Below are 43,511 nucleotides of genomic sequence, written 5' to 3'. Positions count from 1 at the left end.
TCCTTTGGAACCCCCCAGGGAGGTCTTTTACCGTCCAAATCTAAAAATTGAGGGAACAAGGGTTTGTCGATTCTTATTGCCTGGCCCTTTTTTTGGTTAGTCAGTTTTGGAGTCTCTGCTCCTATCTCTGAAGTATTTCATTCTTATCCCCATTTTATACTTAATTATCATGCCGGAGTTGTAACCGCTTTCACCGCATTCTTGTTAACGGGCGCTATTATTTTTATTATGCGCAGCTTGTTCAATGTCTGTGCAAGTGAACATACATTTTGGCTAATGTTACCAAGTTTAGGTTTTATTATTTTAGCGATACTCTTTAGTCAGTCAATATTAATAACCATGCTCTACGCCGCATTCCCAGCATTAATTGTTATCTTAACCAGTGCAATAAAGAGACGGATACCTAAATATAAAACGTTAGCGTAAAGTCCTCAGTTAAGTCTTAGTAGCTGATGTTTATTAATGATTGCTCATGTGATGATTTATTTTATTGGTTAACTAATCCTTTAAAAATTATCGAGCTTGCTCTGCAGAGGCAGTAAACTAGGCTTTACTGTCTCTATTGTTAATGCGCTTACAAAGCGCATTGACCAAAATATTACTGCGCCGCTGCGTTGACATCTTGATATTAAAAAAATACGGGCAAGTCGACAAACAAAACTATTAATGATGCCAGTAGTAAATTCATTACACTAATCTCTGATAATTACTTGCATGAACTGTTACCTATTCAAAATTTGTATTTGTTATTCGTATTAAAATAATTAATGTTAAATCAGTATTTATGCGTTATCACCGACTGCATAAAGAGCCGCTGCTACCTCTGGTGTATCTTTTTATATTCATTGTGAAGCTATTGAAAATTTAAAAAACTATATCAATAAGGCGGATATTATTTCTTGTGCTACGCTAAATACACAAGCATTATCTTTTGGTTAATGATTACAAAAAGATCAACATTTAGATATGGTTGGAGCCTATAGACCCAAGATGAGAGAAATGGATAATCTGTGCTTAGTGTGCGCATATTTTTTGTCGACAACATGGAAAGTACCTTACATTAAACTGGCTATTTAGCTATGCTGTTAAAAGCGAAGGCTATACTTGCTGGCCGTATTAATACTGATTTATTTTCGATGTCTGATAAACCTTATTTTGTAGAACATAAGGCAGTAGATATTACTATTTAAAAGGTGCTAGTACAGGCACTAGAATATATAACCGCAGCAATATTTGTCGCTAGATATGTTAATACATCTAAGTCAAACCTTGCTCGTTAGAGGCGTTTTTTTTATGCTGATTGACAGGTTTATGTCGTTATTTTTATTGACATTAAACAAGATCAATATTTAAATGATGTTATAAAAACTTTTTTAAGTAATACAGATAGTCGTATCTATTTTACTGCTTTTATTGATGGTGTGATAAATGGAAAAATCTGGATCCTTTAATAGTAAGTTAAGCCGTAGAGTACTTATTTACATATTGCTATGTAGTTCGGTATTGTCTATCAGCTCAACTTTTCTGCAATTGTATGTTAACTACAATGAAAGTCTAACGACGTTAGATCAAAGATTTAGCAATGTTGAAACAAGTTATCTTCAATCTATATCCACTAGCTTGTGGGATTTTAACGAGCCGTTAGTACAACAGCAAATTCAAGGTATTGTAAAATTACCTGATATTAGTCATGTGAAAATTATCACAGGTTTTGGCAAAACTTATCAGTTTGGTGACGAAAATATCTCAGCCGATAAAGTCGTTGAGTACCCAATATTTTATAGCGAAAATGATATTGGTGTGCTTATTGTTACCGCGAGCTATAAAGATATTTATCAACGATTGTGGCAGCAAGCAGGATTTATTTTAACTGCCGAAGTGATCAAGATTTTTATTGTGGCGTTTTTTATTATATTCATCGTTCATTGGCTTATCACTCGTCATATATATCATATTACTTATTACTCGCAACAAGTTGCGGCTGATAAAATAGATACGCCCTTGGTATTAAGCTCTCGTCCAAAAGCCAAAGACGAACTTGATGAGCTTGCCGAAACGATTAATAACATGCGTACCACTTTAAAAAACGATATCTTAAAGTTAGAAGATGCAGAAAATGCGTTAATTAACCTTAACGGTGAACTTGAAGTAAAAGTGTATGACCGAACGGCTAAATTGGCCTCGAGCAACAACCAATTACAACAATCTTTAGATGACTTAACGTTAGCAAAAGATCAACTAGTACAATCAGAGAAAATGGCCTCTTTAGGGCAATTGGTTGCAGGGGTTGCACACGAAGTTAATACGCCATTGGGTATCTGTGTTACATCAATAACGGCATTAAAAGAGAAAGTCTTGGAGTTAAGCCATTCGGTAGAGACTGAAAATCTGACCAAATCACATTTAACTAAAACCTTGAGTCTGTTGATTGAATATCAGAATATTATTGAAAGGAGTTTAAACAAAGCGGTTGAATTAATCAGAGGTTTTAAATCAGTTGCTGTTGAGCAACATACCGACCCAGAGTTGAAAATTAATTTATCCAGACACGTTAATGATGTTGTTAACACGGTAAAAACTCTCTTTAAACGTAAAAAATATGTCATTAATATCGACGTTGATGAAAAACTTAATTTGCTCACTTATCCAAGTGCATGGAATCAAATTCTGACAAATTTTTTAACCAATTCGCACATTCATGGTTTTGACGAAAGAGAAAGTGGTGAAATCTCAATAAAGTTTGTTGAGGATAATGGCTTTTTAACACTGACCTATAGTGATAATGGCAAAGGATTAGATAGCAGTGTTGTTAATCGTATCTTCGACCCTTTTGTTACAACCAAACGTGGTCAAGGTGGTTCAGGTCTAGGAATGAATATTGTTTATAATTTAGTGGACGCAAAATTAAAAGGCACTATAAAATGCCTAGATACAAAAGTAGGCTGTAGTTTTGAGGTCAGGGTACCGATAAAAGATAAACAAGGTGAACTTGAAGCATAAACCTTATTTTTCTGTTAAAAAAAAGCCCTTGAGGCTTTTTTTTTATTAATAGCCTGAAATGATTTTTAGGCTATTATGATTAAAGTCGTTGTTTGAGTTTAGTCTATTTTAGATAACTGCTTTAAGGGGATGTCACGAGCGTTACCGATATCATCAACAAATAAAGCGGAAATTAACTGCTGCAATTTATCATTAAAAATAATGGCCAATTCAAAATATCCATTTTTAGTGGTTGTTGTAGCTGCGTTAAGTTCTTTTAAGTTATTGTCTGGCTTTAACAAGGGTTTTTCTTTAGCGCCACCTTCATCTACCACTTTAGGAAAAGCAAACATATAAGTAATCGTCTTTAGCTCTTTGTTCATTTGTGCGTTATTTGATTCTGCTGAAGCAGTCGAAAGGGTACAGCACAATCCAATGATGCTGAATATGGCACTTAACGCTACCGTTCTAATTTGTGATTTCATGTTGCGATCCTCGTCTTATAAATTCACATAGCATTGACTACAAAATTTCTGTATTGAAAACAATGTTACTTGTACTATTCTATCTAATTGAAATTGTAACTATATTGTTTACACCCTAACTATAAATTGTTAAGAAATATATAGCCAACAATATAAGTTCAATGGTTAAAAATTTGAGTTTAATGGCTTTTTAGTCTTACTTAACCCAGGTAAATCATCATTAAAAGTGTATTAGTTAGTTAGATAGACAGGCAATTGTGGAGGAAAGTTTCATTGAGCTTAAATAAAAAAAGAAATATTAAGATTAATATTTCTTTTTTAGAGGGCGTATTAGACGAGACTAACTGAGTTGCTTCACTTTTAGTCGGTAACTATGTAATAAAGGTTCGGTATAACCATTAACTTGTGTTGTGCCTAAAAATACTAAATCACAAGCCGCTTTAAAAGCGATACTCTTTTCAAAGTTACTTGCCATTGGTTGATAGTTAACATCATTTTTATTTTGGCTATCAACAGTTTTAGCCATCTTTTTCAAACTGGCTAACACTTGTTGTTCACTACAAACCTCATGCTTCATCCAATTGGCCATATGTTGACTGGAGATACGTAAAGTTGCTCTGTCTTCCATTAAACCGACATTATTAATATCAGGCACTTTTGAACAACCGACACCTTGATCAATCCATCGTACAACGTAGCCTAAAATACCCTGAGCGTTATTATCGAGTTCATCAGAGATCTCCTGCTCACTCCAGTTGGTGTCTTTTGCGAGTGGTATCGTTAAGATATCATCTAAGTTAGCCGGAGTACGTAGCATTAACTTTTTCTGAAGCGCGAAAACATTCTCTCTATGATAATGCAAGGCGTGCAGGGTTGCTGCTGTAGGAGAAGGTACCCAAGCTGTATTTGCCCCTGCTTGTACGTGATTAATTTTAGTAGCTAACATATTCAACATTTGATCAGGAATGGGCCACATGCCCTTACCAATTTGTGCTCTGCCACTAAAGCCACAGGCTAAGCCTACATCAACGTTATTATCTTCATAAGCGCTTATCCAAGGTGTTAACTTGATATCTGCTTTTTTAGCCATAATACCAGCCGCCATTGATGTATGAATTTCATCACCGGTGCGGTCTAAGAAGCCAGTGTTAATAAAGACCACACGAGACTTAGCTTGAGCGATACAAGCCTTTAAATTAACACTTGTACGACGCTCTTCATCCATTATACCCATTTTTATGGTGTTTCTTGTTAACGCTAAAGCATCTTCGACTTGTTCAAATAATGTATTAGCAAAAGCGACCTCTTCTGGACCATGCATTTTTGGCTTAACAATATAAATTGATTTTTCTGCACTATTACAAAATGACTTGGCATCGGCAGTTTGTTGTAAATTAAGGCTAGCGATTAGTGAGGTTACCATGGCATCAATAATACCTTCTGGCACTTCAGAGCCATCAGCTAATAAGATGGCATTGTTCGTCATTAAATGCCCAACATTACGGACAAACATTAAACTACGGCCTTTTAGCGTTAAGTTCGCGCCATCAGTTTGATGATACTGTCTGTCAACCGCCATAGTGCGCTGAATAGTTTTACCATTTTTGACTAAGTCAGTGGTTAAGTTACCTTGCATTAATCCCAACCAGTTTTTATAAGCGACCACTTTATCATCAGCATCAACGGCTGCGACAGAGTCTTCACAATCCATAATGGTGGTTAAAGCCGACTCAAGGGTAATGTCAGAAATACCTGCTTTATCGCTTTTTGCGATAACACTACTTTTATCAAAGTTAATTTCAAAGTGTAAACCATTATGTTCAAACAATAGCGCGGTTGGTGCATCTACTGTGCCTTGATAACCTTTAAAAGCATCGCCATTTGCAAGTTTAACGGTTTCGCCACTTTCAAGTGTAACCGTTAAAAGAGCATCAGATACGTTGTAGTGTTTCGCTTGGACGTGACTACCAGCAGTTAATGGAATACTTTGATCTAAAAATTGTCGGGCAAATTCAATAACCTTTTGACCACGAATGGCATTATAGCCACCAGCGTTTTCAGCCCCATTTTCTGAAGAAATAACGTCGCTACCATAAAGGGCATCATACAAGCTTCCCCAACGAGCATTAACGGCGTTAATGGCAAACCTAGCGTTCATTATTGGTACCACGAGTTGCGGGCCCGCCATTGTTGCTAATTCAGCATCTACATTTTTGGTTGTTATGGCAAAGTCATCAACCTCAGGTACCAGGTAATTAATGTCTTTTAGAAATTTTTTGTATGATGAAAAATCAAAGTTATCGGCAAAGTTATTCTGATGCCAGCCATCTATTTTTGTTTGTAAATCATCACGTGTTGCTAACAAGGCTTTATTGATAGGTGTTAATTTTTCAATGATTGTTGAGAAGTTTTGCCAAAAATCTGTTGGTGAAATTAGGCTATGAGGAAGTACATCCTGTTCAATAAATTGATGTAAACATTGCGCTACTTGGATATTTTGGATCTTTATGTACGGGGTCATCATGTTTCCTCTTGTGCAATCATTTACGCAACTTCTATTTGAATATTTAACTATGGCGTAAATATTTTTATCATAAATGTATTTAACCCTCTTTCTAAAAGAGCATTAAACATAATTAATAACAGTATCTAAGTGCAATGTAGGAGGTATTATTTTTTCATGCAAGAGCTGAAAAAAGTTTCCTAAAGAAATTAGTTGTTATTTTTGTATTTTGATAAGTGATTTTTATTATATCTAAATGATAATTATAGACTATTTGGTTTTTGATTTTATTAAAATCGGTCCAATAACTAATTATTGTTATTAATAATAGCTACCATAAATATTGTGAATGTAAGTTGTTTGATTTGTTTTTTTTGTGAATGTAACTTTTGATAAAGCGCGTTAATCATTTTTCATCAAAAATATTATGGTGAAGCTGTTGCCGAGTATTCATAGTGAGCACTCTATATAGTAAAATCGTTGTGGGCCGTTAGCGTAAAAAAAGTACCAAAGTATTAATAATCATTGGACTAAAGATGGCAGTGATAACCGCTGAAATAATCAAAGCCAAAGAACTGTAGGCGGCATGCTCATAACTCACTTTGCTAATTGTTGCGGTTCCTAATGCATGGCTCGCCGCGCCAATAGCTAAGCCTTGTGCTTTAGGTGAGGTGACCTTAATTAAAGATAGCCAAGGAGGACCTAATAAAGCGCCAAACAATCCGGCTAAAATTATCGCAAACGCAGTGATGGAATTACTGCCATTGAGTTGTTCCGTTAATGCTATGCCAATCGGTGTTGTTACTGATTTCAAAGAAAGCGAAACGGCAATATCGTATTGATTAATGGTCAATAAAGTGATGATGAAACTTATCGATATGGCGATAAATACCCCAACCAATAGCAGTACCATTATATGTCGCCATTGTTTTTTTATCGTTTGAAGATGCTGGTATAACGGGAACCCCAAAGCCACAACAGCAGGCTCTAAGAGTTTATTTAATGAGGCGGTGGCTTGGTAATATTGTTCAAAAGGAATGTTAAATATTAGCAAAAATGGGATCAGCGTTAGAATCGACAACAGCATTGGATTTAACCAGGCTTTTTTTAATTTTTGTTGTAACTTGGCATAAGCATGATAAACCGCAAGTGTAAGCAGTATAAAAAATAAGGCAGCGCTTATCATTGATAAAAGGGGGTGGCTTATCACTTGTTTTGCTCGCTAGTTGCGGTTAATTGCTGTCGATTAAGTTGTCGCTGATAAACAAGTCCAACAAAGGTGAGTAATAAAAAGGTCGTAAAAAAGATGATGGCAATTAAGGTTAAGCCATGCGCTTTAATTAATTCGAAGTGATTAATGATGCCAACACCCGCAGGGACAAAACAAACCGCCATATTAGCCAACGCCCACTCAATACAAGGTTGAATACGCTTGGCATTAAGTATCTTAAAATGCAGTAGCATGGTGAACATCATCATGCCATATAAACTCGCAGGTAAGATAGGCAGGAAAGTCTCAATCACTTTTCCTGCTAACAAACAAATACCTACCGAGAATATACTGTAGATTATATGACTAAACATGGCGTAATATTACCCTTGTGCTGCCGCTTCAATAACCAGTTGTCTAAACCAAATATGGCTAGCATCATGATGTAATAACGGGCTCCAAATCATTTTTAATTCTATATCAGGAATGTCAAAAGGGGGATCAACAATGGTATATTTGTTATCATCTTTGTGTAATAAAGCCGCTTTTGTCGGTAAAGTGGCGATTAAGCCATCTTCATGAGCGAGTTGCATAGCAACATGATAATTACGGGTAAATACCTTTATATCTCTTTGCTTGCCTAAACGTGCTAACGCTTCATCTACCCAACCCAATTTTTGTACGTCTTTGGGATCCATACCCACTCCAACCCCAAAGCCAGTTTTTGACACCCAAACATGCTTTGATGACAGATAAGTATCTAAATTGAATTCAGCTACATAAGGGCTATTCGCACTTAACAAACATGAGAATGAATCACGCCAGATGGTTTTCTGATGAAATGACTGTGGTAATTCATCAAAGCGGTTAATCGCCATATCAATTTTGCCAGCTTCAACATCGTGAAAAGTTACGTCACTTGGCGTCATAATATCAATGGTCACATTCGGCGCAATTTCATTTATTTTTCTTAATAAACTTGGCAGTAACGTTGAAGCCGCGTAATCACTTGCCATAATGCGGAAAACACGTTGGCTGTGCTTTTCATTAAACTCTTCTTCACCCTGCAACGCTTCTTCAAGTTCTAATAAGATTTTTCTGATCACCGGTGCTAAAGCGCGCGAGCGTTCGGTTGGTACCATGCCATCAGATGTTCTTACTAATATCGGATCATTAAATAAGTTTCTTAGTCTTTTTAAACCGTTACTCATTGCCGGTTGGGTAATATTAAGCTGGCTTGCTGAACGAGTAACATTTTTTTCTCTTAATAAAACATCAAGGTAAATAAGGAGATTTAAATCGATTTTAGCAATATTCATAGTTTTTATGACCAACAGAAATAATATAACTAATGTATATGTCATGTGCAGAAAAATAAATCAAGAAGTTTTCATTGTCTAATAAAAATATTAATCAGCTTTTAAAGCGGTAATACTGAGGTTTATGCTTATTACCTATTGAAAAACAAGTACAATTATTATTTGTGAGTTTGGTATTTATCTTGTGAATGGTAGTGATTGATATTATATATTTTAAGAATACTCTCAGGATGTTCTAGACTTTGTCTTGTTCGGTGTGTTTGCTTTAATTTTTACTTTTTATTTTAAGTGTTGAAGCGAACAAGACCTTTTAAAAATATTATCAGACTCTTGGAGAGTACTATGTCTAATTATCAAAATGCAATAGAAGCGGTTAAAGCGATTAAAGCAAATGCAGGTACCTCTTGGGATACTATTAATCCTGAGTCAATAGCTCGTATGAGAGCACAGAATAAATTCAAAACTGGTTTAGATATCGCTCAGTATACTGCCGACATCATGCGTCGCGATATGGATGCTTACGATGCTGATAGCTCTAAGTATACTCAGTCTTTAGGTTGCTGGCACGGTTTTGTTGGCCAACAAAAAATGATTTCTATTAAGAAACATTTTGGTGGCAAAACAGACCGTCGTTACTTATACCTTTCAGGTTGGATGGTTGCAGCACTTCGTTCAGAATTAGGTCCTCTTCCTGACCAATCAATGCACGAGAAAACATCTGTCGCTGCTTTAGTTAAAGAACTTTATACTTTTCTTCGTCAAGCCGATGCACGTGAACTCGGTGGTCTTTTTCGCGACCTAGACGCAGCAAGTGCCGCTGATAAAGCCGCTATTCAAGATAAAATTGATAACCATGTTACTCACGTTGTACCAATTATTGCTGACATCGATGCTGGTTTTGGTAATGCAGAAGCAACTTACCTTATGGCTAAGCAAATGATTGAAGCAGGCGCTTGTGCTCTTCAAATCGAAAACCAGGTTGCCGATGAAAAGCAATGTGGCCATCAAGATGGTAAAGTAACGGTTCCTCATGCAGATTTTCATTCAAAAATTCGTGCTTTACGTCATGCATTCCTTGAACTAGGTATCGACAACGGTATCATCGTTTCACGCACTGACTCTGAAGGTGCTGGCCTGACTAAAGAAATCGCGGTTGTTAAAACGCCAGGCGATCAAGGTGATATCTATAACTCTTTCTTAGATGTTGAAGAGATTGACGTAGCTGACATGGCTGAAGGCGATGTATGCTTTAACCGTGACGGTAAACTTGTTCGTCCTAAACGTTTACCTTCTGGTTTATACCAATTCCGTCAAGGTACTGGTGAAGAGCGTTGTGTTTTTGACAGCATAGAAGCAATTAAAGCGGGTGCTGATTTGTTATGGATAGAAACAGCGACACCTAACGTTGCCGATATCACAGCCATGATGGATGAAGTTCGTAAAGAAATTCCAAATGCTAAACTTGTTTACAACAACAGCCCATCGTTCAACTGGACATTAAACTTCCGCCAGCAAGCGTTTGACGCTATGGTTGCTGCGGGTGAAGATGTATCTAACTATGTACGTGCTGATTTAATGAATGTTGATTACGATACGACTGAGTTAGCTGCATCAGCAGATGACAAAATCCGTAGCTTCCAAGCTGAGACTTCACGTAAAGCTGGTATCTTCCATCACTTAATCACGCTTCCTACTTACCATACAACAGCATTGTCTGTAGATAACCTAGCTAAAGAATACTTTGGCGACGCGGCGATGCTTGGTTATGTTGAAGGTGTACAACGTAAAGAAATTCGTCAAGGTATTGCCTGTGTTAAACATCAAAACATGTCAGGCTCTGACATGGGTGATGATCACAAAGAATACTTTGCTGGTGAGAACGCGCTTAAAGCAGGTGGCGAGAACAACACCTCTAACCAGTTCTAATCACGATTAAAAACAGTTTTCTCTAGAAGTAAAAACCGAATAGCATTAAATGTTATTCGGTTTTTTTATGTATACGACTGCATGGATGCAGGAGGTAGAGCGAAGCATGGATGCCCGAGCCGAGGATGTACGGTATGTCGTGGTGCCATGGATGGCAATGAACGACGAATGTATACGACTGCATGGATGCAGGAGGTAGAGCGGAGCATGGATGCCCGAGCCGAGGATGTACGGTATGTCGTGGTGCCATGGATGGCAATGAACGACGAATGTATACGACTGCATGGATGCAGGAGGTAGAGCGAAGCATGGATGCCCGAGCCGAGGATGTACGGTATGTCGTGGTGCCATGGATGGCAATGAACGACTAATGGTCAGCATTCGTCTTGCGCACTTATCGTCATGCTGAATTTATTTCAGTATCTGTTCTTGAAGTTGCAGTAAAAGATACTAAAGCCGTCATGCTGAATTTATTTCAGTATCTGTTCTTGAAGTTGCAGTAAAAGGTACTAAAGCCGTCATACTGAATTTATTTCAGTATCTGTTCTTGAAGTTGCAGTAAAAGATCTTAAAGCCGTCATGCTGAATTTATTTCAGTATCTGTTCTTGAAGTTGCAGTAAAAGATGCTAAAGCCGTCATGCTGAATTTATTTCAGTATCTGTTCTTGAAGTTGCAGTAAAAGATACTAAAGCCGTCATGCTGAATTTATTTCAGTATCTGTTCTTGTAGTTGCAGTAAAAGATCCCGAAACCGTCATGCTATAAATCATCGATCCTTGTTTAAAATAATGCTGCTAAATGTCATTTATAAACAATCACTTAAAAATAAATGCCGCTTTATTAAAATAAACTGTAATAAAAAGTCTAAGGCTGAGACTATATGTTCGATATTTTAAAAGGAATAAAATAATGAAAATAAAATGGCAAAGCCTTTTAGCATTAAGTTTACTGAGTTTTAGCTCACTACTTTTAGCTGAAGACAATAATACACAAAATAATAATAAAGAAGTTTTAAGCTTAGAAAACTGCCACCTAAAGGGCATTAAGTCGCAAGTTCAGTGTGGCACATTACAAGTACCAGAAAATTATAGTTTACCTGAAGGTGAAAAAATAAGCGTTAATTTTGCGGTGCTGCCGGCTATTGATAGTAGTCAAAATAAAACGCCTTTAATGTTTTTAGCGGGTGGGCCAGGTCAAGCATCCGTTGAACTAGCTGCGCATATATTTAGTACTTTTGGTGAAATTAAAAAGTCGCATGACATTATTTTAGTGGATCAACGGGGTACGGGGAAATCACATCCTTTATCGTGTGATGAAAATGAAGTAAGAAACGCTTATGAAATTATTCCTGAAGACTTTTCTCCACAAGAAATCAAAGACTGTATCGCACAATTCAAAGGCGACTTAAGTCAATATAATTCAGAAAATGCTATTCGTGATTTTGATGCAGTACGCGTTGCACTCGGCCATGAAAAAATTAATATTTATGGTGGTTCTTACGGCACACGTGCGGCTTTGGTTTATATGCGCCTTTTTCCTGATGCACTTAACAGTGTCGTACTAGACAGTGTTGGTCCCATTGAAGTGCCTATTGGTACTTTTGGTCAAAGTTCCGCGCGTTCATTTAATTTATTACTCGAAAACTGCCAGCAAGATGAAAGTTGTAATAGTGCTTACCCTTCATTAAAAGATGACTTTACAGCGGTTATTGCTCGACTAGAACAAGCGCCGGTAAATCTTAAAATAGCCCATCCCCGTTTAGGTACAAAGACTGACTTCGTGTTAAGTCGTAGCAAGTTTATTAGTAATTTACGCATGCAATTATACTCTATGCAAACCCGTACTTTAGTGCCCTTGGTTATACATCAGGCTTTTTTAGGTAACTATCAACCTATGATTGGTTTAATTGCCATGTCAGAAGGGGGAATGGGTATGTATGTGGGGTTAACGTTAAATATTGTCTGTAATGAAGACTTTCCTAAAATTACTACTGAAATGTTTGCTGGCGATGCTAACAATACTTTTGGTGGCAACGACAGCCATAGTGCTTGGCTACAAGCCTGTCCGTTATGGCCTAAATATTCGGTTAGCGATGATTTCTATCAAAGTGTTACGGCTAATATCCCAACACTTATTTTATCAGGAAATTTAGATCCAGTAACACCGCCGAGTAACGGTGATGAATCTGCCAAAACCTTACCTAATAATCACCACATTGTTTCTAAAAACAGTGCACATATTGTTGCTTCAACGCCTTGCGGCATTGAAATTGTTAATGAATTTCTAACAACACTCAATCCGAATGATTTAGATGAATCGTGTTTAACTGAGTTAAAAAGTGAAACATTTATGACGCATTTAAACGGCAACCTATAAGGATATAATTATTATGATTGAAGTTAACAATTTACATAAAAGCTTTATCGATAAAAAAAACACGGTAAAAGCCCTAGATGGTTTGTCGTTTACTGCGAAAAATGGTGAGATCACCGGTATTCTAGGTCCAAATGGTGCGGGTAAAACGACTTGTTTACGTACTCTCTATGGTTTGCTAAAAGCTGATGAAGGTTCGGTATTAGTCGATGGTATTAATGTTTTAGAAGACCCTTTAGCCGTTAGGCAACGATTAGGTATCTTTCCGGATAAATTTGGTTTGTACGAACGTTTAACGGCCTATGAACAAGTGGACTACTTCGCCAGTCTTCATGGTATGCAAGGAGCGAAGAAAAAAGCGGCAATAGCGCAAATATTTAAAGATTTAGAAATGGAAGAATTAGCGCATCGTAAAACGGTCGGCTTCTCGCAAGGGCAACGGATGAAAGTCACTTTAGCTCAGGCTTTAGTGCATCAGCCGAAAAACTTTGTTCTTGATGAACCTACTCGCGGACTCGATGTAATGAGTACACGAGTTTTGCGCAATCACTTAGCCAAATTTAAAGAGAAAGGTCATTGTATTTTATTTTCATCACATGTCATGCAAGAAGTTGCTGCCTTATGTGATCGGGTAATTATTGTTTCTAATGGCAAATTAGCCGCACAAGGCACGCCACAAGAGTTATGTGATTTAGCGGGTGAAAAATTATTAGAAGATGCCTTTGTTAAATTAATTGGCTCAGATGAAGGAGTTGCCGCATGATCCAGTTTAAAGCATTACTCATTAAAGAATTAAGAGAAGCCTTTCGTGATAAACGTGCCTTGATGGTAGCGTTAAGTATGGGCTTATTCGCGCCAATAATGATTATGGTAATATCGAAAACCATGATCAAAGAAATCGTTGATAACCCCCCTATTTATGTGCAATTTACCGGCGCTGAATTTGCACCCAAATTGATTGAGAAGTTTGCCGTCAATAATATTTTACAATTTGCCGATGTACCTGAAGAAGAAAAGTACGCATGGCAAGAACGTAATATTGAAGTAGATATACCAAAAGATTTTGCTGAAAAAATGTTAGCGGGTCAGGCTATAGACGTTGTTTTACGTGCGGATTTTGGTAAAAAAGCCTCTAGTGCACCGATCCGAAGAGTCAAAGAAGTGGTACGAGAATACTCACTTGCTATCGGTTATAAGCGTTTACTGGTCAGGGGAGTTGATATTAATTTATTACAACCTATTGTTCTGCAAGAACAAGATACAGCACTTCCAACCAGCAATGCAGTGATGGTCTCGATGTTTTTAGGTATCTATTTATTGATGGGCGCTTTTGTTTCAGGGCTATCAATTGCCATTGACTCGAGTGCGGGTGAGCGGGAACGTAATGTTTTAGAGATGCTACTATGTCAGCCGGTCAGTACCCTTAAAATAGTGTTGGCAAAAATGACTTGTGCCAGTTCTATTTCAGTATTGTCTATTGTTATCATGTTGGTATTAACCACCGTTTCTGTTGGCTTTATTGATCTCACTAAAATAGGGGCAACCTTTAGTTTAAATGCCTTTAGTATTGCGGCCTTATTACTACTACTTATTCCACTATGTTTTTTTGCAACGGCTTTACAATTATTCTTTTCGTTTCAAGCGAAAAGTTTTAAAGAAGCGCAGTCAACCGTCTCTATGCTAATTATGCTTCCTGCTATGGTACCGTTTGCCATTATGATGATTGATGATAAGCCTGAATGGGTGAATTGGTTACCTATTTCAGGACAATCAATGTTGATGGAAGATGTTTTTAAGGGCTTACCTGTCGATTGGACTGTGCTTGCAAGTACCACCGCAATTACGGTGGGGATGACAGTGGCATTAGTGCTGGCACTCGCACAAAAATTAAAATCAGAAAAAGTGGTGATGTCATTAAGTTAATCTTTATGACAATACGCTGAGTTGGTATTAAGATGAATAACTCGATAGAATTAACATTACAGCAACAAGACCGCTTTCAAACGGCGTATCAACATATATTGAGTTATTCTTTGAAACGTACTGCAAATTATCAGCAAACATTCACCCAATGGATGACAGAGTATGAAAAATTACTCCGTCATATCATTACCGGATTTGAAGCAAAACCGTCAATTCAAGATGAGCTTTTTCAAGAAATAGCCCTCAATCTTTGGCGGGCACTACCTAGCTTTAGAAATGACTGTACGGTAAAAACTTTTGTCGCTCGTATTGCTCATAATGTTTTAGCTACGCATGTTGCCAAAGCAGTAAAAAGTGTCAAGGTAGAGCAAAGTATTGATGATATTTGCCAAGAGACAGAGCAAGATAAAATTCAACCTACACCCCATCAGAGCTTAGAAAAACAACGTAGACAACAACGTTTAGCTCAATCTATTAGGCAACTTAAACTTGAACAACAGCAAGTGATCACCTTAGCGCTCGAAGGCATGAGTTATCAAGAAATTGCCGATATTTTAGTGATATCCGTTAATCTTGTTGGTGTGCGTTTACAACGCGCAAAAATCGCTTTGAGTAAGTTAATGGAGGCGGTATGAACGAAGAAGATTCCCTGTTACATAAAAAAAGTAAAGTGATTTTATCTACTCAAAGTCAAGCTGAGGCGATACTTGATGTTGCAACTTTACCCAAGAATAAAGCGACTAAACCACTCGATAGTTCGGTAATTGATGAACAATGGGCGCAGATGAGCCAAGACTGGCAAAGCCAACCTATTATTAAAACCGATATTAACCGTTTACTTAAACAAACAAAGCAAAGAACTGTGTGGGCTAAATCTTTATTAGTCATAGATATTATGGCTACGTTGGCTATGTTGTTTGTAGCTAGCTATATGTGGCTCAGTGGCTCGAAAGATCAAGCAACCATTATTTACTTAGGTGGTGGTGGCATTCTTTCCATTATTTTTGTAATATTTGCCATTAAAGCTCGTTTATCGGCATGGAAAATAAATTGTGGAAGTCCTGATAAAGCAATTGAACATGCCATTCTCGGTTGTCAGTCGTCTATTAGCTACATCAAGTTAATAAAGTTCTCTTGTCTCATTATTGGGCCCTTTGCCAATTGGTATGTTTTTGCTGTCACCGAGCAATTAGAAAAATCGCCCATTGTTGGTCTAGCTATTTTGAATATATTTCTGGTGAGTATTTGGCTTGTCAGTCAGTCTTTTTATATAAAAAGGCAAGAAGAGTTAAAACAACTAAATGATATTTTAATAAAATAAATATTGGTTATTTCTTAATAAGATAGATTATATTTTGTTTTTCTGCTTTATTTCTGTTTTAAATTTCTTGTTATTGCTTTTTTTCTTCGTTATATTCTATTTGCTGTTAACGTTGATCAAAGCTGTAAAAGTTTTTATCGATAATAACAGCAACACTCTTGGCATATTAGATTACTAAATGAGCTAAAGCTTGTACCTTTATCCGTGTACAACTGAGCTGATTTCAGGCAATATACGCCGCATAAATTTTGCTATCCATTAGACAATTGTCTGTAACAGCTAAGGCTGAATAATTGAGGAAAAACCATGTTTACACGTGATATGAATATTGCTGATTTTGACCCGGAACTTTATCAAGCGATGAGCAATGAGAAAGTTCGCCAAGAAGAGCACATCGAACTTATTGCTTCAGAAAATTACTGTAGCCCGCGTGTTCTTGAAGCACAAGGTTCTCAATTAACTAATAAATATGCTGAAGGTTACCCAGGCAAACGTTACTACGGTGGTTGTGAATTCGTAGATATCGCTGAGCAATTAGCCATAGACCGTGCAAAAGAATTATTTGGCGCAACTTACGCGAACGTGCAACCTCATGCTGGTTCTCAAGCTAATGCTGCAGTTTTTCAAGCGCTTGTTACTCCAGGTGGTAAAGTGTTAGGAATGAGTTTAGCGCACGGTGGTCATTTAACGCATGGTTCTCATGTTAGTTTTTCTGGCAAGTCTTACGAAGCATTTCAATACGGTCTTCACCCAGAAACAGGTGACATAGATTACGAAGAAATGGAACGTTTAGCACAAGAACATAAACCAGAAATGATCATTGGTGGTTTTTCTGCTTTCTCTGGTGTTGTTGATTGGGCACGTATGCGTAAAATCGCAGACGGTGTTGGCGCATACTTTTTCGTTGATATGGCTCATGTTGCTGGTTTAATTGCCGCCGGTTTATATCCAAACCCAGTGCCACATGCGCATGTTGTTACTACAACTACTCATAAAACATTAGCCGGTCCTCGTGGCGGTTTAATTATTTCGGGTTGTGATGATGAAGCTATCTATAAAAAATTAAACTCTGCTGTTTTCCCAGGTGGCCAAGGTGGCCCATTAATGCACATTATTGCAGCTAAAGCGGTTGCATTTAAAGAAGCATTAGAGCCTGAGTTTAAAGTTTATCAACAGAATGTTTTAGACAATGCTAAAGCTATGGTTGCTGTTCTTCAGGAACGCGGTTACAAAGTTGTTTCTAACGGCACTGAAAACCACTTATTGTTACTTGACTTAATTGATAAAGATATTACAGGTAAAGATGCTGATGCTGCATTAGGCCGTGCCCATATTACGGTAAATAAAAACTCAGTACCTAACGACCCACGTTCTCCGTTTGTAACTTCTGGTTTACGTTTAGGTACTCCGGCTATTACGCGTCGTGGTTTTGGCGTTGTTGAAACTCAAGCATTAACGGGTTGGATTTGTGATATTTTAGACGATATCAACAATGAACAGACGGTTACTGATGTTAAAGCCAGTGTTAAAGAACTTTGTTCACGCTTCCCTGTATACGCGTAAATTAAGCTAACGACTTTAGTGTCTTAAGCGATATAGCTGTGGCGCTTAAAGTCTAATGGGAAAAGCTATAAATAAGTTAATGTAACAATAGCTTAATTAGACTAAAATGGCCGCATTAGCGGCCATTATTGTTTCTGTCAATTAAACAGAGCTATGTGTCGAAAGTACCGAGTCCATTAAGATAAAAATATACTTATTGGGATTGGTATAACCTTTTTTGGAGCTTTCCATGTATTGTCCTTTTTGTAGAGCCTTAGATACCAAAGTCATTGACTCTCGTTTGGTCTCTGACGGTCATCAAGTTCGCCGTCGCCGCGAATGTCTAGCCTGTCATGAGCGCTACACTACCTTTGAAACTGCTGAGTTAGTTATGCCACGTATTATTAAAAATGATGGTTCACGTGAGCCTTTCAATGAAGATAAAATGCGTAATGGTTTAGTGCGAGCACTCGAAAAACGTCCGGTGAGTGTCGAGCAAGTCGAACTATCGATTAATAAAGTCAAATCAAAGCTACGTGCCACTGGTGAGCGAGAAGTATCGAGTGAGTTGCTTGGTAATATCATCATGGAACAATTAAAAGAATTAGATAAAGTCGCTTATGTGCGTTTTGCCTCGGTTTATCGCTCTTTTGAAGATATTCGCGAATTTAGTGAAGAAATTGCGCGCTTAGGTAATGAAAAATAGATGAAAGAATTTTCAGCTGAAGATTACCGTTTTATGCAACGGGCTATAATGCTTGCCAAACAAGGACATTATACCACCTCGCCTAATCCGCGCGTTGGTTGTGTTTTGGTAAAAGATGGTAAAATTGTCGGAGAAGGTTTTCATCAAAAAGCGGGTGAAGGCCATGCTGAAGTTAACGCGTTAGCAATGGCGGGTAAAAATGCGCAAGGTGCAACCGCTTATGTAACACTTGAGCCTTGTAGTCATTATGGGTTAACGCCACCCTGTGCTAAAGGACTTATTCTTGCCGGTATTAAACATGTCATAGCGGCGATGGTTGATCCAAATCCTAAAGTTGCTGGTAATGGTTTAAAAATGTTAGCACAAGCGGAAATATCTTCGCAACACGGTTTATTGAGACAAGCGGCTGAAGATTTAAATGTTGGTTTTATCAAACAAATGACCACAGGTTTGCCCTACGTCCGTTGTAAATTAGCGGCGAGTTTAGATGGAAAAACCGCGATGAAAAATGGTGAAAGTAAATGGATTACTTCGCCTCAAGCTCGACAAGATGTTCAGCGTTTACGCGCACAAAGTTGTGCGATTATCAGTGGTGCTGACAGTATATTAACCGATAATGCAAAAATGACGGTACGTTGGTCTGAGCTAGGGGAATTAAAAGATAGTTATCAAGAGGAAGACGTTAGGCAACCGATAAGAGTGATTATAGATACAAAAAATCGCTTAACGCCTAACTTAGCTTTATTTAATGAGCACAGCCCAATAATTTTAATTCGTCGTACCATTGAAAACATTCATCAATGGCCTCATTTTGTAAAGCAGGTGGTTTTACCTGTAGTCAATACATTAGCTAATGAACAACAGATTGACTTACATGCATTACTTCAATATTTAGCTAAGCTAAATTTAAATGATGTACTCATTGAGTCAGGTGCTCGATTAGCGGGTGCTTTTATTGAACAAAATTTAGTCGATGAATTGATTTTATATCAAGCCCCTAAATTGATGGGTGCAGACAGTAAAAGCTTAGTGAATATGACAAGCATTGAAAGCTTGAGCCAAGCAAAAGAACTAAATATAATTGATTTACGTATGATCGGCAAAGATATCCGTATTATTGCTAAACTTTTACCGTAAAATTTTAGTATGGTGTTGAGTTTTACTTGACCTAAAAATGACTTAAAGAGTGATTATGTTCACAGGAATAATTGAAGCAGTTGGTAGCATTCAAGCGATAAACATTACTGGACAGGGTGCAAGAATTGTTATTTCCACCGGTTTATTAGATATGAGTGATGTTAAATTAGGTGATTCAATAGCGACCAATGGCATTTGTTTAACCGTTGTCGCTTTTGACTCATCAACTTATAGTGCCGATGTTTCTAATGAAACCTTACAGCGTACTGGCTTTGTTGATTATCAAACAGGGCAGGCTGTTAATTTAGAAAAAGCCATGTTACCCACCACTCGTTTTGGCGGACATATGGTGTCTGGCCATGTCGATGCTGTGGTTGTAATAACCTCGATTGAACATAATGGTAATAGCCTAGAATACTGGCTTGAAATGCCAAGTGATTTAGCGCCATACATTGCCGAAAAAGGCTCTATCACAATTGACGGCACGAGCTTAACAGTTAACAGTGTCACCGATGATAAATTTCGTCTAACGATCGTTCCTCACACTAACGCGCAAACCATTATTGCTCAATATAAAGCGGGCACTAAAGTCAATTTAGAAGTTGACTTAATCGCCCGTTATATCGAAAGGCTATTAACAAAAAAAGCCGCTAGCACGGCCGAGCACCATAGTTCTGGTGTGACTCATGAACTATTAGCACGTAACGGTTTTATGAAGTAAACAAACAAGGTGGCGTTTGTATATCAAGCGCACTATTGTATTCCTCAAAATTATGAAAAAAAATTAAATAAAAGAGATGATCATGAATTTAAATACCCCACAAGAAATTATTGACGATATTGCTCAAGGTAAAATGGTCATTTTGATGGACGATGAAGACAGAGAAAATGAAGGTGACTTCATTATGGCTGCTGAAAAAGTAACCCCCGAAGCCATTAATTTTATGGCGACTCACGGTCGTGGTTTAATTTGTATGCCGATGACGGTTGAAAAATGCCAGCAGCTCAAGTTACCTTTGATGGTTGAAAAAAATGACGCTCAATTTAGCACTAATTTTACTGTGTCAATTGAGGCCGCTCAAGGAGTAACTACCGGGATTTCTGCTGGCGATCGTGCAACGACTGTATTAGCTGCTGTTGCCAAAGATGCTAATCATTTAAGTATTGTTCAGCCGGGGCATATTTTTCCATTAATAGCCAAAGATGGAGGTGTATTAAATCGCGCAGGCCATACGGAAGCTGGAACCGATTTAGCGCGTTTAGCGGGTTTAGAGCCTGCCGCCGTTATTGTTGAAATACTCAATGAAGACGGTACTATGGCGCGCCGCCCAGACTTAGAAATTATTGCTGAAAAGCATGATTTAAAGATGGGCACCATTGCCGACTTAATTGAATATAGAAATGCTAATGAGACCACTATTGAACGTGTCTCTCAATGTAAGTTACCAACAGCCTTTGGAGAATTCGATTTAACAGTATTTAAAGACACCATTGATGGACAGGCGCACTTTGCCCTAACTAAAGGTGAGATTAAAGCTGACGAACCAACACTAGTTCGTGTTCATCTAGAAAATACCTTTAGAGATTTATTATTTAGCCAACGTGAGAGTGTTGCTCAATGGCCAATGGCTAATGCTTTAGAAAAAATTGCCAAAGAAGGCGGTGTTTTAGTACTTTTAGGTAAGCATGAATCTACTGCGGAGTTAATTTCTCAAGTTGAAAAGTATGCAAAAATTGATGCGGGTGAAGTTGTTAATGAAATAAAGCGTCATGTTGGCTCTCGTAACGTTGGCGTAGGCTCACAAATCCTTTCTAACTTAGGTGTTAGTAAGATGCGCTTGTTAAGTTCACAAACTAAGTATCATTCGTTATCAGGATTTGGTCTTGAAGTTGTTGAATATATAGCGGAATAATTAACGTTAGTCCGAGTTTGTTCATCTATAGAAATATTTTTATAGATGAACATTTAAGCTTGTGATTACGTTAAAATTGATAGCGATAACTCACTGATATTTCTCTGCCTTTTCCTGGTACTTCACCGTTAAATACTCTTGGGTCGAAGACAACATAATCTTTATCCAGTAAATTTTGCGCAATTAATGAAAGTTGCTGTTTTTTATCAAGCTCATAAGTGACTTTACCTGAAATTAAAAAATACTGTTTTTGTATAAAACGGACATCATTAATTGGAGGTAGTGTTACTTCATCTCGCCAAATACCATTAACATTGAATTTCCATTGTCCTGACTTATAGCTTAAATTGGCGCTACCAAAGTGTTTAAAACTCTCGTTAATGGGGTCATCAAAGAGATGGGTGTAATTGATTGAAAAACGTAATTTTGGCGTTAATTCAACACTGGCACTGCTTTCCAAACCACTAATTTCCATATCAACATGGTTAACAAAAGTAAATTGTGCGTCGCCATCGTCAGGAACCTTATTTATAAAGTCTCGTAAATCATTATGAAAAAAGACCAGTTCACTGGAAAAATCATTATGTTGATATATCCAAACGAGCTCTGTTGTTTTGACAAACTCTGAGGATAAATTAGGGTTGCCGTTAGTCACACTGTCATTTGAATAAAGTTCGTTGTTTACCGGAGTACGAAATGACTCACCATATTGCAGTTTTAAGCTATGGTTTTTATTGGCTTGCCAAACGGCTGCGGCACGCGGTGACAGTTTATGATCAATATCTATCACATTGTCATACCTAGCCCCTAAAAATAAACTAATATTATTGGCGACTTGCCACTTGAGTTGACTGTAAATTCCATGCATTTCTTGGGCTTGGTTTAACGCTTTTGTTTCAGGCATCACAGCGATAGCGACAATTTTGTCGAGATAGTTTTCATCACTAACGATAATCCGCTCTTGCTGATAATCATAGTAAGTGACGGCGTTACCCGATTGAAATTGATTAGCGCGGCGATATTCAACCCCAGAATTGAGATGAATACGTGGATTAACTATCCAACTGTGATCTAGGTTTACATCGCTTGATTGAGTGCGCCAAAAGGGCCCCACCAAAAAATCATTTTCGATAAGGCCAGACTCTTTTGCTAAGGCCATCCCAGCAGACTTGATTTCAAAGAGGCTATAAGACGCCTTAATCTCTAGCTGATGCTTGTCATTGTGCCATATCTTACTTTTACCCGATATTGAAAAGCTTTCACTGGTGTGGATATTATCGACAGAATAGCCACCAAGATTAATAAATTCATCGAGTTCATTTTCGCTGTAGCGGATGTTAAGTTTATTATTTTTATAGTGTGCACCGAGTTCTAAATAGGTATTACTATAGGGGTCTTTAACTTGGCGATTCAATGGTGAGGTATATTGATGGCCATTAGACTTCTCAATCGAAATATTACTGTGTAAACGTAAGTTTTTAGAGAGCGACTTTTGCCAGCTAGAGGAAAGTTGCTGATAACCTTTTTCACCTATACTTACTTTAAGCTGCTTAACTGATTGTTGAGTAATTATATTTAACACACCTAAAAAAGCATTGCTGCCATAAAGCGCTGAGCCAGGACCTCGAATAACTTCAATACGTTCAATAATATCAATGGGAATATGGGGGGTATAAACGGAAGCTTTACCAAAGGAAACTTCATTAAGTCGTTCGCCATTGAGCATAACAAGAATATAACCATTGTCTAAATAAACGCCACGTGCATGTTCTTTCGGGACTGCTCCCACCCAATCACCACGAGTCATTTGAAAGCCAGGAACAAAATTCATCACATCATAGGCATTTTTCACCCCTAATGATTCAATATCAGTGCGTTCAAAGACCGTGATTGTTGAAGGTACTGTTAGAACAGTTTCTTCAGTTTTTGTCGCTAAACTAATACGTACTTGCATTAGTTCTTTTATGCTGAGATCAAAGATGTCTTTTTCAACGACAGCAGCAAAACTACTATTAAGGGGTACAATGAAAAGACAGCTAATAATCCAAACGAAAATTTTCATATAAATTAAAAAATTAATAGCTTTGTCATTAAATTAGTTGGTTCTCCCGTGCAATGCAAGCGAAAAGCGACATCACTTCAGCCACCAGCTAACTTTAGAAGTGAAAGTCGAGATTAAAGGCTAAATTTAGCTGTATTTTCAAAGTAAGCTAAAAGTTATATGGCTTTAGCCACTGGCTAGTTTTAGAAGCGATAGTAGAGATTAAAGCCTAAATTTAGTAACATTGCCTGTTCTATTTTAAGACTGTCAATCGCAAAGGTAACTGAAAGCCAGTCATTTTTATATTGGATTTCTGGGGCGGTATTTTCAATATCAAATGAAATCCGTGTTGATGAATTTTCGTGTGCGATATCGAATCCTAAATAATAAAAATTTTGCTCGCCCTGTCTTTTATAACGCGCTAGATAACTTATTTGCTCGCTGTGATGATAAAAACCGATAAAGCTTAATTGTTTAGGTAACTTAAACTGATGTTTGCTGGTTGTTTCTTTACCACGATAAACAGGTAAGTAGGCGACCCCGCCAACACTATTAATAAAAGTACCATCGGTATCTATGTTGCCCGCACTAAAGCCAGATTCGTCAACGGTAAAATGGTTATAGATATCTTTTAAGTCAGCGTTAATAGATAAGTATTGGTTTAGCTGCCAACGTAAATGAATATCAATCGTTATACCTGTGCCATCGGCATCCCAATCGTTACTGTTGCGGCGCTTTAAAAAATTATTGGCAGTATAAAACTCATCTAATTGTGCAATGGCAGATATATTGCCATTAAGATCACTAGCAAGGGTACCCGTTAAGTTAGACTCCCTCGTGACATTTAAGTCCCAATAACCGAGACGTATTTCACTACTAAAGTTTTCAAATTCATATTTATAGCCGATACGTAAACCATTACTACGCTGATGGAATAACTTTAATGCGATATGATATTTTTCTTGTGTGTCGAGTGCTAAATCGTTTTTGTCTAAATAGAATACTTTTGCTGTATCAGGATTTGAATAAACAAAATAATCATAGCGTTCTGCAACACTCAATGACAAGTGCTGCCAATAACTGCTCATACCCACTTCATTTTGTGTAAAACCGTCACTGGCATTTTTTTCTGGTGATTGTCGCCAGTTGTCAGTAATCAGTTGCTTAACGGGTAAAATATTACTAAATGATTGGCTTGTGGTAAATACTTCAATTTTTGTTGAAGCTTGAGAAAAAGTGGATAAAAATATCAATAGTAATAAAAATAAATAATTAACGTTCATTAACTTCCTTAAGTTCTAGCCGTGTTTTCCATGATATTTATTGTAGTTAAACACAGTTTAAGTTTAATAAAACAACTTAACTTATAAGTAAAAAAATACCAGTCACACACATGACTGGTATTTTATCTCTACTCTTTGTTTAGCTAATGATGGAGGTTATAATGTTTCGGTTGTTTCATCGGTAAATACAAACCAAATAACACCATCACGATCTTCTATATCAGCAACTTTAGTTGCTGAAGAACCTACTACAATACTACCAATAACATCGGATGTTGAATCTTCCACATCATTCATTATGAGTAATACACCTTCGCTGTTATTTACACTAAAAGAGCCTTCTTCATCAGTTTTCATATGGGCAACAAACTTACGCATATTCTCATCGCCAGGCAATTTGTAACTCATTTCAAGATCGAACTTACCGTCATCAAAAGCGGTACGTTGACCTGATAGCATTAAGTTTACTTGGTAATCACCTAAAGTTGCTTCTAATGAGAGCGCAGCACTTAAATCTAAGAAAACATCTTCGTTTTCTAATGATTCATCACTATCTGGATGCGTGTTAACACCAGAAAAGGTTGTACTACCTATAACTATTGAAGCAATATCTTCGGTTGATAGTTCTGCTTCCACTGAACCTACACCGTCGATATATGTTGTTAAGTAAGATCCTCTTCCATTCACTATAAACTGCTTATAAGCTTCTAAAGCATTTGTTGTTGAAAAAGGATTAAAAGGTATCTGCCAATGAAGTTCAGCACTCTCCCAAGTATCAAATGCATAAAAAGGATTCTCTATTAAAGCGATACCATCTTCATCAACTAATACGCCTTCTTCATTGATGTAATCGCTATATGTGTATGATTGAGTAAAGTAATCAGCTAAACCATCATTATTTTCATCAATAGGAGTGATTCGAACTAATAGATAAAACTCATCGTCTATACCAAAAGAAGCGTGTCGGTTTATTAATAGCTCTTCTACATCTAAATCAACATCATTCGTTGAAAAAGTTCTTATATCTGTAACCTCGTCTCCGATATTACTTGTTACATGGCGAGTAAAGGTAAAGTTAGCCGTGTTCGTATAATCAACACCATAGACTCGAGTATAAGTATCGTCTTTTACAGTAACTGTGTTGCTGTCATCACTCACCGTTATTGTAAATACATCTTCAATTGGCAAACTCGAAGTAATATTTGCAGCAATTACTGTGACCCCCCCTTCAGCGATTGCAGAATAATCATTATCGCTAAAGAAAACTGATGCACGAGCACCTGTCGTTAAGTTAGTTTCAAGTTCATTACGTTCAAATGCTTTAATCTCAAATATAAATGCATCTGCTGCATTCGCTATTGAAGCGGGATACATTCTATGTGCTTCCATTAACTCTTCAAATGTATCATAGCTACTTGAGCCCCATTCAGGTGTTACTAAATCATGAACTTCACCCTCATTATTAACTAAAGCGTAATCGTCATTGATTATAGAACCCGAATAGCCTTTCCAAGTGTAACTATCAGCAACGCCATCACCATTATCATCATTTGGAGTAACTGTTTCGAAGAAAGCCCATTCGTCTAAATTGGTTGCAGTATCAAAGCCAGCCATTGTGCCATATGTTCGAGGAATTCGTGTTGTAGTGTTGACTCGATGTGGTGTTTCAGTAGATTGATCTGGATTCCAAATTGTTTCTTCGCTACTCCAAGCACCTTGTGTGTCATGAGAGGTAAAAACAAAAGTATAATCGACAGGTTGAGACATTAACTCTGAAGATATTGCATTCAGAGTGTTTTTATCATCAGATACGGTAATCGTATACATATCGGCAACCGGAGCGCCAATGTATTTAAATTCAGGAGCTTCGTAATTTTCTAAGTTTTTAATGTTAACAGTTAAAGTTGCTCTAATTAAGTTACCTTCTAACGAGCTAAACCCACCACTTAAGGTTAGCATTTCTGGAAGAATATTAGTTTCGGTACTCTTTAAGTATCGATCAACTTCACGCACAGGGTTACCATTTTCATCCCTAATAATTATGTAATTTTCATCTCTTGCATATTGTTCAACTGCATCTAAAACATGTGATTTAACCGGCTTTAGCTTAGTTTTAATCATGCCAGTAAAAGCGACGGGGTCTATTACTGTATCACTTGCTTTTTGTTCTAAGATAACTTCAAGCGATAACTCACCAGAGGTTATTTCTCCTGCGTAGGTATCATCTTCAAGTAAGGTTCGAGTGATCGCACTATCAAGGTTAACTTTTGCGAAGCTACCTTGAGTTAACGATAGCATGGCACCCGCTGATTCAATTGAACCATCAAGGTTTAAAACAATGCTCAAGCCGTCTTCAGCAAAAACAGCAGAAGCATTTAAGCTGATTTTTTCACTACCTGAAGTGGCACTGATTTTAAATAATATGCCGCCATTAGCCGTTTCTTCATCAAGCGTTATAGAACCTACCGCACCATCAATACTCAAAAATGGGCCTATTGGGAAGGTTCCCTCCGTAATGGTGCCTGCTTCATACCTTATGCCCATTTCTGATAAGGCGTCGGTAACGTCTGCTAGTAATAAAAAGCTCGCTGCTTCAGCCTCAACCATTAAACCAGCACTATCAATGAGTTCGATGTACTTGTCGCCTTCGGTAGTTACACCGGTATTGGCTTCTTTACCCACTTCAAATAGATGACTAAAGAGACGCACATCAGCAACCATAGCTTTTGCTTTAGCAATAGCATCACCTGTTGTTGGTACTTCCGTTTCAGGCTCACTGCGGCCATCTTCATCTTCATTGGCCTCTTCATATTCTGATTGATTTTCTAAGGTGATTTCTTGTTGGTCAAGCTCGCCCAGTATTTCACTGTTATCTTGGCTTGATAATATTGGATCTGCAGCTATCGCTTGAGCTGCAGCAGCTGCGACATCGCCAGCACTATCAAGAACTTCAACTAAAGACAGTTCAAAACCTTCATCGTTATCATCTTGATGTACCAGTAATGCGCCATTGTGTTCGACTATATCTTCAATAACATCGGCTAATCTATTTGATAGAACACCCGTAGCATTTTCTTGGCCGGCAAACAAAACAGACATAATGCCAGCATTGATCAAGCCGTAGCGTAACTCATTAACATTATCTTCACCTGCAACACTGGCTGCATTTTCGACAGCCGTTGGCTCAAGTGCCGTTAAACTGCCCATAATATTAAAAGCATTGGCAATAATAGAAGAGTGCGCTTGTATTGTTGTTTCACTAACTCCGCTTTCATCGGCTTCTATAAGTGCTGCGGCTAAATGGGTGAGAGCTGATATATTTACATTTGCGGTCCCTGCATTATCACTCCCTACGGTTGAAATCGCTGATAAGACTAAGGTTGGATCAACAGTGGCTAGTGCTATTGGGGCGCCATGGGCTAATTGACCACAACCTGCAGGAGCATCACATATCATCGTGGTGTTTTCACCTACAGATAATTCTACTTTGATAGCGCCGTCGTAATCTAAAAGAGTAATGGTATAGCTGCCATCATCTTCAGTAATAATTGAAGATGCAGCTAACTCGTCATCTTCAAGTTTAACCGCTTTTCCGTCAACGTATTTATAAACAGTAACCACAGCGTTTGCTATTGTGCCTTTTATCGCTTTACCTTTGACAACGGTTTGTATGAGGACTGGAGCAGGTGGTGGTGCTATTGTAGGGGGTTTAGTACTAGAGCTACTGGAGCCACCACAAGCGGTGAGGGCTGAAATTAGCGCAAGAGAAATAATATTTTGAGTGAATTTCATTAAATAATCCTTATTCATATATGAGAAATATATCACGTATATTATTTAAGCAGATAAAGACAAGTTTTTAAAGAAAAAATAATAATTAGTCGTAACAATCTAAGAATAATTAGAAGGAAAGAGAAGGGGGGATAAAGATTAAGTCACTAATAATTAACTATTATTAGTGACTTTTGGTGGGCGTTTTAACAATATTTAGCGTTCAATAAAATGGGTTATTTTATCAATAATACCTTTACTATCTAAACCAAGCTCTTGATGAATCTCTTGTTGGGTACCATGCTTGATAAAGGTATCAGGTAAGCCAATATTTAATATTTTAATCGCAACACCTTGGCTTAGTATATATTCATTGACTGCTGAACCTGCGCCACCTGCAATTGCATTATCTTCAACGGTCACAATAACACTATGGCTTTTTACAATGTGGTCGATAAGTGTTACATCAAGCGGTTTTATAAAACGCATATCAATGAGCGTAGTATTTAATTGTTGAGCCGCTACTTTGGCTTCATCAAAAGTACTACCAAAGTTTAAAATGGCAACCTTCGGCTCAGCACTATCAGTGGTTGTTTCTAAAATAGTTTTTGCTTTACCTATTTCAATTGTCTCGCTGATGTCAGGTAAAGGCGCACCATTGCCTGACCCTCTTGGATAACGAACAGCCGCAGGACCATCATGCTTAAAACCCGTGCTAAGCATCAATTGACATTCTCTTTCATCCGATGGCGCCATAATAACAATATTTGGAACACAACGCATAAAGCTTAAATCAAACGAGCCTTGATGAGTTGGCCCGTCTGCGCCAACAATGCCGGCTCGGTCAATCGCGAACAAAACGGGTAAGTTTTGGATCGCCACATCATGAATGAATTGATCGTAACCACGCTGTAAAAAGCTTGAATAAATAGCGACTACCGGTTTTTTACCGCCAATAGCGAGACCCGCAGCAAAAGTTACCGCGTGTTGTTCTGCAATCGCGACATCAAAGTACTGCTTAGGAAAGCGCTGACTAAATTCAACCATGCCAGAGCCTTCACCCATGGCAGGTGTGATGGCTATTAGTGAATCATTATTTTCTGCTGTTCTGCAGAGCCAATCGCCAAATATTTTTGAATAAGTGGGTAAACATGGCTTACTCTTTGGCAAACTCGTTTGTGCGGGATCAAATTTAGGGACAGCATGATATTTTATCGGGTCTTGCTCTGCTGCGTGATAACCTTTGCCTTTTTTCGTGGCAATATGAAGGATTTGAGGCCCTTTTAAGTTACGCATATTAGTAATGGTATCAACCAAACCATTGACATCATGACCGTCGATAGGGCCAATGTAATTAAAGCCTAACTCTTCAAAAAAGGTACTGGGTACAACCATGCCTTTTAAATGTTCTTCTGCACGACTTGCTAATTCTTTAATAGGTGGAATACCCTTTAGTATGCGCTTACCACCCTCGCGTATTCCTGTATATATACTGCCAGATAACAATCGAGCAAAGTGATTATTCAATGCACCAACATTTTCTGAAATTGACATTTCATTGTCATTTAAAATAACCAGCATATCGCTTTTAATATCACCAGCATGATTTAACGCTTCAAAAGCCATACCTGCTGTCATTGCGCCGTCACCAATAACAGCAACAACTTTACGATTTTTTGCTTCTTGTTCTGCAGCAACAGCCATACCTAGTGCCGCAGAGATAGACGTGCTTGAATGGCCAACACTTAATACATCATATTCACTTTCTTCACGCCACGGAAAAGGGTGCAAACCATCTTTTTGACGAATAGTATGCAGTTGATCGCGCCGACCCGTTAAAATTTTATGTGGATAAGCTTGATGGCCAACATCCCATATAAGGTGATCAAAAGGCGTTTTATAAACATAATGTAATGCGACCGTTAATTCTATTGTGCCTAAACCAGAAGCAAAATGGCCACTACTTTTACTTACAGAACTTAATAAGTAACTACGCAGTTCTGTACTGGCCTGAATTAGCTGGCTTTTATTTAACATGCGCAGATCGTCAGGAGAATTTATATTGGCCAATAAAGGGTAGTCGGCAAGATTTATAGTCATATTTATTTTGTTTATTCTTTAAATTGCAAGAGCAAGATCAATGAGCGCGTTTGATAATAAACGTCGCAAATTGAGCTAAGTTATCTGTATTGTAGGGTAAAGTTGCTAAAGCTTGAAGTGCTTGTTGATATAAGTTGTCAGCTTTTTGCTGAGCGCCCTGTAAACCTAATAGCGCAGGGTAGGTACTTTTATTAGAGGAAACGTCTGAACCTGCTGGTTTTCCTAGTTCTTCTTCACTAGAAATAATATCAATTATATCATCGCGCACTTGATAGGCTAAACCAATATGATCAGCATAAATGGCGAGTTGGTGCTTTTCATCGGCAGAAATATCGTTACTTAACTCTGTAACCATGGTCACAGAAGCTTTTAACAACGCACCTGTTTTTAGTGAATGTAGTTTTTCTAGTTCAGCTAAAGTGATCACTTTATCGGTCGCAGAAATATCAAGTGCTTGTCCACCGCACATGCCTTGGTAACCTGAAGCATTGACTAATTGACGGATTAAGCTAATACGTTTTGATTCAACCGCGGCGCTAAAGTTATGATTAACTAAAATATCAAAGGCAAGTGTCTGTAAACTATCACCTGCTAAAATAGCGGTCGCTTCATCAAACGCTTTATGACAAGTTGGTTGCCCACGACGTAAATCATCATCATCCATCGAAGGTAAGTCATCATGAATTAATGAAAAAGCATGGATACATTCTAATGCTGCCGCAATACCGTCAACGTCAGATAATTCAAGTCCCAGTGCATCACCGGTAATATAACTTAAATAAGGACGCATACGCTTACCACCAATTAATAAGCCGTATTGCATTGCTGATAGCAATTTTTGATCATTTATTTCATAAGCGGCTAATTTGTCGGCAAGGTATTCATTAATGCGCGTTTGATAAAAGTCGAGTTGGTATAATTGGGTCACTAATTACTACCCAAACTTTCTGAGTCAACTTCGTTTTCAAAATCTTCAAGTTGGGCTTTACCATTTTTAGTCAGTAAAATTTGAATTTTTTGTTCAGCATTTTTTAACTTTTCTTGACTGGCTTGGCTGAGATTTAAGCCGCGCTCAAAAAGGGTCATTGAATCTTCTAAACTCAATGCTCCTTGTTCTAAATTCTGAACAATAGTTTCAAGTTCTAAGAGTGATTCTTCAAAGCTTAAGTTTTCTATTTTTTTCTTAGCCATCATCGAGAGTTCAGTGATTAAATATCTAGGCGCAAATTTATACCAAACGCCTTAATTAATCAATAAACTTCAAATGCTTTTGCCCCTTAATGACTATCATATACTTTCTATTGTCGGTCATTCTATGACTATATTGGCGCTTATATTTATCGTTAAAGCGCTGCGGTTAACGATAACTAGATAAATATAAATTGGGTAAGCTTAAATATGGCGAATTTAGTTGGCAGTATTAACTGTCTCTGGGCTATACGTTGTTAAAGATATTGAACAATTATTTTGTTCAGCAAAGTTAACCTTAAAAATAGCGACTAATTACTTAAGTTATTGACAATATGGGCGATAATAAACTTATAGAACCGTAAGCCATTCATATGCAGTTTTAACTGCGCGCTTTGGATGGTTACGGTTAAATCACGAGTGTGGATAAGAATATAAGTATTCGCGTATCGTAATACCTTAATGTATTATCAAATAATACGACTATCCGTATCATTTTTTTGTGGAGACTTTTTTGTGGATATAGCAACAATATTAGGTGTAGTAGGCGCAATAGGTTTACTCATTATGGCAATGATGCTGTCTGGTGATATCGGCATGTTTATTGACGTTCAGTCAGTTATTATTGTTTTTGGTGGTTCAATATTTGTTGTTTTATCTAACTATAATCTTGGTCAGTTTTTTGGAATTGGGAAAATTATAGGTAAGGCTTTTATGTTTAAAATTGAACAGCCTGACGACCTTATTGAAAAATCAGTTGAAATGGCTGACGCCGCTCGTAAAGGGGGGTTTTTGGCTTTAGAAGAAGCAGAGATAACTAACGGCTTTATGCAAAAAGGGGTCGATATGTTGGTCGATGGCCACGATGCAGATGTAGTACGTGGCACACTAAAAAAAGATATTGAGCTTACTGCTGAACGCCATGAAACAGGCGTAGGTATGATGATGGCACTTGCTGATGTGGCACCCGCGATGGGCATGATTGGCACCTTAATTGGTTTGGTTGCGATGTTATCAAACATGGATGACCCCAAATCTATTGGTCCAGCTATGGCGGTTGCACTACTAACAACCCTATATGGAGCATTCCTCGCTAACGTTATTGCCATTCCTATAGCGTCAAAACTCAGGCTTCGCCTTGCTGAAGAAAAAATGAACCAGGAGCTTATTCTTGACGCTATTCTGGGTATTCAAGACGGACAAAATCCACGTGTCATCGAAGGGTTACTTAAAAACTATCTTGCTGAAGGTAAACGTGCTGTAAATACCACAGAAGAAGAGTAACGGGAGTAATTTATGGCTGAAAAATGTAAATGTCCACCTCCGGGGCTTCCCGCTTGGATGGGTACTTTTGCTGACTTAATGTCACTATTGATGTGCTTTTTCGTTTTGCTGTTATCTTTTTCTGAAATGGATGTTTTAAAGTTTAAACAAATTGCAGGTTCGATGAAGTTTGCGTTTGGTGTACAAAATAAGATTGAAGTAAAAGATATTCCTAAAGGCACCAGTATTATTGCGCAAGAATTTCGCCCGGGTAAACCTGAGCCAACACCTATAGAAGTTATTCAACAGCAAACCATGGAAATGACCCAACAGATGCTAGAGTTTCAAGCAGGTGATGAAACCTCTGCTGGTGGTCGACAAGAACAACGAGGTACAGAACGTGGTGGACAATCACAAAGTACTGCAGATGAAATGTCAGCCCAAGCAATGCAAAAGGCCCAAGACGAATTAGAGCAGGCTTCGCAAGAGCAAGTAAATGAATTAGTTAAAAAAATTGCTGATCAATTAGAACAACAAATTCAAGATGGTGCCATAGAGCTTGAATCTCTCGGACAACAAGTGATTATTCGTATTCGTGAAAATGGTTCTTTTCCTTCGGGTTCTGCTTTTTTACAACCACAGTTTCGCCCTATTATTAGAGAAATAGGTGAGCTACTCAACACGGTTCCGGGTGAAATTATGGTTTCTGCACACACAGATGATCGCGGTATTAGTTCAGAGTTATTTTCTTCAAATTGGGATTTATCAAGTAAACGAGCTGTCGCTATTGCTCATGAATTAATTAAAGTCCCTGAGTTTGACCAGTCACGTTTACTGGTTGTTGGTCATGCCGATACAAGACCGGTAGTGCCTAATACTAACGCGCTAAATCGCAGAAGAAACCGTCGTGTTGAGATTTCAATTAACCAAGGTAAAGCAAAGGAAACCGAACCTGTTTCTATTATTAAATAATAAATTAAGCCGATAAATTCAACTATCGTGATGGCGTTAAGTGATAAACCCCCGTTTATTGCTTAGCGTACATTTTTCAACTTACTCTTCATTTCAACTTACTCTTTATTTCAATTTCGTGTATAATTCGCGCCATTATTTTTGTCGGCCGATTATGGCCTTTAGTCTAGTTTTATATTTAGGGTCGTTTGTTCATGAAATTCATCGTAAAACTCCAATCTGAAATTGCTGTAAAGAGTCGCCCGGTTCGTAAGCGCTTTACTAAAATTTTAGAATCCAGCATTAAAAATGTTTTACGACGTGTTGATGAGCAAATTACCACTCAGGCAAACTGGGATAATATAGAGGTTAATACTAAAAATAACTGTCCTAAAAATCGTTTGGCACTTATTGATACCTTAAAATGTGTGCCGGGCATCGCTCATTTTCTTGAAGTTCAACAAACAACCTATACAGATGTGCATAACATTTTTGAAAAAACATTAGCAGCACACGAAAAGACAATTGAAAATAAAACGTTTTGTGTAAGAGCTAAACGAATTGGAACACACGACTTCAATTCCTTACAAGTTGAACAATATGTTGGCGGTGGTTTAAACGAGCACGTTGAATCCGCTAAAGTTAAATTGAAAAAACCTGATGTAACTATTCGATTAGAAATAAAAGATGAATACTTATTTATTGTCACAGAACGACATCAAGGACTAGGTGGTTTCCCAATAGCAAGCCAAGAAGATGTTTTATCATTAATGTCAGGTGGTTTTGATTCGGGTGTATCAAGTTTTCAAATGATCAGAAAGGGTGCTCGTACTCATTACTGTTTCTTTAACTTGGGTGGCGCTGCGCATGAAGTTGGCGTAAAACAAGTGAGTTACTACTTATGGAATAAATTCGGTGCATCACACAAAGTAAAGTTCTTTTCGGTTGATTTTGAACCGGTTGTTGCTGAAATTTTAGAAAATGTTGAAAACGGTCAAATGGGCGTTATTCTAAAACGTATGATGATGCGTGCTGCTGCGAAAATAGCGAAAAGAGCGAATATAGAATCTTTAGTTACGGGTGAAGCGTTAGGTCAAGTATCTAGCCAGACATTAACTAATTTAAATGTGATAGACCGAGTTACTGATACGTTAATTCTCCGTCCATTAGTCGCTTATGATAAACAAGATATTATTGATATCGCCCGTAAAATTGGTACTGAAGACTTTGCTAAAACTATTCCGGAATATTGTGGTGTAATATCAAAGCGCCCAACCATTAAAGCGGTATTATCTAAAATTGAAGCAGAAGAAGAAAACTTTGATTTTGATGTTTTAGACAAGGTTGTTGAAGCAACGCGTATGTACGATATACGTGATATTGGTAAAGAAAGTGAAGAAGAAATTCATGCAGTTGATACAGTAGACGATCTTCCTAGCGATTCAATCGTTATTGACATTAGAAGCCCTGATGAAGAAGACGAAAATCCTCTAGAACTTGAAAACGTCAACGTTGTTCATATTCCTTTTTATAAGCTATCTAATAAGTTTAGTGAGCTAGAGCAAGACAAAGAATATTTACTGTATTGTGATCAAGGTATAATGAGTAAGCTACAAGCACTTTACTTAATTGGTGAAGGCTATAAGAACGTTAAAGTTTACCGTCCTTAATATGACTCGTTAACTCGGGTCAATATTTATCCTCAAGTGCTTTAACAGCTAACCATAGTTGAGTATTTATCGCTGTGGTTAGTTTATGTTTCTCCCCTAAACGGTGAATGTAACCGTTGATATACTCTATTTCTGTACGACGTTTATTACGCACATCAGCGCGCATCGAAGAGGTGTTTCTATTGGTGCTTTTAGCAACATTATGGATTAGCTGTCGTAATAAAATTTCACTTAATATTACGCCTTCCTTCGTCGCTACAGCAACGACTTCACTGATAATATCTTCGGTCATTCTTTGGTAAGCTTTTTGATTTACTTCACCATTTTCAATGTCGTTTAGTGCTGAAATAGGGTTGATCACACAGTTAATGGCTAGCTTTTTCCATTGCGCTTGTTGAATGTTTTCTTGCCAGCTAAGCTGTTTCAGGCTTTTATTAAGGTGTTCTAACAATTGCTTTTGCTTTATTGAGTCCAGCGTCCCATAAATAATACCCAGATCGCTATGGCCCATACCTGTATGTTTAACATGATAAGGGGCGACTTTTTTAGCGCCTTGCGTAAGTAACAAAGCCAATAAACATTGTGATGGTTTAAGTCGTGGGCTAATTTCTTCGAGAGTTCCTAAACCATTGTGGGTAAGAATAATAACTGCATCGTCACTGATTAAATGATCAACAGCTTTCAACGCCTCGGTGACTTGATAAGATTTTACACAAAAAATTATAACGTCAGCACTGGCTATTAATTGGTTATCAGCCATTGTAAATGGAAAGCTTTTTGCAATATCATTCATTTCACTAAAAAGGTAATCAGATAATGTTGTTGGCGTTGACGGCCACAATGACACTAAGTTATCACCTTGTTGGTTAATTATCGCTTGAGAAAGCCGATGATAACAAAGTAAACCTATTGCACCTTGGCCAACAATAACAATATTCATCTTATCTTTTTATGCCTTTGGGCTGTTGATAAAGTAAAAAAATCCACTGAAGAACAGCAAAGAAAGATATGCCTACAACATCAGCGACAAAGTCAAAAAATTCCCCACTGCGAAAGCCTAAGTAATACTGGCTTAATTCAGTCAATGCACTATAAAAAAATAAACAAATAACCGTATTGATTAAAGGTAGTTTCATCAAACCGACTAAAATCCAAGTCAGACCAAAAAAACCAATAACATGGCCAATAGTATCTATTTGTATTTTATTAATAACGGTGGTTTTTAAATCGTCAGGGATCAAAAAAATCAGTGCTAATACCAGTAAAAAAACTAATATAATTAGTAGTTGAATGTAACGTTTCATTAAAGGGTAATTTTATGAAGTCATTAGTTTAGAATTATTCATCATAACATGTGAAAATAGCGGTTGCGATCACCTTTACCCGCTAGTGGTAATCTTGCTAAGATTGCCAACACTTAAATTATTGAATTATCGAAAGGTCAAGATCATGCCCTCAATGGATATCGTTTCCGAAATTAATTTGGAAGAAGTAAGAAATGCAACTGAAAACTGCAAGAGAGAATTAGAAACGCGTTTTGATTTTCGTGGTGTTGAAGCGAGCATTGAATGGAAAAAGCCCAATGTGGTAATAAAAGCTGAAGGTGACTTTCAAATAAAACAACTGGTAGATATGGTGCGCGTGCAGTTGGCAAAGCGTAATATCGATGCTAAAGCCCTGACCCTTTCTAATACTGAGCATACAGGTAGAACCTTCACTCAAAATCTTTCATTTAAAGAAGGTATTGAGCAGCCTATCGCTAAAAAAGTCATTAAGTTAATTAAAGACAGTAAGTTAAAAGTACAAGCGGGCATTCAAGGCGATCAAGTACGAGTGACTGGTAAAAAACGTGATGATTTACAAGCGGTCATGCAATTAATTCGTGAAGGCGATCTAGAGCAATCTTTTCAGTTTAATAACTTTCGCGACTAATACAGCGCTTTCTTAATACGTTCAGTCTTTGAAGGGTGAATATCTTAATACTAAAAAACAGCACTATCGGTGCTGTTTTTTTATACGTTTACTTTTTGTTTTACCCGGTAAGTAATCTTATCTTTACAAGTACACGATGATTTTAGTGACAAATTGCTTACCTTTAGACAATTAACGCTGTTGTTTTGATGACACATTAAGTAGATTAACCGCATTCTAATAATAATAAAGATTACGTTTAATGAGTGTTTCAAGAGGTGGGTTTAGTTCTCGGATTGGTTTTATCATGGCAGCGGCAGGTTCCGCTGTTGGTTTAGGCAATATTTGGGGATTCCCAACACAAACAGCAAGTAATGGTGGTGCTGCTTTTGTTTTAGTTTATTTAGTTTTAGCCTTTTGCTTAGCTTACCCTGCATTTATGGCCGAATTATTGATAGGCCGATACGGGCAAGCGAATGCAGTTAGCTCGTTAGAAAAAATGTCACGCAGTCTTTGGCAGAAAAAATTCGCCTTCTTTGTTGGTTTTGGAGGCATAGTTTGTGCGGCACTTATTCTTAGTTTCTATGGGATTCTAGCTGGCTGGATGATGTCTTATGCCGTTGAACCCGTTTTAACCTTTGTTGGTTTAAGTGATGCAGCGCAATGGGTTATTTCACAATCTTTGTGGCGTAATTTAGGCTTTACCGCCTTATTCATGGTCTTGACCGTTTTTATTATTCGCCATGGCGTTGAAGATGGTATTGAAAAATGGTCAAAACGTTTAATGCCAATGTTGATCGGTTTATTAATACTGTTAATTATTTATGTTGTTACCTTAGATGGTGCAGCTGAGGGATTAAATGCTTATTTGAACCCTGATTTTTCCCGTGTATTTGAAGCTGATTTATTAATTAGCGCATTAGGGCAAGCCTTCTTCTCTTTGTCACTAGGCACCAGTGTGATGATTATTTATGGTTCATATATTTCTAAAAAAGAGAATTTAATTACCCTAGGTGCACAAGTCACGCTTATTGATGTGTCTATCGCATTCCTAGCCGGCTTATTAATTATTCCTGCTATGTATGTTGCTCAAGCGCAAGGCGTGGCGATATTTGCTGATGATGGCAGTTTAATCAATGGTTCAAGTCTGGTCTTTACTGTCTTACCCAGTTTATTTGAAAGCATGGGTAATGTGGGCAGTTTTGTCGCTTTTGCTTTCTTCTTATTAATGTCTATTGCCGCTTTAACATCTTCTATTTCAATGCTTGAAGGACCGGTATCTTACGTGGTTGAGCGTCATGACCTTCCAAGAGAAAAAGCGACCACCTTAATTGGTATTGGTATTTTCTTATTGAGCGTGGTTATCGTTTTAAATATTGAAACTATGCTCGATTTTGTTGCCATTTCTGCTACGCAATATGGGCAACCTATTATAGCGATGCTATGTTGTGTTTTTGTTGGCTGGATTTGGCATAGAAATGATGTGCTTATGGAGCTTAAGCAAGGTCATGATAGTGCAGAGCATAGTGTGTTTTGGAAAATTTGGCCTTGGTATACCAAGTTTGTTTGTCCAACAGCGATAGGTGTCGTGTTTATTCATTCATTAAATCTTTTTTAAAACAGTAGAGTTTAAAAATGAACATAAAAAAAGCGAGCTTAGCTCGCTTTTTTTATGTTCACAGTCTCAGTGAATTGGTTAGGATGACTATGCGTTAGTAAGTGGGATGGTGTTTTTCTTTCACCTTTGTCGTCATGCTGAATTTATTTCAGTATCAGGATGACGAAGTCTTGGCCTAGATGACGCGTTCAGTAGTGGACGTTGCTAGCTTATATTTGGCCAAGTAAGTGACCAAGGGGTCTTAATGGCCTCTAATTGTTGTTGGCAAGATTCACTTAAATATTTCTCTCCAGAAGATGGGCAAAGTACAAATTGATATTTTTCCCCATCTAAAGTGAAGCTCAGCGCGTATGCATGTAAATAACCACGTTGCTCTTGATAAGCGTCTTGCGTTGCGTAAAGTGGATCACCGAGTATTGGAGAGCCAATACTGGATAAGGCAACACGTAGTTGGTGGGTTTTACCACTTCGCGGTTTTAATAAATACAAACGCTGACCATCGCTAAGTGAATACGACAAAAACTGTGTAATCGCGGGGTTGACTTGTGTTCGTAGTAATTTCCACATGCCTCGGCGACTTTTTTCCATATCGCCTTTAATCAAACCTTGTTTTTTCTTAGGTTTTTTATCACTGATCGCCAGGTAATATTTTTCAATCTTATGTTGTTCAAATAACGTTTGAAACTGTTGCGTAGTCGCTAAGTTTTTTGCAAAAATCATTAAACCTGAAGTCATTTTATCAAGGCGATGCACCGGGAATAAATCATCAAATTTACCTTGCGCTTTTCCCTGTTTTTTAACTTGGTTGAAAAAACCTTGCTCAAGGTCGCCTTCATCATGGAAGTTAACATCGGCCGGTTTCTCTACAATAATAAAATTATTGTGTTCAAAAATTATATTAATCGATTGCACTTATGAAAGCCCTAATCCTACGAAGATATAAAGAATAATTGTGAGCACAGCACCAAATAATGCATAAGGTAATTGTGTCTTAACATGTTCGAAATGATCACAACCACTGGCGATGGATGCAACCACGGTAGTATCAGAAATAGGAGAGGCGTGGTCGCCAAATACGCCACCACCTAACACTGCTGCGACTAAAAATTCTATGGGTAACCCACTCTGTTGAGCGATAGGTACAGCAATAGGCACCAATATAGCAAAAGTCCCCCAAGAGGTTCCTGTTGCAAAAGCCATTAACGCCGCGGCAATAAAAATAACGGGTGCCATTAAAAATAACGGCAGTTCAACATTAAATAATTCACTGACATAAATACCTGTGCCCAAACCTTTTATTGCGTCACCAAAAGCAAATGACAAGACTAAAATGGCAACAGCAGGAAACATATGTTTAATGCCTGCAGCTGAGCTGAGGGTTATTTCTTTAACACTAAGGAGTTTATTCAAGGTAATTAATAGCACTAATAAAATAAAAGCGCTGATGATTGACCAAAATACAGCAAATGAGCCTGAGCCACGGCGTATGTCGCCATCACCTGTTATCCACAATAAAATTAGGGTCAGTGCTAATAACGTTAATAAAGGCAACCACATGATATAGGCTGGCGCTATTTGTTTTACAGTATCTTGTTGCTGGTCGGTTACCAAAGACTCTGCTCTTTTCATTGGACCATAAATTTTTCCGCTGTAGGCGGTATAAAAAGCCAATGAAATAGCGATTATTGCGTAAAAATTATAACTAACAGTACCGATTAGAACACCCACTGAGTCGGCAAGTTGATAATCATCAAGTAACCCTAATACATAAGCACCCCAGCCGTTTACTAATAATAAAATGCTTACTGGCGCGCAAGTTGAGTCAATTAGGTAGGCTAGCTTTGCGCGGCTCATTTTATATTTATCAAAGAGTTTCTGACTAGCCATACCAGCAGTAAACATACTTAAATTAGTATCGGTAAAAATACTGGTACCAATAATTGTCGGCAGCATACTCGCTTGTCGAGCGTTTTTGACTAAATTTAATGAGGACAGTTTTTCGATAAAACCATTAACCGCGCCTGATTTATTCATTAGGGTTACTAACGCGCCAATTAATAAACTAAAACTAACGATATAAAGGTTACTGGTAGAAGTGAATATACCACCAATCGCCAAAAAACCATCGGTTAAGCCCGTTATTATTTGCCAGTTTGTCGACATTATACTTGCTAAAATTAAACCGCAGAATAAAGCTAGTAGAGCGTTTTTTCGCCAAATGGCAATCACAATAGCAACAAGTGGAGGAAGTAATGATAAAGGACTGTCTTGCATGATTTTAACTATTTTCTTATTATTATCTTATAAGGCACTTTACCGTAAGCGCTAATGTTTAGAAACTGCTTTGTAAGAGATTCATACAAATTTGATTAGTTTTATTTTGAAAATAAAACTAGCGTATTACGGTCTAGTGCTTTTAGAAAATGAATGTTTATTTTGAGGATGTCACTTAAGATTGATTTTTAATACGATAAAGTATTGAAAAGTTAATTATTACCCTCAAATAGTCAATAGCAGCTACGCTTAATGTATTAGGGATTATTTTTGAAACTTTCTTTTGATGACTATGTAATGGCATTTAGCCAAGATGAACATTTATCTTCCTTAACAGGCATTGGGCGAGGCATAGAACGAGAAGGCTTACGCGTTTTACCTGAAGGACGTTTGTCATTAGCCCCCCACCATAAAAGCTTAGGCGCTGCGTTAACACATCCTAATATCACTACGGACTACTCAGAAACGTTATTAGAGTTTATTACACCGGTGAGTTTTGATCCCGAAACAACTATCGCGCAATTACAAGATATTCAAAAATATACCTTAAGTAAAATTGATGGCGAACTGCTGTGGCCAATGAGTATGCCATGTTTTGTTGATAATGATGATGCTATACCGCTAGCAAACTATGGTTCATCAAACGTAGGTCAAATGAAAACAGCCTATCGTCAAGGGCTAAAAAATCGCTATGGTAGTATGATGCAGGTTATTTCTGGTATTCATTTTAATTTCTCATTTTCTCAAGATTTTTGGCAAAGTATGCAAAAAATTTCAGAAAATAAGGCACCGATAAATGATTTTATATCAGAAAAATATTTTTCATTATTACGTAACTACAAACGATATTGCTGGTTGATACCTTACCTTTACGGTAGCTCGCCAACTATTTGTGGTTCATTTTTGAAAAATAAAACCACCACGCTTCCTTTCAAAAAGTCAGCGAGTGGTTATATGTACCTTGAGTACGCTACATCGTTGAGAATGAGTGATTTAGGTTACACCAACAGCGAGCAAGCATCGTTGAAAATTTGTTATAACGATTTAAGTGGTTACTTAGATGGTGTACAAAATGCGATTAATTTACCTTCAGAAAAGTTTGCTGCCTTTGGTGTAAAGGTTAACGGAAAATATCAGCAACTTAACAGTAATATTTTACAGATTGAGAATGAACTTTATGCGCCTATTCGGCCTAAGCAAGTTGCTAAATCTGGAGAGAAACCCTCAGAAGCATTAAGAAATAGAGGGGTTGAATACATTGAAGTACGCGCCCTTGATGTTAATCCATTCTCTGATACGGGGATAAGCATTGAGCAAGTTTATTTTCTCGATGTTTTCATTACCTATTGTGCCTTAGCAGATAGCCCTTTATTTACTTATCAACAACAAGAAAGCTGCGATGCCAATATGGACGAAGTTGTTGTTCGAGGCAGAGATCCACTTTTACTACTCAATGATAATGGTTGTGATAAATCAGTGAAAGCCTGGGGCAGTGAAATTTTCCAACAAATGGAGAAAGTCGCAATCTTATTAGATAGTGCTTATGGCAGTGACAAATATAGTCAAGCGGTGGCCAATGAACAACAAAAATTGCTTGATCCTAATTTAACACCTTCCGCTCAATTACTTGATTGTGTGGTAAATCAAAATCAAAGCTTAACAGGCATCGCTTTACAAAAAGCACAAGACTATCGTCAACAGTTACTAGCGGCAGATTATCAGGTGTTTAATGAGCAGTATTTTATTGACGCGGCAACAAAGTCACATCAAGGGCAAAAGGATATTGAAAACGCTGACCAAGTAGATTTTGATACTTTTTTAGCTGACTATTTTGGTAAATAGTCTTTAATAATTACTCGCCAGAATAGCGCGTTAGTTAACGTGCTATTTCATCTTTCACTCCTGACAATAAAACTCTTGTTCAAGTATAATCGTTCTCTTAAGCCCTCACTTCCTTGTTGCGTTGACTTTACTCATTTCATTTTGCTAAATAATAAGCAAACATTTTGCTAAATAATAGGCAAAAAAAAACGCATTACTTAAAAAAGAATGCGCAATAAAAACATAATAACTAAGGGAAACATAAACACTTATAAAGTAAGAG

Annotated in this window: 34 protein-coding genes; 19 read left to right on the top strand and 15 right to left on the bottom strand. The window is 37.5% G+C overall.

All coding sequences use genetic code 11. From position 1 onward, the window contains the following. Positions 1-63: 63 nt before the first annotated feature. A complete protein-coding gene (locus tag H4J70_RS19050) occupies positions 64-426 on the top strand; it encodes a hypothetical protein (protein WP_182251706.1) in 363 nt (120 codons plus the stop codon). Between the two features lie 1,002 nt (positions 427-1,428). Then, positions 1,429-3,000, top strand: a complete 1,572-nt coding sequence (locus H4J70_RS19045) for an ATP-binding protein (protein WP_182251705.1) — start codon at positions 1,429-1,431, stop codon at positions 2,998-3,000. A 98-nt stretch (positions 3,001-3,098) separates the two neighbouring features. On the opposite strand, the gene H4J70_RS19040 is transcribed toward H4J70_RS19045, so the two are convergent. From H4J70_RS19040 to H4J70_RS19020, 5 genes are all read right to left on the bottom strand, one after another. Continuing rightward, complete coding sequence (locus H4J70_RS19040) at positions 3,099-3,464, bottom strand: hypothetical protein (RefSeq protein ID WP_182251704.1); 366 nt, start codon at positions 3,462-3,464, stop codon at positions 3,099-3,101. A 340-nt stretch (positions 3,465-3,804) separates the two neighbouring features. Further along, the gene (locus H4J70_RS19035) at positions 3,805-5,985 is read right to left on the bottom strand and encodes a malate synthase G (RefSeq protein WP_182251703.1); all 2,181 of its coding nucleotides are present in this window, start codon (positions 5,983-5,985) and stop codon (positions 3,805-3,807) included. 472 nt (positions 5,986-6,457) lie between these two features. Beyond that, positions 6,458-7,177 (bottom strand): LrgB family protein, encoded by a 720-nt coding sequence (locus tag H4J70_RS19030; RefSeq protein WP_310733510.1) that lies wholly within the window; start codon positions 7,175-7,177, stop codon positions 6,458-6,460. Next, on the bottom strand, positions 7,174-7,551 hold the full coding sequence (locus H4J70_RS19025) for a CidA/LrgA family protein (RefSeq protein ID WP_182216694.1): 378 nt from the start codon (positions 7,549-7,551) through the stop codon (positions 7,174-7,176). The genes H4J70_RS19030 and H4J70_RS19025 overlap by 4 nt, the downstream gene beginning before the upstream one ends. Before the next feature lie 9 nt (positions 7,552-7,560). Beyond that, complete coding sequence (locus H4J70_RS19020; protein WP_146795953.1) at positions 7,561-8,496, bottom strand: LysR family transcriptional regulator; 936 nt, start codon at positions 8,494-8,496, stop codon at positions 7,561-7,563. A 342-nt stretch (positions 8,497-8,838) separates the two neighbouring features. Here H4J70_RS19020 and H4J70_RS19015 point away from each other — a divergent pair, with 342 nt between their 5' ends. The 11 genes from H4J70_RS19015 to ribBA all read left to right on the top strand — a co-directional run bounded on the left by H4J70_RS19015 (position 8,839) and on the right by ribBA (position 21,337). Next, positions 8,839-10,422, top strand: coding sequence for an isocitrate lyase (locus tag H4J70_RS19015; RefSeq protein ID WP_182202968.1), 1,584 nt, complete (start codon positions 8,839-8,841; stop codon positions 10,420-10,422). Positions 10,423-11,331: 909 nt separating this feature from the next. Beyond that, entirely contained in the window at positions 11,332-12,798 is a 1,467-nt protein-coding gene (locus H4J70_RS19010; RefSeq protein WP_182251702.1) for an alpha/beta fold hydrolase, read from the top strand. 13 nt (positions 12,799-12,811) lie between these two features. Then, complete coding sequence (locus H4J70_RS19005; RefSeq protein ID WP_182216697.1) at positions 12,812-13,558, top strand: ATP-binding cassette domain-containing protein; 747 nt, start codon at positions 12,812-12,814, stop codon at positions 13,556-13,558. Next, positions 13,555-14,718: an ABC transporter permease gene (locus H4J70_RS19000; protein WP_070375855.1), complete on the top strand. Its 1,164-nt coding sequence runs from the start codon at positions 13,555-13,557 to the stop codon at positions 14,716-14,718. The genes H4J70_RS19005 and H4J70_RS19000 overlap by 4 nt, the downstream gene beginning before the upstream one ends. 32 nt (positions 14,719-14,750) lie before the next feature. Beyond that, positions 14,751-15,353 carry an RNA polymerase sigma factor gene (locus H4J70_RS18995; RefSeq protein WP_070375856.1) on the top strand — a complete coding sequence of 201 codons (603 nt, stop codon included), beginning with the start codon at positions 14,751-14,753 and terminating at the stop codon, positions 15,351-15,353. Then, a complete protein-coding gene (locus tag H4J70_RS18990; RefSeq protein ID WP_182222786.1) occupies positions 15,350-16,039 on the top strand; it encodes a hypothetical protein in 690 nt (229 codons plus the stop codon). The genes H4J70_RS18995 and H4J70_RS18990 overlap by 4 nt, the downstream gene beginning before the upstream one ends. Positions 16,040-16,345: 306 nt before the next feature. Further along, positions 16,346-17,602 (top strand): serine hydroxymethyltransferase, encoded by a 1,257-nt coding sequence (glyA, locus tag H4J70_RS18985; protein WP_070375858.1) that lies wholly within the window; start codon positions 16,346-16,348, stop codon positions 17,600-17,602. Between the two features lie 229 nt (positions 17,603-17,831). Beyond that, entirely contained in the window at positions 17,832-18,287 is a 456-nt protein-coding gene (gene nrdR, locus H4J70_RS18980) for a transcriptional regulator NrdR (protein WP_070375859.1), read from the top strand. Continuing rightward, positions 18,288-19,424: a bifunctional diaminohydroxyphosphoribosylaminopyrimidine deaminase/5-amino-6-(5-phosphoribosylamino)uracil reductase RibD gene (ribD, locus tag H4J70_RS18975; RefSeq protein WP_182222787.1), complete on the top strand. Its 1,137-nt coding sequence runs from the start codon at positions 18,288-18,290 to the stop codon at positions 19,422-19,424. Positions 19,425-19,479: 55 nt separating this feature from the next. Beyond that, a complete protein-coding gene (locus H4J70_RS18970; protein ID WP_182222788.1) occupies positions 19,480-20,145 on the top strand; it encodes a riboflavin synthase in 666 nt (221 codons plus the stop codon). An 82-nt stretch (positions 20,146-20,227) separates the two neighbouring features. Further along, the gene (ribBA, locus tag H4J70_RS18965; RefSeq protein ID WP_070375862.1) at positions 20,228-21,337 is read left to right on the top strand and encodes a bifunctional 3,4-dihydroxy-2-butanone-4-phosphate synthase/GTP cyclohydrolase II; all 1,110 of its coding nucleotides are present in this window, start codon (positions 20,228-20,230) and stop codon (positions 21,335-21,337) included. A 70-nt stretch (positions 21,338-21,407) separates the two neighbouring features. Here the strand turns inward: ribBA and H4J70_RS18960 are convergent, their stop codons facing one another. The 6 genes from H4J70_RS18960 to H4J70_RS18935 form a co-directional block, all read right to left on the bottom strand. Then, a complete protein-coding gene (locus H4J70_RS18960) occupies positions 21,408-23,399 on the bottom strand; it encodes a TonB-dependent siderophore receptor (protein WP_182222789.1) in 1,992 nt (663 codons plus the stop codon). 182 nt (positions 23,400-23,581) lie between these two features. Further along, entirely contained in the window at positions 23,582-24,661 is a 1,080-nt protein-coding gene (locus H4J70_RS18955) for a hypothetical protein (RefSeq protein WP_182251701.1), read from the bottom strand. Positions 24,662-24,817: 156 nt separating this feature from the next. Continuing rightward, positions 24,818-28,453: a hypothetical protein gene (locus H4J70_RS18950; protein ID WP_182251700.1), complete on the bottom strand. Its 3,636-nt coding sequence runs from the start codon at positions 28,451-28,453 to the stop codon at positions 24,818-24,820. Positions 28,454-28,648: 195 nt separating this feature from the next. Continuing rightward, positions 28,649-30,532 carry a 1-deoxy-D-xylulose-5-phosphate synthase gene (gene dxs, locus H4J70_RS18945; protein WP_182251699.1) on the bottom strand — a complete coding sequence of 628 codons (1,884 nt, stop codon included), beginning with the start codon at positions 30,530-30,532 and terminating at the stop codon, positions 28,649-28,651. A 37-nt stretch (positions 30,533-30,569) separates the two neighbouring features. After that, entirely contained in the window at positions 30,570-31,460 is an 891-nt protein-coding gene (ispA, locus tag H4J70_RS18940) for a (2E,6E)-farnesyl diphosphate synthase (protein WP_182216712.1), read from the bottom strand. Further along, positions 31,460-31,723 carry an exodeoxyribonuclease VII small subunit gene (locus H4J70_RS18935; protein ID WP_070375867.1) on the bottom strand — a complete coding sequence of 88 codons (264 nt, stop codon included), beginning with the start codon at positions 31,721-31,723 and terminating at the stop codon, positions 31,460-31,462. The genes ispA and H4J70_RS18935 overlap by 1 nt, the downstream gene beginning before the upstream one ends. A gap of 513 nt (positions 31,724-32,236) precedes the next feature. On the opposite strand from H4J70_RS18935, the gene pomA reads away from it, so the two are divergent. The 3 genes from pomA (at position 32,237) to thiI (ending at position 35,604) form a co-directional block, all read left to right on the top strand. After that, entirely contained in the window at positions 32,237-33,004 is a 768-nt protein-coding gene (gene pomA / locus H4J70_RS18930; RefSeq protein ID WP_182216714.1) for a flagellar motor protein PomA, read from the top strand. Between the two features lie 12 nt (positions 33,005-33,016). Beyond that, complete coding sequence (locus tag H4J70_RS18925) at positions 33,017-33,955, top strand: flagellar motor protein MotB (RefSeq protein WP_070375869.1); 939 nt, start codon at positions 33,017-33,019, stop codon at positions 33,953-33,955. Positions 33,956-34,149: 194 nt separating this feature from the next. Next, complete coding sequence (thiI, locus tag H4J70_RS18920; RefSeq protein ID WP_070375870.1) at positions 34,150-35,604, top strand: tRNA uracil 4-sulfurtransferase ThiI; 1,455 nt, start codon at positions 34,150-34,152, stop codon at positions 35,602-35,604. A gap of 19 nt (positions 35,605-35,623) precedes the next feature. Here the strand turns inward: thiI and H4J70_RS18915 are convergent, their stop codons facing one another. Next, positions 35,624-36,544, bottom strand: a complete 921-nt coding sequence (locus tag H4J70_RS18915; RefSeq protein WP_182251698.1) for a ketopantoate reductase family protein — start codon at positions 36,542-36,544, stop codon at positions 35,624-35,626. A 1-nt stretch (position 36,545) separates the two neighbouring features. Beyond that, positions 36,546-36,908, bottom strand: coding sequence for a VanZ family protein (locus H4J70_RS18910; RefSeq protein WP_182230284.1), 363 nt, complete (start codon positions 36,906-36,908; stop codon positions 36,546-36,548). Positions 36,909-37,053: 145 nt separating this feature from the next. On the opposite strand from H4J70_RS18910, the gene H4J70_RS18905 reads away from it, so the two are divergent. Then, the gene (locus tag H4J70_RS18905) at positions 37,054-37,536 is read left to right on the top strand and encodes a YajQ family cyclic di-GMP-binding protein (protein WP_182216720.1); all 483 of its coding nucleotides are present in this window, start codon (positions 37,054-37,056) and stop codon (positions 37,534-37,536) included. A 241-nt stretch (positions 37,537-37,777) separates the two neighbouring features. Continuing rightward, positions 37,778-39,133: a sodium-dependent transporter gene (locus H4J70_RS18900; RefSeq protein WP_182222795.1), complete on the top strand. Its 1,356-nt coding sequence runs from the start codon at positions 37,778-37,780 to the stop codon at positions 39,131-39,133. A gap of 204 nt (positions 39,134-39,337) precedes the next feature. On the opposite strand, the gene H4J70_RS18895 is transcribed toward H4J70_RS18900, so the two are convergent. Both H4J70_RS18895 and H4J70_RS18890 read right to left on the bottom strand, forming a co-directional pair. Further along, positions 39,338-40,045, bottom strand: a complete 708-nt coding sequence (locus H4J70_RS18895; RefSeq protein WP_182251697.1) for a TIGR01621 family pseudouridine synthase — start codon at positions 40,043-40,045, stop codon at positions 39,338-39,340. Next, positions 40,046-41,407, bottom strand: a complete 1,362-nt coding sequence (locus tag H4J70_RS18890) for a Na+/H+ antiporter NhaC family protein (protein WP_182251696.1) — start codon at positions 41,405-41,407, stop codon at positions 40,046-40,048. It lies immediately after the preceding gene. A 270-nt stretch (positions 41,408-41,677) separates the two neighbouring features. Here H4J70_RS18890 and gshA point away from each other — a divergent pair, with 270 nt between their 5' ends. Beyond that, positions 41,678-43,249 carry a glutamate--cysteine ligase gene (gene gshA, locus H4J70_RS18885; protein WP_310740382.1) on the top strand — a complete coding sequence of 524 codons (1,572 nt, stop codon included), beginning with the start codon at positions 41,678-41,680 and terminating at the stop codon, positions 43,247-43,249. Positions 43,250-43,511: the final 262 nt, after the last annotated feature.

This window comes from Colwellia sp. BRX8-9, assembly GCF_014077245.1.
In the GTDB taxonomy this organism is placed as follows: Bacteria; Pseudomonadota; Gammaproteobacteria; order Enterobacterales; family Alteromonadaceae; genus Colwellia_A.
The sequence above is the reverse complement of the archived record's forward strand: the minus strand, read 5'-3'. Positions and strand labels throughout refer to the sequence as shown.

What these genes read in the sequence shown, in the direction of transcription:
- glyA (WP_070375858.1), top strand. Translation starts at nt 16,346, where the DNA reads ATGTTTACACGTGATATGAATATTGCTGATTTTGACCCGGAACTTTAT.
- H4J70_RS18925 (WP_070375869.1), top strand. Translation starts at nt 33,017, where the DNA reads ATGGCTGAAAAATGTAAATGTCCACCTCCGGGGCTTCCCGCTTGGATG.
- H4J70_RS19020 (WP_146795953.1), bottom strand. Translation starts at nt 8,496, where the DNA reads ATGAATATTGCTAAAATCGATTTAAATCTCCTTATTTACCTTGATGTT.
- H4J70_RS19045 (WP_182251705.1), top strand. Translation starts at nt 1,429, where the DNA reads ATGGAAAAATCTGGATCCTTTAATAGTAAGTTAAGCCGTAGAGTACTT.
- H4J70_RS18955 (WP_182251701.1), bottom strand. Translation starts at nt 24,661, where the DNA reads ATGAACGTTAATTATTTATTTTTATTACTATTGATATTTTTATCCACT.
- H4J70_RS19010 (WP_182251702.1), top strand. Translation starts at nt 11,332, where the DNA reads ATGAAAATAAAATGGCAAAGCCTTTTAGCATTAAGTTTACTGAGTTTT.
- ribBA (WP_070375862.1), top strand. Translation starts at nt 20,228, where the DNA reads ATGAATTTAAATACCCCACAAGAAATTATTGACGATATTGCTCAAGGT.
- H4J70_RS18995 (WP_070375856.1), top strand. Translation starts at nt 14,751, where the DNA reads ATGAATAACTCGATAGAATTAACATTACAGCAACAAGACCGCTTTCAA.
- H4J70_RS18935 (WP_070375867.1), bottom strand. Translation starts at nt 31,723, where the DNA reads ATGGCTAAGAAAAAAATAGAAAACTTAAGCTTTGAAGAATCACTCTTA.
- H4J70_RS18970 (WP_182222788.1), top strand. Translation starts at nt 19,480, where the DNA reads ATGTTCACAGGAATAATTGAAGCAGTTGGTAGCATTCAAGCGATAAAC.
- H4J70_RS18905 (WP_182216720.1), top strand. Translation starts at nt 37,054, where the DNA reads ATGCCCTCAATGGATATCGTTTCCGAAATTAATTTGGAAGAAGTAAGA.
- thiI (WP_070375870.1), top strand. Translation starts at nt 34,150, where the DNA reads ATGAAATTCATCGTAAAACTCCAATCTGAAATTGCTGTAAAGAGTCGC.
- H4J70_RS18890 (WP_182251696.1), bottom strand. Translation starts at nt 41,407, where the DNA reads ATGCAAGACAGTCCTTTATCATTACTTCCTCCACTTGTTGCTATTGTG.
- H4J70_RS19000 (WP_070375855.1), top strand. Translation starts at nt 13,555, where the DNA reads ATGATCCAGTTTAAAGCATTACTCATTAAAGAATTAAGAGAAGCCTTT.
- H4J70_RS18960 (WP_182222789.1), bottom strand. Translation starts at nt 23,399, where the DNA reads ATGAAAATTTTCGTTTGGATTATTAGCTGTCTTTTCATTGTACCCCTT.
- ribD (WP_182222787.1), top strand. Translation starts at nt 18,288, where the DNA reads ATGAAAGAATTTTCAGCTGAAGATTACCGTTTTATGCAACGGGCTATA.
- H4J70_RS18900 (WP_182222795.1), top strand. Translation starts at nt 37,778, where the DNA reads ATGAGTGTTTCAAGAGGTGGGTTTAGTTCTCGGATTGGTTTTATCATG.
- H4J70_RS19035 (WP_182251703.1), bottom strand. Translation starts at nt 5,985, where the DNA reads ATGACCCCGTACATAAAGATCCAAAATATCCAAGTAGCGCAATGTTTA.
- H4J70_RS19005 (WP_182216697.1), top strand. Translation starts at nt 12,812, where the DNA reads ATGATTGAAGTTAACAATTTACATAAAAGCTTTATCGATAAAAAAAAC.
- H4J70_RS18915 (WP_182251698.1), bottom strand. Translation starts at nt 36,544, where the DNA reads ATGAATATTGTTATTGTTGGCCAAGGTGCAATAGGTTTACTTTGTTAT.
- nrdR (WP_070375859.1), top strand. Translation starts at nt 17,832, where the DNA reads ATGTATTGTCCTTTTTGTAGAGCCTTAGATACCAAAGTCATTGACTCT.
- dxs (WP_182251699.1), bottom strand. Translation starts at nt 30,532, where the DNA reads ATGACTATAAATCTTGCCGACTACCCTTTATTGGCCAATATAAATTCT.
- H4J70_RS18990 (WP_182222786.1), top strand. Translation starts at nt 15,350, where the DNA reads ATGAACGAAGAAGATTCCCTGTTACATAAAAAAAGTAAAGTGATTTTA.
- H4J70_RS19015 (WP_182202968.1), top strand. Translation starts at nt 8,839, where the DNA reads ATGTCTAATTATCAAAATGCAATAGAAGCGGTTAAAGCGATTAAAGCA.
- H4J70_RS19025 (WP_182216694.1), bottom strand. Translation starts at nt 7,551, where the DNA reads ATGTTTAGTCATATAATCTACAGTATATTCTCGGTAGGTATTTGTTTG.
- H4J70_RS18950 (WP_182251700.1), bottom strand. Translation starts at nt 28,453, where the DNA reads ATGAAATTCACTCAAAATATTATTTCTCTTGCGCTAATTTCAGCCCTC.
- H4J70_RS18910 (WP_182230284.1), bottom strand. Translation starts at nt 36,908, where the DNA reads ATGAAACGTTACATTCAACTACTAATTATATTAGTTTTTTTACTGGTA.
- H4J70_RS19040 (WP_182251704.1), bottom strand. Translation starts at nt 3,464, where the DNA reads ATGAAATCACAAATTAGAACGGTAGCGTTAAGTGCCATATTCAGCATC.